The organism is Amycolatopsis sp. MJM2582, assembly GCF_000754115.1.
In the GTDB taxonomy this organism is placed as follows: domain Bacteria; phylum Actinomycetota; class Actinomycetes; order Mycobacteriales; family Pseudonocardiaceae; genus Amycolatopsis; species Amycolatopsis japonica.
This window is the reverse complement of sequence record NZ_JPLW01000009.1, coordinates 102,136-158,203: the sequence shown is the minus strand read 5'-3', so window position 1 is coordinate 158,203 and position 56,068 is coordinate 102,136. Positions and strand designations below refer to the sequence as shown.

Here is a 56,068-nt window from a genome sequence, read left to right as displayed (position 1 = left end):
CCGGGTGGCCGAGACGCTCAGCGACCTGCTCATCGGGGACGGTCTCACGGTGTACGCGAAGACCAGCGGCAACAAGGGAATGCAGTTGTACTGCCCGGTGCGCACGCGCTCCGACGAACGCACCTCCGAGTACGCCAAGGCCGTCGCGGAGGAACTCGCGCGCCGGTCACCGGAAACCATCGTCGCCAAGATGACGAAGGCCATCCGCCCCGGCCGTGTGTTCATCGACTGGAGCCAGAACAACACCGCCAAGACCACCATCGCGCCGTACTCGCTGCGCGGCCGGGCCGTCCCGACCGTGTCCACGCCGGTGACCTGGGAGGAGGTCGAAGCCTGCCGCAAGGCCGCCGACCTGCTGTTCACCGCCGAGCAGGTGCTCGAACGCGTCGAGGAGATGGGCGACCTATTCGGCGACATCGCGGAGCATCGCGCGGCCGTGCCCCCACGGTGACCGGAGTCATGTTTGAACCGCGGCCATCGGGAAAACCTCAGGTCAGAGGAGTGACCCCGAATGACCGAACACACCAAAGACCCCGAAGGCTGGTCGGCGCGAGCCCTGGCCATGCTGCGAGCCGTGGCACAGGGCAGGGCCGAAATCACCATCAGCCTGGAGCCCGATCTCTACGTCGACGGCCTGCCGTGCAGTGACCAGAGCACGGCCCACCGCCTCGCCCACGCCGGCCTGATCCGGATGCCGGACGGTGGCGTTCCCGGCAGCCGGGTACCCGCGAAATTGTCCGAAACAGGACAGGATCTGCTGGAGCCCTTGGCGCCCGCCGCTTAGCGAAGAGCAACCCGGAAAGACCACTGTGGACTCCCGCCCGTTCCGCATACGATCTGCGGAGCGGGTGCGCGGGGGTGCGCGCCCACCGGGCTGGTGCCTCCGGGACCGGTGAGGATGTGGCTGTTGACCGGGTATCACACGCTGGCCGAGACCGAGAACGCCGTCCGGGCCAAACTGGGCGGTATCCCGCTGCTGTGGGAGCGGATGGAGGCGGTGGCGAACCTTCACCGCGCCGCGACCGCGGTCCGGCTGCATTTCGAGAACTCGGTCCTGCGCACCGCGGGCCTCACCTGGACCGCGTTCGTGGTGCTCTGGGTGGTGTGGATCTTCGGCGAGAAGGAGACCAGGCACGTCGCCGCGGAGTCCGGGATCACCAAGGGGACGCTGACCGGGGTCATGAAGACCCTGGAGGCGCACGGCCTGGTCACCCGGCGCAAACACCCCGTCGACGGGCGGCTGGTGCTGCTCGCGCTGACCCCGGAGGGCGAGCGGCTGATGCGGGAGCTCTTCCCGGAGTTCAACCAGGAGGAAGCGTTCGTCACCGAACGGCTCAGCTCCGAGAAGTGCACCGAGCTGGCCGCTTCGCTGCGGGAGATCGTCCGGCAGCTGGAGGAGAAGGGCGAAGAGCGGCGGGCCCGGTAGAGCCGGCCCCTACCGAAGACGGTTGCGCGGGACCTCCGGCGACTCCTACGTTTTTTGGAGCCGAACGAAGCGAAGGGCGCCCTTGATGGACTTCCGGTACTGGCTCGGGCAGGCGTTGACGTCGAACGAGGCGTGGGCGGAGACGTTCACCCCCGTCCGGCCGCATCCGTCGCTGGAAATCTCCGACGGGCGGTTCGAGACAGCGTTCGAGGAGCTCACCGAGCGGCTGAAGGACAATTACCCGTTCTTCCACCCGTCCTACGCCGGCCAGATGCTCAAACCGCCGCATCCGGCGGCCGTGGTCGGCTACCTGACCGCGATGCTGGTCAACCCCAACAACCACGCGCTCGACGGCGGTCCCGCGACGGCCGAGATGGAACGCGAGGTCGTCCAGGCACTGGCCACGATGTTCGGCTACCCGGAACATCTGGGGCATCTGACCACCAGCGGCACGATCGCGAACCTCGAGGCGCTGTTCGTCGCGCGGGAAACGCATCCGGGCAAGGGGATCGCGTACAGCGCCGAGGCGCACTACACGCACGGACGGATGTGCGGCGTCCTCGGTGTCGAGGGACATACGGTTCCCGTCGACGCACGCGGCGCCATGGACCTCGACGCGCTCGAAGATCTGCTGCGCACCGGGAAGATCGGCACCGTCGTCCTCACCGCCGGGACGACCGCGCTGGGCACGGTGGAGCCGATCCACGAAGCGCTGACGTTGCGCGAGCGCTACGGCGTCCGGGTGCACGTCGACGCCGCCTACGGGGGATTCTTCCGGCTTCTGTCCGGTTTGGACGGTCCCGAGGGGCTGCCCGAGGCCCCGTGGCTGGCCATCGCCGAGGCCGACTCGATCGTCATCGATCCGCACAAGCACGGCCTCCAGCCCTACGGCTGCGGCGCGGTGCTGTTCAAGGACCCCGGGGTGGGCCGGTTCTTCCTGCACGATTCGCCGTACACCTACTTCACCTCGGAAGAGCTGCATCTCGGCGAGATCAGCCTCGAATGCTCCCGGGCGGGTGCGGCGGCCGCCGCGTTGTGGCTCACCTTCCGCGTCCTGCCGCCCACCCCCGACGGACTGGGCCGGGTGCTCGCGGCCGGGCGCCGCGCGGCGTTGCGGTGGGCGAAGCTGCTGGAGGACTCCGAGCGGTTCGACCTGTACCAGCCACCGGAACTCGACATCGTCACCTACTTCCCCCGGACGGAGCCGCTTTCGCTGTCGAGGATCGACGAGGAGAGCGCGCGGATCCTGCGCACCGGCATGGCCGCGGCCAGGGAGCCGGTGTTCCTCAGCACGCTGCGGATCGGCGAGGCGCAGTTCGGTCTGCGTCACACCGGGGTCGACGCGGATGCGGACGGCACGAGGATCCTGCGTAGCGTGCTGATGAAGCCCGAAAGCGAGGACCACGTCGACCGGCTGCACGAACGGCTGGAAGAGTTGTCCCGCGGTTGAGCTCGCCAGTACCGCAGACGAATGGATCCACCATGCCCGCACCAGGTCCCGCCGAACCCGTGACCGCGATCGAGACGAAATCGCTGGGCACCGGGTTCCGGCGGCGGCACGTCACCATGCTGGCCATCAGCGGGGCGATCGGCGCCGGGCTGTTCGTCGGCACCGGCGCGGGGATCAAGACCGCCGGCCCCGGCATCCTGCTGTCCTATGTGGTCGCGGGCCTGCTCATGGTGCTCGTGATGCGCATGCTGGGCGAGATGGCGGCCGCCGAGCCGAGCAGCGGTTCGTTCTCGGTGTACGCGGAGAAGGCGCTCGGCCGCTGGGCCGGGTTCACCGTCGGCTGGCTGTACTGGTCGCTGCTGGTGGTCGTGGTCGCCGCCGAGGCCACCGCGGCGGCCGGGATCGCGAACGGGTTGCTGCCCGGGGTGCCCCAGTGGACCTGGGTGCTGCTGTTCATGGCGGTGCTGACCGTGGTGAACCTGTTCGCCGTGCGCTCGTTCGGGGAATTCGAGTTCTGGTTCGGCGCGATCAAGGTGACCGCCGTGGTCGCCTTCCTCGTGCTCGGCACGCTGGCGGTGTTCGGGATCCTGCCGGGGACGACGCCGGTCGGGCTGAGCAATCTCACCGGGCACGGCGGTTTCCTGCCCAACGGCCTCCAAGGCGTGCTGACCGGTCTGCTCGCGGTCGCGTTCTCCTTCGGCGGTATGGAACTGGTGACCATCGCGGCCGCGGAGTCCGACGATCCGGCCGGTTCGATCCGCCGCACCACGCGCACGGTCATCGTGCGGCTGCTGCTGTTCTACATCGGTTCCGTTGCGCTGATGGTGTTGTTGCTGCCGTGGGAATCCGCTTCGGCCAACACCAGCCCCTTCGTCACCATTCTGGACAAGGTCGGGGTGCCGTCGGCGGCGTTGCTGATGAGTTTCGTCGTGCTGACGTCGTTGCTCTCGGCGCTCAACGCGAACCTCTACGGCGCCTCGCGGATGGTGTTCTCCTTGGCCGAACGCGGTGAAGCGCCGCGCGCGATGCTGAAACTGTCCGGCGCGGGCGTCCCGCGGACGGCGGTGCTCGCGTCGGTGGCCTTCGGTTTCGTGGCCGTGTTGCTGAACTTCCTCGCCCCCGAACACGTGCTTCCGTTCCTGCTCAACGCCATCGGGGCGAACATCCTGCTGGTCTGGATCTTCGTCGCCGTCTCCCAGCTGCGGCTGCGGAAGGCGGCGGAACGCGACGGCACGGCCGCCGATCTGCCGGTGCGGATGTGGGGTTTCCCGTGGCTCAGCTGGGTCGCGCTGCTGGCCATGGCGGGCGTCCTCGTTCTCATGTGGACGGACGCCGACGCGCGGACGCAGCTGTTCACCAGTGGCGCGGTGGCCGTGCTGATCGTGGCGATCAGCCTGCTCAGGCGACGTCCGCGACGCTGAACAACTCGCGCTCCACCCGGCTCAGCGCCAGCCGGACCGCGCCGAGCGCGACCGCGTCTTCGCCGAGCGCCGACGTCGCGACGCGTACCGGGAACAGCGCCAGGCGGGCCAGTTCGGCGCGCAGCCTCGCCGTCAACAGGTCGTCCGGGCCGCCGATCACCACCAGCTCGGGGTCGACGGCGAGGACCGTGGCGGCGACGAGCTCGACGAAGCCGTCCGCCTGCCGCAGGGCACCGATCTCGCCCGCCGCGCCGTGGTGGCCCGCGTGCGGTTTCCCGCCGAGCAGCAGGCCCAGCGAGACGGCGGTCCCGGCCCGCACGTAGACGACGTCGTCGAGGCCGTGCGCGGCGCCGCGCCAGTGTTCGGCCAAGGTCGCGAGGTCGGTGTCGTTCCCGGCCAGCACCGGGCAGCCGCCGGCGAACTCCGCGGGCAGGTCGACGCCGGTCCAGCCGGGAAGCCGGTAGTTGTGGACGACCTTGCCGCCGGACACCACGCCGGTGGTGCCGACGCCGAGCATCCGCACGTTGGCGTGGCCCTCGACGGCCGTGCCGAGCACCCGGTGCGCGGCGCCGAGCCGGTCCGCTGCGGCCGTTTCCGGGGTGAGCCCGGCCCTCGCCCGTCCGACGACGTCGCCCCGCAGGTCGGCGACCAGGCACAACGCCTGATGCGGGCCGATCTCGAGGCCGGCGACGTGCCCGGACTCCTGGCGGAACCGGTATCGCTTGGCGGGTCTGCCCCGCGGCCGCGGCGCGCCGGGGGAGAGCGGGACCTCCTCGACCAGGCCCTGTTCGCCGAGGTCCGCGGCGATCTCCTCGACGGTCGGCCGGGAGACCTCGCTCGCCTTGACCAGCTCCGCGAGAGTGAGCTCCTCCGCCGCGTACAGCGCGCGCAGGACGGCGATGGCGTTGAGCCGCCGCAGCAGTGACGGATCCCCTCCGGACAGCCTGGCCATGCGACTCCCTAGGTGGTGACGCGTTTGTCGTACTGGGCGCGCGCGAGGGCGATTTCGCTCTGGTGGTCCTCGGTCCAGGTGACCAGCGACTGGATGGTCTGGTGCAGCGTCATGCCCAGCGGCGTCAGCGCGTACTCGACCCGGGGCGGCACCACCGGATAGACGGTCCGGTTCACCAGCCCGTCGCGCTCCAGGTGGCGCAGCGTGGTGGTGAGCATGCGCTGGCTGATGCCGTCGATCTTGTACTTGAGCTCGGTGAACCGCAGGGTGTTGCGGTCGAGCAGCGCGATCACCAGTAGCGACCACTTGTCCGCCACCCGGTCCAGGATCTGGCGGACCTCGCAGTCCTCACGCGTGTCCCACTGGAAGGCCTCGTAGTCCCCTTCGGTGAGTTCACAACGACTAGGTGAGTTCAAAGTGCCTTCTTCCACGGTCATCGATAGTGACGGAAGATCCCCTTGGTTACAAGAGGGAACCGACCGGCTGATGAGTAACCGTCGGTTCCCGTTCACTGAGGGAGATCCGATCTTGAGCAACTCGCAAACGCTTCCGCGCGCCGACCGGATGGGCGGGCGGGCCTGGGGCGTGCTCCTGGTGCTGTGCGGCGCCATCTTCCTGGAGGGCATCGACGTCGCGATGCTGAACGTGGCGCTGCCGTCCATCCGGGCCGAACTCGGCCTGTCGACCGCGACGCTGAGCGGCGTGGTGAGCGCCTACGTGCTCGGTTACGGCGGATTCATGCTGCTGGGCGGGCGCGCCGCCGACCTGTACGGCCGCCGCCGCATGTTCGTCGGCTGGCTGGTGGTGTTCCTCGTCTTCTCCGGGCTGGGCGGTTTCGCCACCGAAGGCTGGATGCTGCTGCTCGCCCGGTTCGTCACCGGCGTCGCCGCGGCCTTCATGACCCCGGCTGGCCTGTCCATCATCACCACGAGCTTCGAAGAGGGCCCGAAACGCAACAAGGCCCTGCTGTTCTACGCCGGCACCGGGGCGGGCGGTTTCTCGCTCGGCCTCGTCATCGGCGGCCTGCTGGCCAGGATCGACTGGCGCTGGGTGTTCTTCACGCCGGTGATCCTGTCCGCGATCATCCTGCTCGCCGCGCTCTGGCTGATCAAGGAACCCGCTCGCGACGAACGCGGCCCGCGTCGCCTGGACTTCGCCGGAGCGGTCACCGTCACGACGGCGATGCTGCTGATCGCCTACGCCGTGGTCCGGTTGGAACACCCAGGGCGAGGCTGGGGCTGGACCGTGGCCTCGTTCGCCGGGGGAGTGGCCGCGCTGATGGCCTTCGTGTCCGTCGAACGCCGCTCGCCCGCGCCGCTGGTGCGCCTCGGCATCCTGAGGTCGGGGCCGCTGGTGCGGGCGAACGTCAGCGCCCTGCTGTTCGCGGGTTCGTTCTTCGGGTTCCAGTTCCTGGTCACGCTGTACCTGCAGGAACTCCGGGGCTGGTCGACGCTGGAGACGAGCCTGGCGCTGCTCGCGGTCGGGATCGACGCGATCCTCGCGCCGACGCTCACCCCGCGGCTGGTGGCGAGGTTCGGCAACACGCGGCTGATCTTCGGCGGGTTCGTGCTCGCGGCCGTGTCCTACGCGCTGTTCCTGCCGCTGGGCATGGACTGGACGTACGCGGCGATGTTCCCGTCGATGATCATCCTGGGGCTGGGCTTCGCGCTCGCCTACGGTCCGCTGACGATCGTCGCCACCGACGGGATCGCCGAGGACGAACAGGGGCTCGCGGGTGGTCTGCTGTACACGGCGTTCCAGTTCGGCGCGGCGCTCGGGCTGTCCGCGGTGACCGCCGTCAACGTCGCCGCGCTCGGCGCGGGTGGTTCACCCGAGGCGGCGCTCGGCGGATACCGGGCGGCGCTGGTCGTGCCGCTGGTGATGGCCGTGCTCGCCGCGATCATCATCGCGTCCGGCCGTCAGCGCGTCTCGGCGAAGGAAGCCAGGTTGGCCAGCGAGGAGGCGATCCCGGCCTCGTGATCGGCCTGGCCGATGCCGGACGGCACGTCCGTCGCGGTGACGGTCACTTCGGTGCCGTCACCCGCGGCGGCCAGGTCCCAGGTCATCGTCATGGTGCCCGCGAACGCCGGGTCTTCGGATTCGAAGACGGCCTTGTGCACCACGCGTTCCGCGGGCACCAGGTCGGCGAACCCGACCTCGACGACGTCCGTCGCGTCCGACGATTTGCCGGGCGCGGCGGACGCGTCGAGGTAGGTGAGGGTCATCCGGAAACCGCCGCCGGGCCGCGGATCCCAGTGCTCGATCCGGCCGCGCATCCCTTCGGGCGGCAGCCAGGCTTCGAGCGACTCCCGGTCGAGGAGTGCCTGGTAGACGGTCTCGGGCGGGGCGGCGATCGTCCGGCTGCCGCTGTCGATCCTGTCCATGGGCCGAGTCTAGGGCCCGTCACACCTCGTCAGGGATGCCGAGGAGTGATGGTGTCGCGGGTGATCGACTCCACCTTTTCCTGCGCCTTCTTGGCGTCGGTGACCCAGAGCTTGTAGAAGTCGAACGGGCAGTCCGCCACGCCCTTGTCGCCTTCGTCCGCGTCCTGCACGCCGGTGTACCCGCGGTGCAGCAGTTTGAAGATGTGGTTCTGCGACTGGTCGTAAGTCCGCGCGTCACGGATCGCCGAAACCGAAAGCTGCGCGTACTGGATCCCGTATTCCTCTTCGCCGGTCTCGCCGAGCGTGCGCCCGTCGAAGCCGATGATCGCGGAATGGCCGAAATACGAGTACACGCCGTCGAAACCGGCGGCGTTCGCCACGGCCACGTAACAGTTGTTGGCCCACGCCATCGCCTTGGCGATCAGGATCTGCTGTTCCTTGGCCGGGTACATGTAGCCCTGGCAGCGCACGATCAGTTCGGCGCCCTTCATCGCGCAGTCGCGCCAGATCTCCGGGTAATTCCCGTCGTCGCAGATGATCAGCGAGATCTTCAGCCCTTTGGGGCCGTCGCTGACGTAGGTGTCCTCGCCGGGGTACCAGCCTTCGATCGGGCACCAGGGCAGGATCTTGCGGTATTTCTGGACGATCTCGCCGCGGTCGTTGATGAGCACGAGCGTGTTGTACGGCGGCTTGTTGGGGTGGTCTTCGTGCCGCTCGCCGGTGATGGAGAAGACGCCCCACGTCTGGGCCTCACGGCACGCGGCGGCGAAGATCTCGGTCTCCTCGCCGGGAATCGTCGCGGCGGTCTCGTACATTTCCTTCGGGTCGTACATGATGCCCTGCGTGGAGTACTCCGGGAACACCACGAGGTCCATGCCGGGAAGGCCGGATTTCATGCCCACCACCATTTCGGCGATCTTGCGGGCGTTGGCGAGGACTTCGGCCTTGGTGTGCAGCCTCGGCATCTTGTAGTTGACCACCGCGACGCCGACCGTGTCCGGGCTGGCGGCAATGTCACCGTGTCGCATGAAGACTCCTTTTCTCCGAACGGTTTTTCAGGACGGGTAAACGCCGGTGAGGCCGAGGAAGGCGGGCACCGTGCACGTCGGCTGGCTGAGCAGCAGGGCGGTCCAGCCGGTGAACCGCGTCAGATGTTCTTTTCCGAGGCCGAGAACCAGGAAGAACAAGGTCCACAGCAGCGCCCAGGACAGCCAGATGACCCCGAACACCGGATCGCCGTCGTGCCAGAAGGCGATGCACGCGTACACCACGGCCGCACCCGCCACGAAGAGCGAGAACCAGCCGATGCCTTCGGGTGCGAGGTCCGCGAGGTTCGCGATGCCGACGTACAGGTAGGTGAAACCGAACAGGTACAGGCCGGACGCGGCGAGGATCGCGTCCCGGTCGCCGCCAGCCTGCACGATCAGCACGGTCGGGGTGACGCATTGGAGTGCGCCGACGAACAGGTTCAGCACCGCCGCCGACCGCGGCGGTACCCGGCCGAGCAGCATCAGGCCGTTGATCATCAGAGCGGCGCCGACGTAGAGCAGGCCCACGTTGCCCACGCTCACCTCCGCGTAATCGACGTCACATGGAATAATTTCAAATGAAAGTATGTGGTGTGCCGGGGCGAGTCAAGGGGCGGATTTCAGAGCCGGGTGAGGACTTCGAAGTCGTAGCCGTCGGCGACCGCGAGATGGACGTGCTGATCGGCCTGCCGCCCGCGGAATTCGACCGTGCCGCGAGGGCCGTGATAGGCGACGCCGTCGATCGCCGCGTTGAGCGCGGGCAGCTCCGACGTCCCCGCCCGGCGGACGAGTTCCGCCAGCGTGTGCAGCCCCTCGTAACAGGATTCGGCGGCGTTGTTCAGGGCCGGGGCGCCGGGACCGTTGCGGTCGACGTAGCGGCCGAGCAGGTCCATCGCGTCGGCGGTGACCATGGACCGGAAGTAGGCGGCGGAGACGTAGAGGTTGCCGGTGGCGTTCGCGCCGCTCGCCAGGAGCATGTTCTCCTCCATGAGCGGACTGAACCGGACCAGCCGATCGCTGAGCCCGTGCGCGGCGAAGGCGCGGTTGAAGCGCACCGCGTCCTGCCCGACCAGCAACATGAGCACACCGTCGCTTGTGGACTGTCCGATCTTGCGGACCACTGTGGACATGTCGCCCGCGCCGAGCCCGACGAACGCCTCGCCGGTGATACGCAGGTCGAGATCCTTGGCGTACTGCCGGATCGCGCGGGTCGACCGGTGAGGCCAGACGTAGTCGTCGCCGACGACGAACCAGCGCCGGGTGCCGAGGTGATCGCGCAGCCACCGCAGTGCCGGCTCGATCTGGCACCGCGGTGTCTCGCCCGTGCAGAAGATGCCCGAGCGGCGTTCGCCGCCTTCGTAGAGCGAGGTGTACACGTACGGGATCCTGTCCGCCGCGACCGGCGCGAGCGCGTGCCGGACCGATGAGATGTGCCAGCCGCTCACCGCGTCGACCTGTCCGTTGTCGACGAGACGCCGCAAGTCCTCGGCTACCCGCGCGGGACTGCCGCCGCCGTCGACCACCTCGGCCTCGACCTGCCTGCCGAGGATGCCGCCGGAATCGTTGAGTTCGTGGACGGCCAGCTCCGTGATCGCCTCGCACGAGGGGCCGAACAGCCCGGCGGGCCCCTGCAACGGGACCACCATGGCCACACGCCAGGTGTGGTCGCGGGGCCGGGTGGCGAGGCGTAGGGGCATGGCGCTCCGTGCGGTGGCCCGGTAAGGTCGAAGTGCTTTCACCTGGAAGTATCGCGAGGGTGTCCGGTTTTGGCAAGGGGACGGGATATGGGGACACACGGCGTCACGACCGCCGGAACGTCGCTCACCGGCTCACTCACCCGCGCCGCCCGGGCCGTCGCCGCCAGGGTCGAGCAGGTGCTCGCCAAGGAAGGCCTCACCTTGGACCAGTGGCTGGTGCTGGACGCGCTGAACGGCAAGGGCGGTCTCGCCATGGCCGACCTCGCCGACCGGACGCTGGCCACCGCCCCGACGTTGACCAGGGTGGTGGACAAACTGGTGACCACCGCGCAGGCCTACCGCGAGGTCGACGCCGCCGACAGGCGCCGCGTGCTCGTCCACCTCAGCGCCCGTGGCCGGGCGACGTACCGGCGCGTGGCCGCGAAGGTCTCCGAGGCCGAAGCCCGGCTCGACGTGCCGGACGAAGTGCTCGTGGCGCTGCGGGGTCTCGGCGGCTGAAGGTCAGCCGTGCGGCGGGTACGGCATCGACCGTGCCGGTGCTTTCGCCTTCGTCGGCGTGACGATGCCGAGGACCGGGGCGACCAGCAGGGCGAGAACACCGAGTCCCGCTGTCACCCCGGCCGCGGATGGACTACTTCGCGGGGAAAGAAGGCGCCATGACCTCGATCTCTTCGTCGAAGCCTGGTCGAGGACAAGGTCGCCGCGGTGCCCTCACTTTCCACCTTTTTGGGCGACCAGCAACCCGTTCGCGCCGGGGGCGTCGATGATCAAGCCGGCGGTACGGACGTCGATGAAGCCTGCTTCGGTCAGCCAGGCGGTGTATTCGGCGCGAGTGTAGTTCTGGCCCTCCGTCGTCTCGATCAGCATGTTCAGACTGCTGATCGCGCCCGCCACCGGACCGGTTTCGTCGTCGTTCACGAACGACTCGGCGATGAGCAGGGTGCCGCCGTCCGCCAACGCGGCGTGGCACTTTCCGAGCAGCTTCCGGTTGTCCCCCTCGCCCCAGTCGTGCAGCACGTTGGACAGCAGCATGAGGTCGTATCCGCTCGGCAGTTCCTGCTGGAAGAAGTCGCCGGCGTGGGTGTCGATTCGATCGGAGAGCCCGGCTTCGGAGATCGCCTTCCGCGCACCCTCGCAGACGAACTCGAGGTCGTAGACGGTCGCCTCCAACCGCGAGTAGTGAGAGCACAGTTCGATGCAGAACGCGCCCGCCGCGCCGCCGACGTCGAGCAGCCGGTCGTACGGGCGGAAGTCGAATGACGCGGCGAGCGAACGGGCGGTGTACATGGCGCCGGAGGACAGCATGCTCCAGAACATGTCGAGCATGGCGCCGTCTCCGGAGAACAGATCGGTCTCCTCGGTCGAGTCCGGGTCCCAGGTCGTGGGCCGGTTGTTGCGGATCGCCCATTCCAGCCGATCCCACGCGCCGTACTCCCGGCGATCGGTGAACCGCACCAGGTCGCCGAAGTAATAGCGCTTACCGGGTACCAGGAACTCTTCGGAGATCGCGGAATTGCGATACCGGCCGTCGACGCGGTCGAGCAGACCGAGCGAGGCGCACGCGGCGAGCAACATCCGTGCCGGACGCCGGTGGATCCGGTAGCGCTCGGAGAACTCCTCGGCCGTGGTGGTGCCGCCGTCCCTCAGATTGGCGAAGATCTCCAATTCGAGCGCGACGGCCAACACCTTGGCGATCCGGAAACCGTCGGCGATCTGCATCAGCGGTGCGGGTGTCAGCGGTTCCACCCCGGTATGTGCGTTCAGGCGCATCGTCTCTCCTTGTCCGGCAGCGTCGAGGGTCATCCTGACCCGGCCCGCTGGAGTCCCGGTGGAGCACGGCGAGGGCTGCTCCATTCGATTCAACTCCATGCGCATGCATCTACTGAGCGATCGGATGACGGGCTTGTTCTTGCAAATGGGTGAAAATACGTTCGACACCGAGTTTGCACAGCGCTTAACTAGCTGCATGTGCATGCAGTAGAGTGCGGGTGAGGGGGCTCGACCCCGACGTGTTCCGTAGATTCCCGACGTTCCTTGGCGGTTGGATATGACGAACAGCGACATCAGTACCGACATCGGCACCACCGAGTCCGGTCCGCCGGACGGGCTGGATGCCTCATTCATCAGGATGGCCATCGTTCTGCTGCTGGGTATGTTGCTGGCGTTGCTGGACGAGACGATCGTCAACGTCGGTATCAAGACCCTCACCGCGGAGTTCGCGTCACCGCTGTCCACCATTCAGTGGGTCACCGCCGGCTATCTTCTCGCCGTCTCGGTGGCGATCCCGCTCTCCGGCTGGGCGGTCGACCGGTTCGGTGGCAAGCGGATGTGGCTCGTCTCGGTCAGCCTCTTCGTACTCGGTTCGGCGCTGTGCGGGATGGCCTGGTCCGTGGAAAGCCTCATCGCGTTCCGGGTGGTGCAAGGACTCGGCGGTGGCATGATCGTCCCGGTGGTGCAGGCGGTCCTGGCTCGCGCGGCCGGCCCGCACCGGGTCGCCAAGGCCATGGGGCTGATCTCGATCCCGCTCACCGTCGGGCCCGTGCTCGGCCCGCTGCTCGGTGGTTTGCTGGTGGATCAGGTCAGCTGGCGGTGGATGTTCCTGATCAACCTGCCGATCGGCGTCTTCGCCCTGTTGTTCGCGATCAAGGCCGTGCCCGCCGACACCGACGGCGATTCGGCAGGCCACAAGCTGGATCTGCTCGGCCTGCTGTTGCTCTCGCCCGGATTCGCGGCCTTGGTGTACGCGTTGTCCACCGCGGCGCACGAGGGTGGTTTCGGCTCGGCGAAGGTGGTCGTGACCCTGATTCTGGGCGCGGTGTTCCTGTTGGCCTACCTGGCACACGCGCTGCGCGGCAGGATCACGCCGTTGATCGATGTCCGGCTCTTCGCCCGGCGCGGCTTCACCATGGCGGTCGCGGTGATGTTCCCGATCGGTGCGGTCGCGAACATTCTGCTGTTCCTGACGCCGCTCTATTACCAGCAGATTCGCGGATTCGGCGCCGTGCACGCCGGGCTGCTGCTCATCCCGCTGGCGTTCAGCGCGCTCGGCACGATGATCGCGGTGCGCCTCGGGGCCACCTACACGCCGAGGGTGACTTCGCCGATCGCCATGCTGATAGCGGCACTCGGCACGCTGCTCTACACACAGCTCGGCTCGGACAGCAACCAGGTGGTGCTGGCGATCGGAATCGCGCTCGCCGGGTTCGGGGTCGGCGCGACGATCCCGCCGACCATGGCGTTCATGTACCGGGCGGTCGCCCCGGAGGCGGCTGCCCGGGCCACCGGCGGCCTGTTCATTCTGAACCAGCTCGGTGGTGCGGTCGGTATCGCGGCCGCCGCCGTGCTGCTGCAGCGCGGCGGCAGCACGACCTCGGTGATCGCCTTCGGTGACACCTACTGGCTGGTGGTCGGTTTCAGTGTGGTGGCGGCGATCGCGTCCGTATGCCTTCCCGGCCCGTTCCGGGTTCCCGTCGAGGAAGCGGCTCCCGCCACGGCATAGCGGCGTTCCAGCACCGCTCGTCCCGCCACCGGCAGCATTTCGGTATGACATCCGATGACCAGACCCAAGTGCTGATCGCCGGTGGCGGGCTGACCGGTCTCGCCGCTTCGATGTTGCTTTCGTGGCAGGGAATTTCGTCGATCCTGGTCGAACGTCACCCGGGCACTTCGATCCATCCGAGGGCGCTGTCCTACAACCCGCGCACCACCGAGATCTTCCGCCTCGCCGGGATCGGTGCGGCGGTCCGGCGTGAGGAGCTCCCGGTCGACGGCGGGGTGCCCCGGCGGTTCACCAGCCTCACCGGTGCCGAGATCGGCATGGGCCGGGAGGAGGGTGACCAGGTCGAGGACCTGTTCGAGAATCTGTGGGAACGTAAGGTATTGATCGCGCAGAGCCGATTGGAACCGATCCTTCTCGACCGGGCGGCGGAACTCGGTGCGGACGTCCGGTTCGGCACCCGAATGGTTTCCTGGAGTGAAGAACCGGACGGGGTGCGAGCCGTGGTGCGCGACGAGAGCACCGGCCTGCGACGAGTGATCCACGCCGACTACCTGATCGCCGCGGACGGTGGACGGAGCCCGGTCCGGGATCGGCTGGGTATCGGCATGCACGGTTTCGGCACGATCTCGCCGTGGGTGAGCATCCTGTTCCAGGCCGACGTGGACGACGAACTGGGCAGGCGAATTCCGCCGGTGTGCTTTTTGGACGGTCCGCGGGTCAAGGGCTTTCTCGCGCGTTATCACGATCAATGGGCACTGGCCACGGTTTTCGAACCGGACGATGAGGCCGGGGCGCGGCTTTCCGACGGCCGGTGCACCGAGCTGGTTCGCTCCGCGTTCGGGGTGCCCGAACTCCCGGTCCGCCTGCTGAGCACCTTGTACTGGGAGGTCGCCGCCAGGGTGGCCGACCGTTACCGGCAAGGCCGTGTGCTGCTGGCGGGAGACGCCGCGCACGTCATGCCGACGATGGGCGCGTTCGGGGCGAACACGGGAATCCAGGACGCCTTCAATCTGTCCTGGAAGCTCGCCCAGGTGTTGCGTGGAAGCGCCGGGCCGGACTTACTGGACAGTTACGAGGCCGAACGGCGGCCGGTCGCGGAAACCACGGTGAACCAGGCGGTGGCCCGGTACCGGAACCGGCTCGGACAAGGCCCGTCAGTTCCGCTGATGAGCAATTTCAGCCTGGTCTTCGGGTACAAGTACGCGTCGTCCGCCGTGCGGGAGAGGCCGGAAGCCGACCAGGGTTACGACGAGAAACCCAGCGGCCGCCCTGGGACCAGGGCGCCCCACGTCCCGGTCGCCGGAGACCCCGGTGTCAAGTCGACGATGGACCTGTTCGGCCGCCGGTTCACCTTGCTGGCCGGCGAGCGGGCCGAGCGGGTCGCGAACGCGACCCGTGCCGCGGCGGAGCGGCTCGGCGTGGATCTCCGGGTCGTCCACATCGGACAGCGGGCGGGACTGGCGGACACCGACGGCCGGTTTCTCGCCCGGTACGGCATCACCGAGCGCGGCGCGGCGCTCGTGCGGCCGGACGGAGTGGTCGGCTGGCGGTCCGCCGACGGCGATCAGGACCCGGAACCCGAGTTACGTGCTCTGCTCGCCAGAACCCGGTGAGAGGCAGGTGGAGGTGTCGAGGTCCGAGCGCCTCGCCCGGGAGCCGGGCAGGCGGGTTGCGACCTCGACACCTTTGCCTTGCTTCTTCGCGGATCACGAACATGATCCGCCGGATACGGTCCGGTGGCTCAGGGAGTGCGATGGAGAATGGCGGCGAGGGCCGAGGCCAGGTCGTCCGCGTCGGCGGCCCGCGGCGAGCGCCAGGCGATGAACCGGTCCGGCCGCACGAGGACCGCACCGGGCGCGGTCACCCCGTAGAGCTTCTCCCAGAGCCCGCCCGGGTCTCGCAGGTCGCCGTGCTCGCCGATCCGGTGCACGTTCACCTCGACTCCCAGCCCGGCCGCGACCTCGGCCGCGGCCGACGGCCACGAGCCGCTGGGATCGGAGGTGAGCAGGACGAACGCGGAGCCGAAAAGGGCCGAAGTGGACGTCGGTTCGCCGTCGCTGGTGGTCAGCGGGACATACGGGGCACGCGATCCCGGCCTGCCGGAGGGGGCGGCCGGATCCTCCACGATCTCCCCGTCGTCGCCCGGCTCCGCCACGATCGCCCCGACGGGATACCGGTAGCCGAAGATCAGCATGGGCAAGGGCAGCTGGTCGGGGACGTCGTCGGCCGCGAGGTCCGGCCGCAGCCGCTGAACAAGGTTGGCGTACTGCTGCTCGGCCAGCAGGTCGGCGACAGGACGGCGTTCCGTGTCGTGACTGTCCAGCAAGCCGTCGCCCGCTTGGCCGTGCAGCACCGCGGCCAGTTTCCAGCCGAGGTAGAAGCCGTCCATGATCGCGGTGTTGCCACCGAGTCCGCCAGTCGGTGGCATCACCTTCGCCGCGTCGCCGACCAGCAGTACACGGCCGTCGGCGAACCGATCGGCCACCGCACAGGTGATCGAGGTTTCGGCGCATTCGACCACGGCCGGCTCGCGTCCGGCCAACCCCAGATCGGCGCTGAGCAGTCCGGCGACGTCGCCGGGGGCGCGGGTGGTGAGATCGGCCAACTCGGGGGTCATGTTGTAGAAGACGCCGTACCTGCCGGGGACGTCGGTGGTGAAGAAGACGATCGGGCCATGCCGCGTGGTCAGATGGAAAGCGGCGAACTGCCTGCCGTCGGTCAGCCCGTCCCGCTGGTCGAGAACGCCGGTGAGGTCCGCGTCGAACAGCACCCGTATCACGGCACCCACCTCCCCCCGCCCGTGCGTGCCGACACCGAGGGTCTTCCGCACCGCACCGCGCCAGCCGTCCGCGCCGATCAGGTAGTCGGCGTACACGGTGCGATCGGTACCGGTCTTCAGGTCCCTGATCACCGCGACGACTTCGTCCCGGTTCTGGACGAACGAGCGCAACTCGGTGCCGAAGCGCACGTCCGCGCCGAGTTCTCCGGCCCGGACGGCGAGGATCTCTTCGCACTGGGCTTGGCTCGCCTGTCCCCAGTCCTCCGGTGAGAGGTGTTTCAGGGCGTCCGCCGGGGCACTGAAGTCCTTCCGCACCGGTCCTCGCAGACTGTCCGCGATCACCATGTGGAAGTCCTTGTTACGTCTCGCCGTCATGGCGTGCAGCCGATCGGCGACCCCGGCGACCCGCAGAGCTTCCATCGCGTGGATGAACTGGCCCTGGGCCTTGACCCCGGTATAGGTCGACCGGTGCCGTTCGCATACCAGCGCGGGGACTCCGCGAAGACCGAGGAAGACCGCGGTGCTGAGCCCGGCCAATCCGCCGCCGGCGATCAGCACCGGTACCCGTTCAGCCGACATCGTCGATCCTCGCCCGGTCGTCGAGCGCGCAGTCGAGCAGCGTTACGCCACGGTCACGACGTACGACTTTGCCGACCGTGAGGCCGGCGGAACCAGCGAGTGCACGCCAGGCCGCCTCGGTGCGTTCCCGCCCACCCATCAGCACCAGTACCCGCAGGTCCATCGCGGTGACGGACTGGTCGGCCCGGTCGTCGACGACCCGGTCCGCGATCAGCACCCGGCCATCCCTGCCCGCGGCTTCCGCGCACCGGCGGAGGATTCGCCGCGCGTCCGGGTCGCTCCAGTCGTGGAGCACATTGGAGAGCAGGTACACGTCCGCCCCTGGAGGCAACGGTTCGAAGAAGTCGCCGCCATAGGTGGTGGCTCTGCCAGTGAGACCGGCTTCTTCCAACACCTTCTTCGCCTCGACGACGGTCGCGGGCAGGTCGAACACGGTCCCGGAGAGACGGGGGAAGCGGGACAGGATCTCGGTCAGTAGCCCGCCCGCCCCGCCACCCACGTCGACCACAGTGGACACTCCGGCCCAGTCATATCCTTCGGCCACCTCGTGGAACCAGTAGTCGTGACCGGACATGATGGCGTCGAAGGACGGGATGATCGACGGGTCGGCGGCGTCCGCCCAGAACGATCGCCCGAAAACGGAGGAGTAACCCGGTTCCCCGGTACGCACCGAGTGCAGCAGGCCGGCGAACGCGCCGTCGATCCGTCCTCCGATGCCTGTCAGATCGAGGCGCGCACGCCAGCTGCCCGGATGGTCCGTCCGGAGCGGCTCGGCACTTTCGGTCAGCGCGAAGACTCCTTCGCTCGGTTCGGCGAACACACCCTGCCGGGCGAGGTGCCGCAACAACCGGCCGAGCGCGTCCGTGTCGGCACCCGCGGCCTCGGCGAGATCCGGCAGCCGGGTACGCCCCGCCGCGAGGTGGTCGGCGATCCGCAGGGTGGCGGCGACCCGGACCGCCCATGGGGTGAGGATATCGGCGGCCCGGAACAGGTCGAGCGTTGGTGCGGACATCGTTTTCCCTTCGCTCAGGAGAAATGTGGCAGCACGTGGTCGGCGAACAGTTCCATGGTCCGTACCGACTCGGCGAACGGCATGTTGCCGGTGATGACCTGCAGGCTGATGGTGATGTCGCCGAACCAGCCGCGGATCGTCTCCAGCCGCTGGATCACCTCGTCCGGGGAACCGACCAGGACTTTGTTGTCCGTGAGGTGTTTCGTGAAGTCACTGTTGCGTACGTTCTCCACTATCTTTTCGTAGCCTTGGTACTGGTCGCTGCGCGTGTGCGTCCAGGACTCGACCGCCGCGACCAGTTTCCGGTTGGTGTTCTCCGAATAGGTGCGGCCGAGGGTGCGCGCTACTTCTCCGTCCGGTGCCAGATAGCAGTTGTAGGACATGTGGATGTCCTCGTCGACTGGTTCGTAACCGGCTTCGGCGGCTTCCTTGCGGTACAGCGTGAGCATGTCCTGCAGCTTTTCGCGTTTGTTGATCGCGGGCACCAGCATCAATCCGTAGCCTGCGCGACCCGCCGCGGCACACGTCTCCGGCGTGACCGCCGAAGTGACCAGTATCCGGGGGTGCGGGCGCTGGTAGGGACGCGGCAGCATCGTGAGCGGGCCGAACCGGTGGAAGGTGCCGTTCCAGATGACGTCCTTCTCCGTCCACAGCAAGCGGCAGGCGGCGATGCCCTCGTCGAACCGCGGCCTGCTCTCGTCCATGGACACCTCGTAGGCCGCGAACTCGTCCGGCAGGAAAGCGCGCCCGAAACCGACGTCCAAGCGGCCGAGGGAGATGTTGTCCAGCATGGCCAGCTTCCCGGCCAGCTTGATCGGGTGGGTGAAAGCAGGCAGCACCGCGCCGGTGACCAGCCGGATCTTGCTGGTCCGCGCGGCCGCGGCGGCGAGGAAGGTGACCGGATCCGGGCTGTAGCCGCCGTAGCCGGTGAAGTAGTGCTCCACCGTCTTGACATGATGAAAGCCGAGCCGCTCGGCGAGCTCGGTCAGTTCGAGTGCCTCCTGGAAGTAGCGGTCGGCGGGCTTCTCGTCCTCGCCCACGGTGGGGAAAAGGTTGATACCGAACTTCATGTCTGTCCTTAGTGGTCGGTCAATGGACACCCAGGGTGGATGTGGTCGCGGTGAGGAAGCCCCGGTCGTGGTAGAGCAGCGGCTTTCCGGGATACCGGGCGGTCGCCTCGATCCGGCCGAGGACCAGCGCGTGGTCGCCCGCCTTGACCTCCTGCCACACCACGCATTCGGCATGGGCGAAGCAGTCGTCGACGAGGATCGGGGCGCCGCGACCGGCCGCCGACGGCCGGATGCGCAGGCCGGCGAACTTATCCGGACTCTTCGTGGCGAACGCCCCGGCCAGCAGGTCCCGGCCGCCTGCCAGGAAGTTCACCGCGAAACCACCGGCTTCCCGGATCGCCCTTAGCGTGTTCGACCGCTCGTCGACACTGACCGCGAGCAGCGGGGGATCCTTTGCCAGTGCGCAGATCGTGGTACTCGTCAGGCCGTGCGGCCGTCCGCGGAGGTCCACCGCGGTGATCACGGCGACCGTCGCGGGCACCGCGGCGAACAGCGTCCTGAACTCGTTCTCGTCGATCGGCATCCGCTTCCCTCCTGCCGTTCCAGCATGGGCGGAGCCCGTACAACGTCACTGGAACCGCCCTTTAGCGGTTCACGGGACCAGCAGTACCCGGCCGAGCTGTTCTCGGTTCTCGAGGATCTGATGCGCCTTGGCCGCGTCGGTGAGCGGAAGCGTCGCGTGCACGGCGGTACGCAGCTTTCCTGTTCGTACCAACTCGATGAGCTTGATGAGGCCTGCTTCGGCCTCCTCGGGGCGGTGCGTCACCCATTGGTCGAACGACGTGCCGACGACGTACTTGATTCCGAACAGGTCCACCATGGACGCGCGCGCGGTCTCCCCGGACGCGCCGGCGAAGCCGTAGTAGACCAACCGGCCGAACGGAGCGAGCAGCTCGAGGCTCGGCTGGAAGACCGTGCCCTCCACACTGTCCAGCACCACGTCGACGCCGCGATCACCGACCGCCGCCCGTACCGCGTCCGGCCACGTTGGTTCGCGGTAGTCGACCACGACGTCCGCGCCCAGCGAGCGGGCGAATTCCAGCTTCGCGGGCGAGCCCGCGGTCGCGATCACCGTGCCCGCACCCTCGAGCTTGGCCAGCTGTACCGCGAGGTGGCCGATCGAGCCCGCGGCGGCGTGCACCATCACCGTCTCGCCCGGTGAAAGTCTCCCGACACGGAGGATGTTGTAGGCGACCTGTGCCGGAGACGCCAGGGCGCTCGCCGCGCCCGCGTCGATCGAGGCGGGCAGCGGACGCAGCCAGGCGGAGTCCGCGACGACGTAGTCGGCGTAGGCCTCCTTCACCCCCCACGCCGCGACTCGGTCGCCTACCGAGACCGTGGTCACCCCGCTGGTCACCGCTTCGACCGTGCCGACGACATCGCCGAGTGGGATCGCCGGCAGCCGGCTCGGGAAGAACTCGCTGCCCCGGCGTAGTTCGGTGGCGATGAAATTCACCCCGATCGCCTCGGTCCGCAGAAGCACCTGGCCGTCGCCGGGGGTGGGGACGTCGGCTTCCTCGATCCGCAGCACGTCCGGTCCGCCGTGTTCATGGTAACGAACAACGCGCATGGAGACTCCTCTCGTCGTGGGCGCCGCGGCGCCGCACCGGTCACAGGGTGAGCAGAGCTTTTCCGTTCAGTTCACGGTTGTGCAGCGCGTGCAGCGCGCTGCCGGCTTCGGTCCACGAGACCGTGGTGGCGATCTGCGGGTCTAGTTCGCGCCCGGCGGCCAAACCGACCAGGTAGGCGAGGTCGCGCGCGACGGGTTGGGCGGCGAGTTCCCGGAACAGGAACAGATAGTGAAGCGTCACGCCGGGCCGTGCGTGTCCCCAGTCGGCGGGCAGCCGTAGTTCCTCACGTGCGGTGTTGCCGTAGCAGATCACCGAGCCGCCCGCCGCCACCCGGCTGTAGGCGGTGCCGAGTACTTCACCGCCCGCGCCGTCCAGCAGCACGTCGATGGGCTCGTCCGGCGGGTTCCGGTAGCCGAGGACCTCGGCGGCGCCGAGGTCCGTCAAGCCGTCGGCGCGGCGAGCCGAGCTGGTCGAAGCCAGTACCCGGGCGCCCGCGATCGCGGCCAGTTGCACCGCGAATCTGCCCACCCCGCCGCCCGCCCCGGTGATCAGCACCGTGCGGCCGAGCAGTGAGCCACTTGCGCGTATCGCGTACAACGCGGTGAGCCCGGCGACCGGGATCGCGGCGGCGGACCTGCCGAGGGGGTCCGGCACCGCCGCGAGCCGGTCGACCGGGATCACGGCGCGTTCGGCCCAGCCGTCACGGTCCGCGAGGCCGACCACGGCGGTGCCCTCCGCCGGTCCGGTACCGTCCGGCGCCGCGCGCAGCACGGTGCCGTAGACATCCCAGCCGAGTGGCGAACCAGCGGGCAGAACGGTGGTGAGGGCCAGCTCGCCCCGGTTGACGCCCGCGGCGCGCACCTCGATCAGCGCGTGATCGTCCGGCTGCGCCGGTTCGGGGCGATCGGCCAGGGCGAGCTCCCCCGGGTTTCCGGTGGTGACCAGTGATTTCATGCTTAAGCTCTAGCCGGTCCGGGGACACCGGCGCTCCAGTCGCGGTAGAGCGGAAATCACACCTCTGCTCGCGCATGCGAATAGGGAGCGAACTCCGAGGAAGTTTTCCTTGTCCCTGTTGTAAGAAACGACGTCGCGGCGGCCTGGCCGAGAGAATTCGATTGCATGTGCATGCACTTCGCGGAGCCGAACCCGGGTATCCTCGAAGGCAGGACGGAAGGATGCGACATGGTGATGAACCGCCGGCAGCGGGACGGGGTCGAGCTGTGGTGCCAGCTGACGGCGCTGACCAACCAGGTCGGCCAGGCGCTGGACAAGCAGCTGACTCAGGAACACGGCATCGGGATGTCCGAGGTCCTGTCCCTGATGACACTGAGGGACGGCAATCCGCGTGGGGCCAGGGTGCAGGAACTCGCCGAAGCGATCGGCCTCAACCAGTCCTCGATGAGCAGGCTGACCGCCAGGCTGGAGGCGAAGAACCTGGTCGAGCGGGTGGTCTGCGAGTACGACCGGCGCGGCGTGTTCTGCGCGATCACCGAGGCGGGACGGGACCGGGTGGAGCGCGCTCTCGAGACCTTCAGCGTCGAGTTGACCAAGGCGCTGGACGTGGCCGCCTTCGAGAGCCGGACCGCGTCGGTGGTGGCGCGGCTGCGCTACGACGCCAACGCGGTCACCGGCTGAGCGGACCGTGCGCGGGAGTTGTTTCGGCGCGCTCCACGACCGAACCAATCGGGTGTGCGGCGATGCGGGCGTTCTCGGCGCGTCACGGGCCGTTGGCGAGGCGATTTGGAGCGGCACTGGATTCTCGCTGGAGTAAGGGGACGTCACTCTGAGTGTATTCACCTGCTCAGTTGCCCCGGGGTTGGGCCGAATGGGTCGAATTTTCTTGTGAGATCCCCTTGCTCTACGGCCGCGCGTTGCTAACGTCGATTCGAGCCGCTCACGTCCACCGGTTGTTCGACGCCCGCGCTGGGTCGACCGGTCGAAGATCAGCGCTACGCTGGCTTCACCTGCCCTCGGCGTGTCATAGGGGGGATCAAGCATGGAATTTGGGTTACTGGGGCCGATCTACGTTCGCGAGGACATGGTGTCCAAGGTTCCGAGCGCGCGGAAACAACGGCAGCTACTCGCTTTGCTGCTCCTGAACTCCAATCAGGTCGTGCCGGTGACGGAATGCATAGAAGAACTATGGGGACAGAACCCTCCGGCTAGTGCGCTTTCCACGTTGCAAACTTATGTGATGCAATTACGCAAGGCGTTCAGAGGCAGCAAAAGAATTGATTCGATGTCGATGCGCAGCCTGTTGGTCACCAAGGATCGTGGTTACCTTTTCAAGGTTCGTGACGGCGAGCTGGATCTGCATGTTTTCGAATCCTGCGCGCGGGAGGGGCGAGTGGCGTTGAGTAACGGAAAGCTGGTCGACGCCGCCGCGCTGTTCCGCCGCGCGCTCGGGCTGTGGCGCGGGCCCGCGCTGGTCGACGTGGAACCGGGGCCGATGCTCCGGTCCTGGCTGAACGGTATCGAGGAGTACCGGCTGAGCACACTGGAACAGCGGATAGAGGCCGACCTCGGCCTGGGCAAGCACCATGAACTGCTCAGCGAACTGAGCCTCCTGGTCGGCCAGCAGCCGCTGCACGAGAGCCTGCACGCCCAGTTCATGGTGGCGCTCTATCGATCCGGGAGGCCGGCGCACGCGCTCGAGGTCTATCACCGGCTCCGGCGCGCGCTCGACGACGAACTCGGGCTCGACCCGTCGCCCCGGATGCGCAGGTTGCAGCAGGCCATCCTGTCCGCAGACCCCGCACTGGAGGTCTCCGCGCACGCGGGGTCACGGCTGTCGCTGGATCTGGTCGACCGGAGCGGAACAACCAGACAGGACCGGGGCCAGGGACCGGCCCGTAGCTCCGCGTGAGCGGCTCGAAACCCGCCGTCGAAGCGGCTCCGGCGCTGCTGGAGGTGGCGGGTCTCGGTGTGCGTTTCGGTGGGCAGCGCGTCGTGCACGACGTGTCGTTCACCGTGGCGGCGGGGCAATGCGTCGCCATCGTCGGGGAATCGGGAGCGGGCAAGAGCGTCACCACGAGGGCTCTCGTCGGGTTGACCGGTCCGGGGTCGGTCGTCGAGGCGGGCACCTTGCGGCTGGACGGCACCGATCTCACCGCGTTGGACGAGCGCGGCTGGCGCCGGGTCCGCGGGCGGCGGATCGGTCTCGCGGCACAGGACGCCCTCCTCTCGCTGGATCCGTTACGTCGTGTCGGCAGGGAGGTCGTCGCCACTCCGCGGATCCACCGTCTGGTGCCGCGGCGTGGGCTCGGCGGTCTCGCCGTCGAACTGCTCCGCGGGTTCGGCGTTCGTGACCCGGAAATGCGCGCTCGCCAGTACGTGCACCAGCTTTCGGGTGGCCTGCGGCAACGAGCGCTGGTCGCCGCGACGGCCGCGGCGAGACCTGAGTTGCTGATCGCCGACGAGCCGACCACCGCGTTGGACTGGCCACTGCAGCGACAAGTACTCGACGTGCTGATACAGCTGCGGGACGGGGGCACCGGACTGCTGTTGACCGGGCACGACCTGCAGATGGTGTACCGGCTGGCCGACTGGATCGTGGTGATGTACCGGGGGACGGTCGTCGAGTCCGGCCCGGCCCGGCGGGTACTCACCGCCGCGCAACATCCGTACACCAGGGGCTTGCTTCAAGCGATTCCGCTGTTCCACCGGCGGCGAACCAGGCTGAGCACGTGTCAGCGCAACGGGCCGTCGAAGAGCTCGGACGGCTGCGGCTTCGCCGACCTGTGTGTGTTCGCGGACGAGGATTGCCGCCACGGAGTCGTCGCGGCCCGCGACTTCGGCGCGGGTCACCAGGTCAGTTGCTGGAAGGCGCCGCTCCCACCCTTGGCCACGGTGATCCGGGCACCGGTGTGGCCTGCCCGGGTGCGCGACGAAGTCCTGCTGGAAGCCGAGGGCCTGACCCGGTCGTTCCGTCTGCCGAGAGTCGGCAGACGGAACGTGGTCGACGACGTCTCGTTCCGGCTCGACGCCGGCGAGACGCTGGGGCTGGTCGGCGCCTCCGCGTCCGGGAAGACCACGACGGCACGAATGATCCTCGGCATGCTGAACCCGGATCGGGGATCGGTATGGCTACGGGGCAGGCTGTGGAACCCGTTGCCGGAGCGGCGCCGCCGAGACCTGCGCCGGGGAATCCAGGCGGTGAGCCAGGATCCACTCGGTTCGTTCGATCCGCGATTCACCGTGTCCCGGATCGTCGGCGAGGCGCTCAGTGCCGTCGGCATGCCGGTCGGCTGGGCACGGCAGCGGCGGATCGCCGAACTGCTCGACCAGGTGGGGCTCGGCACCGATGTTCTCGATCAGGTACCGCACCAGTTGTCCGGCGGGCAGGCGCAACGGGTCGCCTTGGCCAGGGCCCTCGCGGTGGAACCCGACGTGCTGGTCTGCGATGAGCCGATGGCGGCACTGGACGTCTGGAGCCAGGCGCAGCTGCTCGACCTCCTCGCCGAGTTCCAGCAGCGGAACGGCATGGCGTTGTTGTTCATCTCGCACGACCTCGGCGTGATCCGCCATATCAGCGATCGGGTGGTGGTGATGGACGAGGGCAAGGCGGTGGAGTCCGGCGACACCACGACGGTGTTCCGCAATCCGCAGCAGCGGCCGACCATCGAGCTGCTCGCCGCGGTACCGGAGGTGACCGCGCCCGTACGGGGCTTCGGGCCGTGGGTCGCCTGACCACTCACCAGTCGAGCCCGCCGTTGACCTCGAGTACGGCCCCGTTGACGTAACCGGTGTCCTCGGCGGCGAGGAACACCGCGCTTTCCGCGACCTCATCGGCCCGGCCCGGCCTGCCGGACGCGAGCCGGTGCCGGTAACGCTGCCACACCGCCGCGTTGCCGATCAGCGCCTTGCCCATGCCTTCGTCGATGATGCCCGGTGCCAGGCAGTTGACCGCGATCCCCTTCGGGGCCAGTTCCACAGCGGCCACCTTGGTGAGCATCTCCACCGCTGCCTTGGACGCGCTGTACGCCGCGGCGCCCGGAGCCACCCGGCTCGCCAAGGCCGAGGACAGGGTGATGATCCGGCCGCCGCCCCTTTCTTCCAGGAGCGGCGCGGCTTCCCGGATACAGTGGAATGTTCCGTCGACGTTCGTCGCCAGCACTTCACGCCACTGCGCGGGAAGAAGCGTGGCCACCGGCCCGGGCCTGCTCAGCCCGGCCGCCGCGACCACGATGTCCAGTGCGCCGTACTGGTCCGCGGCGGCGGCGAAAGCCGCCCTTACCGCGTCCTGATCTCGAACGTCGGCCGCGTACCAGCTGAGATCATCGCCGCCCGGTTCGGCGGGGTGATCGCGTCCGACACCGACGACCCGTGCCCCCTCGGCGAGGAAACGTTCGGCGATCCGTCTGCCGATGCCCTTGGTCCCACCGGTGACGACGGCGATTTTTCCTTTGAGACGCATGAAATCTCCTCGCTCGGCCCAGGTACTTCCGATCGATTCTGCCCGCGCCCGCATCCGGTGTCCCTACTGTCTCACTGGAGTTTTCCCTTCTCAGGACTATGAATCACCACTGGACCGGCGTTATACCGCCCGGTGCGAATCTCGATTCCTCAAGGAAGGGATGGGGATGTGATGCAGCGGCGGGTAGTCATCACCGGCCTGGGCGTGACCGCGCCGGGCGGCATCGGGGCGCGGGCGTTCTGGGACCTGTTGGCCGGCGGCCGCACCGCGACCAGGTTGATCTCCACCTTCGACACCACGGGTTTCCGGTCGAGGGTCGCGGCCGAATGCGACTTCGATCCGGCGAAGCACGGCCTGAGCCCAAGGGAAATCCGCCGGATGGATCGCGCCGCCCAGCTGGCCGTGGTGTCCGCCGCCGAGGCGATCGAGGACAGCGGGCTCGAGGTGCACCGGCTCGATCCGTATCGGGTCGGTGTGGCGATCGGCAGCGCGGTCGGCGCGACGATGGGACTGGAGGAGGAGTACGTGGTGGTCAGCGATCGCGGTAGCCGATGGCTGGTGGATCACGAGTACGCCGTACCGCATCTCTACGACTACTTGGTGCCGAGCTCGCTGGCCGCGGAAGTGGCCATCGCGGCCGGCGCGCAGGGACCGGCGACGGTGATCTCCACCGGCTGCACGTCCGGCTTGGACTCTGTCGGCTACGCCACTGAGCTGATCCGCGAAGGCACCGCGGACGTGATGATCACCGGTGCGACCGATGCGCCGATCTCGCCGATCACCCTGGCCTGCTTCGACGCGATCAAGGCGACCACACCGCGCAACGACGATCCCGCGCACGCGTCGCGCCCATTCGAACGCAGCCGTAACGGCTTCGTGCTCGGTGAGGGTTCCGCGGTGTTCGTACTGGAGGAACTCGAGGCCGCGAAGGCGAGAGGTGCGCGTATCTACGCCGAAGTCTCCGGGTTCGCCACCCGCTGCAACGCCTACCACATGACCGGTTTACGGCCGGACGGCAGGGAAATGGCCGAGGCGATCCGGGTCGCGCTGAGCGAGGCGCGGCTGGAGCCGGAACGCGTGGACTACGTGAACGCCCACGGTTCCGGCACCAAGCAGAACGATCGACACGAAACGGCCGCGATCAAACGGAGTCTCGGCGAGCACGCCTACCGAACCCCGGTCAGTTCGATCAAATCGATGATCGGGCACTCCCTCGGCGCGATCGGTTCGATCGAGATCGCGGCTTCGGTGCTCGCGATCACGAACGACGTGGTGCCGCCGACGGCCAATCTGCACGAGCCGGACGAGGAATGCGATCTGGACTATGTGCCGATCACGGCCCGGGAACATCGCACCGACGTGGTGCTCAGCGTGGGCAGTGGATTCGGCGGTTTCCAAAGCGCGATGGTGCTCAGCGGGCCGCGCACCCTCGGCGGCCGCCGGGAAGGTATCGCGGCGTGAACGAGGTCGTGGTGACCGGGCTCGGGGTGCTGGCACCGAACGGGCTCGGGGTCGAGGAATATTGGGAAGCCACGCTGAAAGGGCGCAGCGGAATCGGTGAACTGACCCGTTTCGACCCCGCCTCCTACCCGGCTCGGCTGGCAGGCGAGGTCACCGGTTTCGTCCCTGCCGAGCGCTTGCCGGGCAGGTTGCTGCCGCAAACCGACCATATGACCCGGATGGCCCTGGTGGCCGCGGAGTGGGCGCTCGCCGACGCGGGGGTGAGGCCGGGTGACTTCGGCGAATTCGACATGGGAGTGATCACCGCCAGCGCTTCGGGCGGTTTCGAATTCGGCCAGCGTGAGCTGGAAAAGCTGTGGAGCAAAGGAAGCGAGTACGTCAGCGCATACCAATCGTTCGCCTGGTTCTACGCGGTGAACACCGGCCAGATCTCCATCCGCAACGGCATGCGCGGGCCGGGCGGGGTGGTGGTCAGCGACCAGGCCGGCGGGCTGGACGCGCTCGCCCATGCGCGCAGGCAACTGCGCAAGGGCATCCGGCTGGTGGTATCCGGTGGGATCGACAGCGCGCTCTGCCCGTGGGGGTGGGTGGCCCAGCTGGCCAACGGGAAGATCAGCCGGGCCACCGATCCGGCTACCGGGTACCTGCCGTTCGGCAGCGGGGCGAACGGGTACTTGCCGGGTGAAGGTGGCGCGATCCTGATCCTGGAGCGTGGGGACGCTCGGCCCGATCACCCCGGATACGGGGAGATCGCGGGTTATGGCGCGACCTTCGATCCCGCTCCGGGCAGCGGTGGTGAACCCGGGTTGCGCCGGGCGATCGAGCAGGCGTTGCGCGACGCGGACGCGGATCCAGGCGAGGTGGACGTCGTCTTCGCGGACGCTTCCGGGGTCGCGGAGCAGGACAAGATCGAGGCGGACGCGATCGCCGAGGTGTTCGGCCCGCACGGTGTTCCGGTCACCGCGCCGAAGACCATGACCGGACGCCTCTACTCCGGGGCCGCGCCGCTGGACGTGGCCGCCGCGTTGCTGTCCGTCCGGGACTCGGTGATCCCGCCGACGGTGCACACTCTCTCGCCCGATCCCGCCTACCGGATGGACCTGGTGACCGACGCACGACCGGTGGCGGTCCGGACGGCGTTGGTGATCGCGCGCGGGCACGGCGGGTTCAACTCCGCCCTGCTGGTACGCGGCCCGAATCGACGGAAACAGGAAGGACCACGACGATGACCGACGAGCGAGTGAAACTCACCCTGGACGACCTGACCAGGGTCATGCGCGAATGCGCGGGTGCGGATGAATCCGTCGATCTCACCGGCGACATCGCGGGTGTGGAGTTCGCCGATCTCGGCTACGACTCCTTGGCGCTGCTGGAAACGACGGCGCGACTGCGGCAAGAGTACGGCATCCGGCTCGACGACGACGTGGTCGCCAACGTGAAGAACGCCGGCGAATTGCTCGCCGTCATCAACGACGTCGCGACGGCGCAGGCCTGACTCGGCGGGCGAAGAAAGGTGGACCGTTGACCGAAACCCTTGTCCCGGCCGGACTCGCGGCTACCGACTGGATGGTCTGCTCCGGCTGCCGTCAGTTCGTGTACCGCAAACGACTGGCCCGCAACCTGTGGGTCTGCCCGGATTGCGGGCGGCACCACCGCCTGACCGCCGGGCAACGGCTGGCGCAGTTGCTCGACGAGGGCACCGAGGACAGGCTGGAGTTCGAGGTGGCCGGCACCGACCCGTTGGCCTTCATCGACACCGAGCCCTACCCGCGGCGCTGGCAGGCGGCGCGAGAGGCCACTGGGCTGGCCGAGGCCGTGCTGGTCGCCAAGGGCCGGGTCATGGGCGCACCGGTGGTGCTCGCCGTGATGGATTTCCGTTTCCTCGGCGGCAGTCTCGGCTCCGCGGTCGGTGAGCTGGTCACCGTGGCGGCCGAGATCGCGCTGCGCGAACGGACGCCGCTGCTCCTGGTCACCGCCTCCGGTGGCGCCCGGATGCAGGAGGGCGCGTTGTCCCTGATGCAGATGGCGAAGACCGCGCGGGCCATGGGCGAGCTGGACAAGGCCGGAATCCCTACGATCTCGTTGATCACCGACCCCACCTTCGGCGGAGTCGCCGCGTCCTTCGCGACGTTGGCCGACGTGATCATCGCCGAGCCGGGCGCGCGGATGGGCTTCGCCGGGCGGCGGGTGATCGAGCAGACGGTCCGCCAAGTGCTGCCGGAAGGGTTCCAGACCGCCGAATTCCTTCTCGCGCACGGGTTGATCGACGCGATCCGGCCGAGACACGCGCTGCGCGTCACACTCGGCAGGCTGCTTTCGGCGAAGTCCGGCATCGAGCCACCCGGCCCGGGCGAACCGGATCCGGTGCTGCGGGACCCGGCCGGGCTCCCCGCCGTCCCCGCCTGGGACCGGGTGCTGACCGCACGTGATCCGGAACGTCCGACCACAGTGGACTATCTGAGTCTGGTGTTCGACGAGTTCGAGCGGCTCGATGGTGATCGGATCTCCGGTGACTGCCCGGCGATGATCGGCGGGGTGGCACGGTTGGCCGGTATTCCGGTGATGGTCCTCGGCCAGCAGAAGGGGCACACCCTGGCCGAGCGTGCGGCGCACAACCACGGGATGCCGAGCCCGGCGGGCTATCGCAAGGCCGCGCGCCTGGCGGGTATCGCGGCGAAGCTGGGTCTCCCGGTGATCACCCTGGTGGACACCCCTGGCGCGTATCCGGGAGTGGAAGCCGAGGAACAGGGGCAATTCGTCGCGATAGCGGAATGTATCCGGCTGTTCGCGGAATTGCCCGTTCCGGTGGTCTCCGTGATCACCGGTGAGGGCGGCAGCGGCGGCGCGCTGGCCACCGCGGTCGCCGACCGGGTACTGATCTGTGCCAACGGAATCTATTCGGTGATCAGCCCTGAGGGATGCGCGGCGATCCTGTGGCATGACGCCCAGGCCGCTCGTGCCGCGGCCGGCGCGCTCCGCCTCGGCGCGCCCGAACTCCTCGCACTCGGCGTGGTGGACGGGATCGTGCCGGAGCCGGACGGCGGGACGCAGGCCGATCACCTCGCGGCGGCCAGGATGCTGCGGGCGGCGCTGCTCGCCGCGCTCGGTGAACTGTTCCCGATGAATCCCGCCGAACTGATCGGCAGGCGGGGGCGGAAGTTCAGGCGACTCGGTGCCGGTGCGGTACAGCCGGTGGAAAGCGGGACGGGATGAACGGGAACGGAGTCCGGACGGACTCGGAGGCCGTGGCCGGGGCCGGGCTGATCGAACTGATGGATCGGTTGCGGGACTGTGCGTTGGGCCTCCTCGCCGGCGCGCCGGTGATGCCGGCCACGCTCCGCTTGCGGGCGGGAGCGGCCGAGATCGAAATGACCTGGCCCGGCGTCGCCTCCGCGCCCGAGGTTGGCGTGCCCACCACGGACCTCGTGGACGGCGATCAGGGGCACTACGTGTGCGCCCCGACGGTCGGCGTGTTCTACCGGGCGTCGGAGCCGGGTGCGAAGCCGTTCGTCGAACCGGGTGACGTCGTGAGCGCGGGCCAGCAACTCGGGATCGTCGAGGTGATGAAGCTGATGGTGCCGGTCGAAGCGGATTTGCCGGGCCGGATCGAGCGGATCTGCGGCGCGGACGGGGAACCGGTGGAGTACGGCGATCGGCTGTTCCTCGTCACACCCTCCGGAAAGGACGGTTGAGCACCGTGTTCGACAAGGTGCTGATCGCGAATCGCGGCGAGATCGCGCTCCGGGTGGCGAGGGCCTGCCGGGAGCTCGGCGTGCGCACGGTCGCGGTGTACTCGACCGAGGACCGGGATTCCGCGGTCGTGCGGTTCGCGGACGAGGCAGTCTCGATCGGGCCCTCGCCTGCCCGGCACAGCTACTTGAACATGCCGGCGATCATCGAGGCAGCGCTGCGCACCGGCGCCGACGCGGTGCATCCCGGCTACGGATTCCTCTCCGAGGACCACTACTTCGCCGAAGTATGCGCGGCCAACGGCCTCACCTTCATCGGTCCGCCCGCCGAAGTGATCGCGACGCTCGGTGACAAGCCCGCGGCGCGCGAGCTGATGGCGGGGGCCGGGGTGCCCTTGCTGCCGGGCAGCCTGCGACCGCTCGACACGCTGGCCGACGCGCGGGCCGTCGTGGACGGAATCGGCTATCCGGTGATCATCAAGGCCGCCGCAGGAGGCGGTGGCCGTGGGATGGCCGTGGTGCGGTCGGCCGGTGAGCTGGAACCGGCCTACCAGCGCACGCGCGCGACCGCGCAGTCTCTCTTCGGTGACGGACGGGTGTATCTCGAGCGGTATCTCGAGCGGGCGCGGCACGTGGAGATCCAGATTCTCGCCGATCACCGCGGTGACACGGTGCACCTCGGTGAACGTGACTGCAGCACGCAGCGGCGGCACCAGAAGCTGATCGAGGAGAGCCCCGCGCCCGGTCTCCCGGAGGCCCTGCTCCGGCCGATGCGCCAGACCGCGGTACGCGGCGCGCGGGCGGCCGGATACCTCGGCGCGGGAACCTTCGAGTTCCTGGTCGATCCCGAACGCGCCGAGTTCTATTTCATGGAGGTGAACTGCAGGATCCAGGTCGAGCATCCGGTGACCGAGCTGGTCACCGGTGTCGATCTGGTCGCCGAGCAGTTGCGCATCGCCTCGGGTGAACCGTTGCGGCTGCGGCAGGAGGAGATCATCCCGCGTGGCGTGGCGATCGAGTGCCGGATCAACGTGGAGGACCCCGAGCGCGATTTCGCCCCGGCCCCCGGCCTGCTGGCCGAGTTCGAGCCCGCCGCCGGACCGTTCGTCCGGGTGGACACCCACGGCTTTCCCGGCTATCGCGTACCGGCGAGTTACGACTCGCTGCTGGCGAAGCTGCTGGTGTGGGCGCCGGACCGCGACACCGCCTTGCGCCGGATGAGCCGGGCGCTCGCCGAGTTCCGGGTTTCCGGGCCGGGAGTGCGCACCACGACGGCGTTCTTGGCGGGCATCATCGCGGAGCCTGAATTCCGGCGCGGCGAGCACACCACCTCGATCGTGGGCGACCACCTGGGCAAGCGGACGAGCGAGCGGTCGGATGTGGACGAACTGGTGCGGAACCAAGGGTGAGGAGTGCGATGTCAGCGACGTCAACGAAGCATCGGGTGGCGGTGGTCACCGGAGCGACCAGCGGGATCGGACTGGCGGTGGCCGAGCGTCTTTCCGCTGATGGCGGGCGGGTGTTCATCTGCTCGCGCGACCGCGATGGCGTGGACGCCACGGTGAAACGGCTGCGCGACGCGGGGCGCACGGTGAGCGGGCAGGCCTGCGACGTGCGGTCCGGTTCGGACGTGCGCGAGTTCGTCGAGGCCGCGGTGGCCGAATTCGGCACGATCGACGTGCTGGTGAACAACGCCGGGCGCAGCGGCGGCGGGGTGACCGCGGAGATCGCCGACGAACTGTGGCTCGACGTGATGGACACGAACCTGAACAGTGTGTTCCGGGTGACCAAGGAAGTGCTCAAGACCGGCGGGATGCTGGAGAAGCCGCGCGGCCGGGTGATCAACATCGCCTCGACCGGGGGCAAACAGGGTGTCGTGCTCGGCGCGCCGTATTCCGCGTCGAAGCACGGTGTCGTCGGTTTCACCAAGGCGCTCGGTCTCGAACTGGCGAAGACCGGGATCACGGTGAACGCGGTATGCCCCGGCTACGTGGAAACCCCGATGGCGCAACGCGTCCGGGAAGGTTACGCGGCCGCTTGGGACATCACGGAGGACGCGGTGCTCGAGCGCTTCCAGGCCAAGATCCCGCTGGGCAGGTACACCGAGCCGGAGGAAGTCGCCGGATTGGTCGGCTACCTGGTCACGCCGGCCGCGGACCCGATCACCGCGCAGGCGATCAACGTCTGCGGCGGCTTGGGCAACTACTGACACGAGGGGAACGCGTGACCATGGCAAAGGAAACCGAACACCGGATCAAGGTGCAGGCGCCGGCCGCCGTCGTCTACGGGCTGGTCGCCGATGTCGCCGCCTGGCCGTCGATCTTCCCCCCGACCGTGCACATCGAGTGCCTGGAGCGGAACGGTTCCACCGAACGCCTGCAAATCTGGGCGACCGCGAACGGCGAGGTGAAGACGTGGACTTCACGCCGTGAGCTGGACGCGGACGAACTGCGGGTCTCCTTCCGGCAGGAGAGGTCCGCGCCACCGGTCGCCGCGATGGGCGGTGCGTGGATCGTCGAACCGCTTTCGGACACCGAAACCCTGGTGCGGTTGCTGCACGACTTCGAGGCGGTCGGCGACGATCCGGAGAACGTGGCGTGGATCGAACGCGCGGTGGGTCACAACAGCGAGGCCGAACTGGCGGCCTTGAAGGAGGCCGCGGAGCGCGTCGCGACCGAGGGCGAGGGCGCCACGCTCACTTTCACCGACGAGGTGTGGGTCGCCGGTTCCGGCGCGGACGTGTACGACTTCCTGAACGAAGCGGACCGCTGGCCGGACCGGTTGCCTCATGTGGACAAGGTTTCGTTGACCGAGCCGGCCCCGGGCCTGCAGGAACTGGAGATGGACACCCGGACCGGAGACGGTTCGGTCCATACCACCAAATCCATCCGGGTATGCCGACCGCACAGCCACATCGTCTACAAGCAGCTGCACCTGCCCGCGCTGTTGAGCGTCCATACCGGACAGTGGACGATCGTGGCGGAGCGGGGCGGCGTGCTGGTGCGGTCGGCCCATACCGTGACCATCAAGGAATCGGCGATCGAGGAAGTGCTCGGCGACCACGCCACCCTCGCCGACGCGCGGACCTTCATCCGGGAGGCGCTCGGGCGCAACAGCACCACCACGATGCGCCACGCCAAGGAATACGCCGAGTCCCGTGGTGCCGGGGTCTCGGCCGAGTTGTACACGTCACTCCAGGCCTTCTACGCGCGCCAGATGCGGTTGCTCGACAACGGCGAAGCGGAGCGCTGGGCGGAGACCTTCACCGAAGACGGGGTTTTCGCGCAGAACGCGAAACCGCGGCCGATGAGCGGGCGTGCGGACATAGCCGCGTCGATGCGCCGCGGCCTCGACCGGCTCGCGGCGACGGGCCTGCGCAGGCGCCACTGGACCGGGATGCTCGAAGTCGAACCGCTGCCCGGCGGCGAGGTGCGGACGAACTACTACGCGTTGGTGATCTCCACGCCGAAGGGCGGGAAAGCGGAGCTGTATTTGTCGACCACCTGCTCGGATCTGCTGGTGCGCTGGGGAAACGGCTGGCTGGTGCGGCACCGGCAGGTCGACCATGACAACGTCTGAGCCGGCCTCGGCGTCCGTCTCGCTGGCGCGGTTCTACGCCCGGCAGACGAGGTTGCTCGGTACCGGCGATGTCGAGGGATGGTCGGAGACCTTCGCCGAGGACGCGGTGTACGAGCAGCGTGGGCGAAGCGATCGGGTGTATGCGCGCGGGGCTTCGCCGGCACGGCGGGGCCGCGACCAGATCGCTTCGGCCGCCCGAGGCGCGCTGGCCGACCTGGCCGAGCGGGGTGCGGTGCGCAAGCAGTGGATCGACCTGGTCGATGTCGACACCGGGCCGGACGGCACCGTTCGCGCCGAGTATCGGACGGTGATCGTGCAGACCGGCCGCGACGGTGGAACCTCGTTGCACATCAGTGCCTACGGCGCGGACGTGGTGGTACCGGACGGGGAACGGTGGCTGGTCACCGAGCGAGTGCTGTGGCACGACGACGCGTGAGCGCACCACCTGTCACGGCCGGCGTATCAGGCGTGAGAGGCCGGGTGGTGCCCCGCCAACGTGATCATGTCCCGGAACGGTCCCGCGGAGGGGAGGTGGGCGCCAAGCGGCAAGGGTGACCGGCCGTGAACCGGCTGCTCCAGGTAGGCCCGGTGCAGGTTCGCCACCAGACGCTCGGAATCGAGCAGGTCGGCGAACCGGCCGAGGTCGACGTCGCGGGCCAGTTCCAACGGGTCGAGACCGGCGGCGATCCCGTCCACGGTCAGGCCGGTGAGCCAGCGCAGGTACGCCGCGTTCGTGTCCAGGACCTCCGGGCCGGCGACCGGGCCATGCCCGCACACCACGATCTCCGGCTCGAGTGCCCGCATGCTGTCCAAGGTGGACAGGGTACCGGCGACGGAGCCCATCAGCACGAACGGAGTGCAGCCGGAGAGTGCGACATCACCGGCGAACAGCACTCGTTGCTCGGGCAGCCACACCAGCGTGTCGTTCGTGGTGTGCGCGGCGCCAGGGTGGATCAGCTCGACCGTGAAGTCGTCGAGATGCAGGGTCAAGCGGTCGGCGAAGGTCAGCGTCGGGAGTTCCACGCGAAGCTCGCCCCACTCGACCTCCGGCCACATGCCGGCGAGCGCGAGGCCGGAGCGGGCCATTTCGGTCCTCGTTCGCTCGTGCGCGAGCACGGCCGCTCGTGGCGCGAACACCATGTTGCCGAACGTGTGATCACCGTGGTGATGGGTGTTGACCACCAGGCTCGGTGCCGCCGCACCGAGCGCGGCGACCGCCGACCGCAGCCGGTGCGCTCGCCGTTCGGTCGCCGCGGTATCGATCAGGATCGTCCGTCGCCGGTCCGCCAGCACGCCGGCGTTGTTCACGCACCAACCGCCGTCGGGCTGGATGTAGGCGTGAACCCGGTCGGCGAGCTCCGTCAACCGGGCGTCCTCCGGCCTTCGAGCGCGTTCAGGCACCGGCCGGTGCGCCTTGCTGTACGACCTCGCTGAGGTGGGGCTCGCCCTTGATCACGCCGTCCAGTTCGCTCAGCCGTTTCCGGAATTCAGGCTCAGCCAGCGAGCGTTTGAAGGATTCCTCATTTTCCCATTCCGCTACATTGAAATAGGTTTTCGGGTCCTTCGTCGATCGGACCAGTTGATAGCGGATCAAGCCCGGCTGGGTCAGCATGAATTCCGCGACCGAAGCATAGATGCGCTCCAGGTCTTCCTCGGCTCCGATGACTGTCAGTTTGTTGATGAACACCACCACGAAACCGGCTCCCCTTCGCTCGTCGGCCGCCCGCCCGACCACCGCCTGCGGTAGGCGAGTCAATGCTCGACGGCGGTGGTACAGCCTTGATCCAGTACCACTGGACGCCCATTGCCTGATCGTTCTCCATCGGTATCGTCGATTTGGCCCACCGGTCGCGGGAAAGTGATCCATCGCGCCGATGATCGTGAATGGAGCAGAAATGCCGTCAAGTCTTGCCCTTCGCATCGTCGCTATCGGCGGCGGATTGCTGCTGCTGGCCGCCGCCTGCGCCGGGCCGGGGGCGACGGAATCGGCCGACGCCGGGCCGCCGGTGGCCGGCGGCACCCTCACCTACGCGCTGGACGCCGAACCGGACTGCCTCGATCCCCATGCCAGCCCGCAGGACATCACCGCGATGATCAACCGGGGAGTGCTGGATTCTCTGATCGCCGAGGACGCGAACGGCGGTCTGCATCCCTGGCTCGCCGACTCCTGGACGGTCGGCGCGGACGGGCACAGTGTCACCTTCCAGCTGCGCACCGGGGTGTCGTTTCACGACGGCACACCGTTCGACGCGGCGGCGGTCAAGGCGAATTTCGACCACATCGCGGCACCCGCCACCCGCTCGTACTACGCGGCCAGCCTGCTCGGCCGGTACGCGGGCACCGACGTCCTCGGCCCGCTGGCGGCGCGCGTGCGATTCGACGGGCCGGTCGGCGGTTTCCTGCAGGCCGCGAGCCAGACGTTCCTCGGCATGCAATCACCGAAGGCGATCAGCGAAGCACCGGAGAAGCTTTGTGCCAAGCCGGTCGGCAGCGGTCCGTTCGTGTTCGAGGCGCATCAGCGCCAGCAGAGCATCGAGCTACGGAAGAATCCCGGCTACACCTGGGGCCCGGCGATCGAAGGACACACCGGCCCGGCGTTTCTCGATCGGCTCGTGTTCCGTTTCCTGCCGGACGATTCGGTCCGGCTCGGGGCGCTCACGAGCGGCCAGGTGGACGCGATCACCAATGTGCCGCCCGTGCGATCGTCCGTGGTCCGGGACAACCGGGCGCTTCGGCTGACCACGCTGGATCAGCCGGGGATGGCATACAACCTGCATCTGAACGTGACGAGACCACCGTTCGACGACGAGCGGGTGCGAATCGCGTTCCAGCGGGTCCTCGACTTGGACGGCATCGTCAGCGGTGTCTACTTCGGACAGAACAAGAGAGCTTGGAGTCCGCTCTCGCCGAGCACTCCCGGCTACGACCGGGAAACCGAGGGCCGCTGGCGATTCGACCCGGCACTGGCGAACCGGCTGCTCGACGAAGCGGGCTGGACCGGACGGGATCCGGACGGAAACCGGGTCAAGGACGGAAAGCCGTTGCGGGTGATGTGGCCGCTGGGCCAGCTCGGCCAGCGCGAACAACGTGACATCCTCGGCCAGGGAATCCAGGCCGAGGCGAAGAAGGCAGGCTTCGACGTGGTGCGCGTGCCGAGTCCGCCAGGTCAGTACACCGCCCAGCGGATCAGCGGCGACTACGACATCAACGCGATGAGCTGGAACCGCCACGACGGTGCGATCCTCCGATCGAGCTTCGGGGCCGACGCGCTGCCTCCCGGGGGACAGAACTACGCGCGGATCACCGATCCGGGGCTGGACGCGACGGTCAAGAGCAGTCTTTTCGCCACCGATGACGCCGCCCGGAACCGGTCGTACACGGACATCCAGAAGTTCGTGGTCGATCACGCCGTGATCGTGCCGGTCTACGTGCCGTCCTACGTGGTGGCGGCGGAGACGACCGTCCACGGAATCGTGTCGGACGCGCAGGCGTACCCGCGATTCCACAAGACATGGGTGTCCCGGTGATAAGCACGATGTGGTGGCTGGCCGGACGGTTCGCCTGGGTGGTCGTGGTGGTCGTCGGCGCGGTGACCCTCTGCTTCTTCGGGTTGCACGCCGGTGAAGGAGACCCGGTGACCACACTGGTCGGCGGCAATCCGGTGTCCCCGCAGACGCTCGAGACGATTCGGAAGGACCTCGGCCTGGACCGGCCGCTGGTGTTGCAGTACCTGGCTCAGCTCGGCGCACTGGCCAGTGGTGACCTCGGCCGGTCTTACCAGCTGCAGCAGCCGGTCGCCGAGGTGATCGGCAGCCAGCTCGGCTCGACCGTCGAACTCGCGCTCGCGGCGGGCACCTTGGCGATCGCCGGTGCGATCGTGGTCGCGGTGTTCACCGCGGGGCGGAACAAGGCGTTGCGCGCGACCAGCAACGGGCTCGAACTGCTGGCCGCCTCGACCCCGCCGTTCTGGCTCGCCGTGCTGCTGCTGACGTTCTTTTCGTTCGGGTTGAAGCTGTTCCCGGTCTCCGGCGCGGACGGCCCGTACGCGCTGGTGCTGCCGGTGCTGTCCATGGCGATCCCGCTCGGCGCGGTGCTCGCCCAAGTACTGCGCGACAGTGTCGAGCGGGCCCTGTCCGAACCGTTCGTGCTGACCGTACGGGCCCGCGGCGCGTCCGAAACCTGGCTGTGCACCCGGCATGTGCTTCGGCACGCCTTGCTCCCTCTGGTCACCCTTTCCGGATGGCTGTTCGGCAGCCTCTTCGGCGGATCGGTCGTGGTGGAGTCGGTTTTCGCGCGGCCCGGACTCGGGCAGGTCATCCTCCGCGCGGTGATCAACAAGGACACGCCGGTGGTGACCGCAGTCGTGGTGTTGTCCGCGGTGGTGTTCGTGGTGCTGAACATGATCGTCGATCTGTTGTATCGGGTCATCGATCCCCGGTTGCGGCGAAGGTAGGCGCGATGGACATGGTGCTTTCCGCCCCCAAGGTGCTGACCGGCGCCGGTGAGTGGATCCCGGACGGCGCGGTCCGGGTTCGAGACGGGTTGATCGCCGCGGTGGGCGACCGGGCTTCGGTGATCGCCGACGCGCCCGGTTCGGTGGCCCGGTTCGGTTTTCCGCGGTGCACGATCCTGCCGGGTTTGATCGACGCCCACGTGCACCTCGCGTTCGACACCGGGCCGGAGGCGCAGGCAACGGCGGCGAACACCCCGGACGCGGTGCTCGGCATGCGGATGGCCGGACGTGCCCGCAGGCTGCTGGCCGCCGGGGTGACCACCGTGCGCGACCTCGGCGACCGCGACGGGCTGGCGATCCGATTGCGGGACGAGATCGCCGAGGGTACGGTCGCCGGGCCGAGGATCGTCGCGGCCGGGACGCCGATCACCATCACCGGCGGGCATTGCTGGCAGCTCGGCGGTGAGGCGGATGGTGAGGTCGCCCTGCGGCGCGCGGTACGGCGACTGGTGCGTGATGGTGCCGACCTGGTGAAGGTCATGGTCACCGGGGGCGGTATCACTCCCGACGGCCCGCCACCGTGGCGGACGCAGTTCACCGAGCGGGAACTGGCGGTGGTCGTGGCGGAGGCCGCCCGGTTCGGTTGTCCGGTCGCCGCGCACGCGCACGGCGTCGAGGGGATCGAGCTGGCCGTCCGGGCCGGGGTACACAGTGTGGAACACGCGAGCTGGCTGACCGAGGCTGGCGGGAGGGACCTGCGGCTGGACGTGGTCGCGGATCTCGCCGCCCGCGGCGTCTGGGTGTGCCCCACGGTCAGCGCGCGCTGGAGGTCGTCGCGGGAACGACTCGGGGCGGCGGAGTTCGAAGCGTATCTGGACCGGTTGCGCACCATGCGCGCGCACGGGGTACGCATGATCGCTGGCACCGACGCCGGCGTTCTCGGCGCTCCCTTCGAGTCCTTTGTGGATGGTTTGGAAGGATTCCGGGAAGCGGGATTCCCGGTCCAGGAGATCATCGAGATGGCGACCGCGAGGGCCGCGGAGGCGCTGGGGATCGGCGACAGCACCGGCCGGATAGCGACCGGCATGGCAGCGGATCTGCTCGTCGTCGAGGGCGACCCGCTGGCCGAGATCTCGGATCTGCGTGAAGTGCGCATGGTCATCGCCGCCGGGCGGGCCTACCGCCCCGATCCGCAGGCCGATCACGACGGGGTGATGCCGCTATGACGACACTCGATCTGCCGGACGTGCCGGTCCGGGGCGAAACCGCGAGGCGGCTCTGGGCGCCGATCCTGGCGGCCGCGTTGTTCGCACTGGTATTGCTGGCCGCATTGTGGCCCGAGCTGCTCGCCGGTGGTTCCCCGCTGGCCACGGATCCGGTGAACGCCCTGCGTTCGCCGAGCTGGCAGCACCCGTTCGGTACCGATCAGCTCGGCCGGGACGTCTACACCCGGGTCGTCGCCGGCGCCCGGGACTCGCTGCTGGTCGGTTTCGGCGGTACCGCGCTCGCCGTCCTGTGCGGCGGCCTGCTCGGGCTGCTCGCCGGAATGGGCGGGCGGATCGCGGATACGGTGCTGATGCGGTTCGTCGACGTGCTGCTCGCCTTGCCGGGCCTGATGCTGGCCTTGCTGGTGATCGCGGTGCTCGGCAAAGGCCAGTCGAACGTGCTGATCGCGATCGCGGTTTCCGCGGTTCCGCCCTATGCGCGGCTGGTGCGCGGCCAGGTGCTCGCGGTGCGCGAGTCCGGGTACGTCGAGGCTTCGGTGGGGCTCGGCCTGACCGGGATGCGGATCGTGATGAGGCATGTGATCCCGAACGCGATCAGCCCGCTGATGGTGCTGGCCACCATCGGCACCGGGACCGCGATCATCCACGGTTCGTCACTGAGCTTCCTCGGCCTCGGACCGGCCCCGCCGGACCCGGAATGGGGCACACTGCTCGCCGAGGCCAGCGGATACGTGCAGGTCGCCTGGTGGATGGCGGTGTTCCCCGGCTGCACGGTGACCCTGACCGTGGTCGCCACCACGGTGCTCGGCCGCTACCTGCGGGCGCGGTTCGACAGGACAGGTCAGTCGTGAGCGCGGGGGAGGCCGGCGGGCTGGAGGTGGAACGGCTCGCCGTCTCGTTCGGGCGCACCCAAGCGGTGCGGGACGTGTCGTTCACCGTCGCGCCCGGCGAATGCGTCGCGCTGGTGGGCGAATCCGGTTCGGGCAAGAGTGTCACCGCCAGGGCTCTGCTGGGCCTCGCCGGGCCGGGAAGTTCCGTGGCCGCACGACGGCTTTCCTTCGACGGGCACGATCTCAGCGCACTCGGGGAGCCGGAATGGCGCCGACTACGGGGCAGGCGGATCGGTCTCGTCCATCAGGATGCGATGACCTCCCTCGACCCGTTGCGGCGGGTGGGCCGGGAGGTGGCGGAAACCCTGCGGATACACACGGTCGTCGAGCGGTCCGCGCTGAATGCCGAAGTGGGCTCACTGCTGTCACGTGCCGGACTGCCTTCGCCGGAAATCAAGGCACAGCAGTACACCTTCCAGCTTTCCGGTGGTCAGCGGCAACGGGCACTGATCGCCGCGGCACTGGCCGGTCGTCCGTCGTTGCTGATCGCGGACGAACCGACCACCGCGCTGGACGTGACCGTGCAGCGACAGGTGCTCGACCTGTTCGGTGAGCTTCGGGACGCGGGTACCGCGGTGTTGCTGATCAGCCACGACCTGGCGGTGGTGGCCCGGCTGGCGGACCGGATCGCGGTGCTCTCCGAGGGGGCTGTGGTCGAGTACGGCCCGGCGGTGCGTGTGCTGCGTGAACCCGACGCGCAGTACACGAGGGACCTGCTCGCCGCGGTGCCGTCCACCCATGCCAAAGGCAGCAGGCTGTCCGGTGCCGAACCACTCGGACGGACCGCCGCTCCCGAACCCCGGCCCGGCGGGCCGGTGCTGGTCGTGGACCGGTTGGGGAAGTCCTTCCTGGCTCCCGACGGCCGATACCGCCCAGCGGTCCGGGACGTGTCCTTCACCCTCTCCGACGGGGAGACACTCGGCGTCGTCGGTGAGTCCGGCTCCGGCAAGACCACCACCGCGAGGATGGTGCTCGGTCTGCTGAAACCGGATCACGGCACGGTGTGGCTGGCGGGCGAACCGTGGAGTGTGGGATCGGAACGGTCCCGCCGCCCGCGCAGGCATGTGATCCAGGCGGTGCAGCAGGACCCGGCAGGTTCGTTCGACCCACGATTCACCATCGCCGGGCTGCTCGGTGAGGCGCTTCCGGGCGGACGTGCCGTCCGCGCGGCGAGGATCCGCGAGCTGATGGACCTGGTACGGCTGCCCGCCGCGTTGCTGCGCCGCCGCCCGGCCGAGCTGTCCGGCGGGCAGCGGCAACGGGTGGCCATCGCCAGGGCACTCGCCTGCTCGCCGCGGGTGCTTCTTTGCGACGAGCCGGTTTCGGCGCTGGACGTCTCGGTGCAGGCCCAGATCCTCGACCTGCTCGCCGATCTGCAGGCCGAACTCGGCACCGCGATGTTGTTCATCTCGCACGATCTCGGGGTGGTGCGTCACGTCAGCGATCGGGTCGCGGTGATGAAGGACGGCCAGATCATCGAAGCGGCGGCGGCCGAAAGCGTGTTCGTGAACCCGCAACAGCCCTACACCAAGGAGCTCATCTCGGCGTTGCCGTCGCCGGATGACGTGATCGCCAGGAACGTCCCCGACGACGAGGAGGAAACGCGGAGATGACCGACACGGCGTACGCGCCATGGACCCGGGGCAGCGCGGTGGACCCCGCGACGGCGGCTTTCGAAACCGTGAATTGGCTCCGCAAGGTCGCGGTGCCGACCGAGGCCGGGCGCTACTGGCCTGCCGACCCCGCCGATCCGGCCGCCCGTCCTCCCTTTGTCGCGCATTCCCCGCACGGTCTCTACGGTGGTACCGCGGGGATCGTGTTGTTCTTACTGCGTCTCGCGGACGCTGTTCCCGATAAGTCCATTATGGACGATGCGATCGCCGGGGCGGACGAGATCACGGCGTCATGGCGAATGGAGAGCGCGGCGCGGAGTACCGGTGAGGGCACCGACCTCCGGTTCTCGATGTACGAGGGGTTACCCGGCGAGATGTTCGCCTTGCTCGAGATGTGGCGAGTCACCGGAGAAGAGCGTTACGCGCACGCCGCGCGGGAGGCGGCCGTGTTCCTCACTCAGCACGCCGGGCCGGGCTGGACCGGCCAGGCCGGCGTCGCCCGAGGGGATTCGGGTGTGCTGCTTTCGTTGCTGCACGCGGCTGAGGTGCTGGAGGATCCGGCGCCGGTGGAGACGGCCGTGGTGGCGGGCAAGCGGCTGGTGGAGATCGCCGAGCCGGTGGGCGAAGGAGGCCTGCGCTGGCCCGCGGCCCCCGAGATGTACCTGCCGAACTTCGAGTTCGGCACCGCGGGCGTCGGCTTCGCCCTCGCCCGGTTGCACGCCGTGACCGGAGATCCGGAGTTCGGGGAAGCAGCGGTCGCCGCGGCACGACATCTCGCCGACATCGCCGTCGGGACCGGACAGGGAGCGTTGCTGTTCCATCACGAACCCGGCGGCACCGACCTGTTCTACCTCGGTCATTGCCACGGCCCGGCGGGCACGGCGAAACTGTTCCACCAGCTCCACCTGACCACCGGTGCGGACGAATGGCTGGATTGGGTGCGACGGTTCGCGGACGGCGTGCTCGGCGCCGATCCGTTGACCCGGCAGAGCCCCGGCTACTGGAACGTGGTCTCACAATGTTGCGGCACCGCGGGAATCGGAGAATTTCTCCTGCGTGCCTGGGCGCTCACCGGTGAATCCGAGTACCTCCAGTACGCGCGCGAACTCGGCGGGCAGCTGATCGCACGGTCGACCCCGGCGGAGGACGGCGGCCGGTGCTGGTACGACGCGGCGAACCGGCACGAACCGTGGGCGGTCGCGGCCTATACCGGGTACATGTGCGGCGCCGCCGGTGTCGCGGGCTTCTTGACCAGCCTGCATCTCGCCGACGCCGGTCGTTTCGTTCCCCCGCCCTCACCGACTCTGCCGAGGGCCTGATCGTGGCGGTGCCGCAGCAACGCGATCCGGCGCGCACGCTGGAGCGACTCGCGAGCTGGTTCGGTGAACGCGACCCGAGGTGTACGGTAACGAGCGTTTCGGTGCCGGGGTCGGGGTTCTCCACCGAGACGCTGATCGTCGACCTGCGACGTGCGGGCGCCGGCGAACGGCTGGTGATCCGGGTCGCGCCGACGGTGCACCGGGTGTACCCGTGGGACAGGTTCGCGGAGCAGGTGGAAGTGCTGCGCGTCCTTGACAAGGAAAGTGACCTGCCGGTGCCAGGGCTGCGGGACTACGAGCCCGATCCATCGGTGCTGGGCGCCCCGTTCCTGGTACAGGACTGGGTCGATGGGCGGGTTCCGAGTGACTATCCCTCTTATCACCGGCAAGGATGGGTCGCCGAGCTGCCGGAACCAGCGAGACGCCGGCTGTGGTTCGCCGGGGTCGACATGCTGGCCCGGATCCATCTGCTTCCCCTCGGCTCGGTGGGAGCCGGTCTGCTCGACGCGGGCGGTGCCGGGCGAACCAGCACAGCGCGACACCTCGACCGATATGCCGGGCAACTCGGCTTCTTCGGCTGCGCCGATGACGAAGTGGTTTCAACGGCGCTGGACTGGCTCCGTACCCACGACCCCGGAGATCCGGTCGAACCCGGACTGGTGTGGGGCGACGCGAGGATCGGCAACCTCATCTTCGACGGGACGACCCCGGTCGCCGTCCTGGATTGGGAGATGGCCGCGATCGGCCAGCCGGAAGTCGACCTGGCCTGGTACCTCTACCTGGATCGCAATCTGAGCGAGGGGATCGGCGTGCCTCGGCTGACCGGGTGGCCCGATCGCGCCGAAACCTTGGCGTACTACGAGCGCCGACTCGGCAGGCCGGTGCGGGATCTGGGCTATTACGAGGTTTTCGCGGGCTTTCGCTTCGCACTCGTCACCGCCCGTGTCACTCGGCTCGCGGTGGATCGGAGGATGGTGCCGCCGGGAACCGACTTTCCCTTGCATCGCAACGCGGTCGCGTTGCTCGCGCGAACCTTGGCCGAGACCACGGCTCTACCCGGCCAGGATCGCGCGCGGTGAAAGTGGAAGTACTTTCTTGCCAGGATCGGGAGGCGACTGTGAAAGATCTTTTCGACGAGGTCGAGGTCGGCGGCATCGTGGCGCCGAACCGACTGGTCATGTCCCCCATGGGGCGGTGCCGCGCGACGGTGGCGGGCCACCCGTCCGAGCACGCGCCTGCCTACTACGCGCAGCGCGCGTCGGCAGGCCTGATCATCAGTGAGAGCACGCACCCGAACTGGATCGCGCAGGGCCACCCGAACTGCCCGCATCTGCATACCGAGGAGCATGTACGGCATTGGCGTCGGGTCACCGACGAGGTGCACGCGGCAGGCGGCCGGTTCTTGGTGCAGCTCGCCCACTCCGGCCGGATCGGCCACCCGTCGCTGCGCGACGGACACCTGCCGGTGGCGCCGTCGGCGATCCGCCCGGCCGGGCAGGCGAGCACATATCAGGGCAAGCGCGACTACGTGACTCCGCGCGCTCTGCGCCCGGACGAGATCGCCGCGACCGTTCAAGACTTCGCGAGTGCTGCGCGCGCGGCGATCCGGGCCGGTTTCGACGGCGTCGAACTGCACGGGGCGAACGGATATCTACTGCACCAGTTTCTCGCCGATCGCACGAACAAGCGGGTCGACAGGTACGGCGGAACGCCGGCGAACCGTGTCCGGTTCGTCCGAGAGGTCGCCGAAGCGGTCGGGGACGCGATCGGCGCCGGCAGGGTCGGCATCCGGCTCTCGCCTCGCTTCGGCATCAACGACATGGCCGAAGGGGACGCGGAACGGATCTACTCGGAACTCATCGACGTCCTCTCCTCGATCGGACTGGCGTACGTGCACCTGGTGGTCGGCTCCGACCCGGCGATCGCTCGGATGATCCGGCGGCGTTGGCCATCGACACTGATCGTGAATCCGGGAACCGGGGAACTCGGCACCGAGCCGACCCTCCGCCTGGTCCGGCGGGTGCTGGACGAAGGCGCGGACTTGATCGCCTTCGGCAGGCAGTTCCTGGCCAATCCCGACTTACCGTACCGGTTACGCAACGCGGCGGAACTCAATCCGCCTGATCCGGAAACGTTCTATGGCGGTGACGCTCGCGGCTACACCGACTACCCCACGCTAGCCCCCACCGCCTGAGTTCCCCGTCACAGCGCTCCATGACGAATCCGTGCCCGCCGACTTCGACGCTCGGCGGAACCGGCGGCTGAGCAGCCCGGCTGTACGGAGACCAGGCCGTCAGGGGGAGACGTTCCATGTCGAGGCCGACGATCGAGCGGACGGCCTGAAACGACGCCCCGGGAGGAGGGGCCTGTCCGGCCCCTCCGATCCCGTTCTCCTCTGCGACGTGCCCCCGGCAGGACTTGAACCTGCGACCTAGAGATTAGAGCGACACACTTGTCATCGTCTGTTGTGGACGATCGTTATGGCTCATGACCTGCGTGGTTTGCGGAAGAGAACGCACATCGTTTGTCATCGTTGGCGGTCATGATCGAGTGATTGCGATGGGTTAAAGGCGGGTTTGATCTTCGATCTCAACCTACAAGTGGGGGCCTCTTCGTCCATCCCATCGACCTGGCGCCAGCCCGATCGAGTCTGTCAAGGGGGCACCGCTCCTGCTGTCGTGAGCGTACCGCCAGACCGCCCCCTTGACGGGCTCGATAGCCCTCAGGAGGTCGATGGGATGGACGACAGGCACACACGAACGCGAGCTCCGCGCTCTCCTCGACCATCCCGGAGACCTGCCCGTCCGGCGAGGACATTGCGCTTGTTGACGCAAGTGAACCGCGGGGCCACGCCGGCACTGCCGTATTCCCTGGTCCACGGCCCGAACCCTTGTTGACGGCCCCTCCGACGGGTGGGCCGCTGGCTGGCTTTTCCACGGGCGACCGCCGGGGACCGGCCGCCAGGCCGCACGCCCCGGCGGGGCTTGCCCGTGGATCAAACACCCTGGCCAGCGGCCCCGGAGGGGCCGCCTTGAACAAGTAATGAAACTCTGAACACGCTGAGATTCTGGCCGACCTGTCCGGGTTGCGGGCCATCGAGCTGGTGCACCAGGATCGGACGAGTGGTCGAACTCGCGCTAACAGCAGAACGCCGTGACGAGCTTGCAATGCTGCTCGATGATGATCAGCGTCTCCGGCTTGAGTATCCAAGGGTCGCCGAGTACCTCGACATGGCACCCCAACTCCAGGGAACGGGCGACGACAGGGCAGATGCAGCCTTCGACTTACGGTTCGTCCATTACATGACCGGCGGCGCGTCCGTCAGCTCGAATCCTTATTGGGACATCGTCTCGCCTGTCGTCTCCGAGCGTGGCGACCGGCTCGTGATCGACGGAGGCAACCCCCGTGGGAGCGGCAGGCTCGGCTACGCGGCAACAATCCTCCAGTCCGCCTACGCGTACGCCGTCCCTTCTCCCCAGACCCTTAAATGGGTTTCCGGGTGCGTAGGGAGCCGCCCTGTGGTGGAACTAGGAGCTGGGCGTGGCTACTGGGCAGCCCAGTTGGCAGCGATGCGAGTTTCGGTTGTCGCCTATGACGTCGAGCCTCCAGATATGACAGATAACCCCTCGTTCCCGAGCGCTTCGGGGCAGCGCGACGCATGGCACCCTGTTCACAACTTGGAGAACTTCGCCCAGCATGGATGGCCACCAGGTTCGACACTCTTCCTCTGCTGGCCGCCTGGCTGGGGAAGCGAAATGGCGTCCAGTGCGCTGGCGGAATTCGAGAAGGCAGACGGCGATCACTTGATCTTTGTTGGCGAACCGCGAGGCGGAAAGACCGGCGATAACGCATTTTTTGATGGCCTAGCAGAACGATGGTCACTGAAGTCACAAGACCACAAGTTTGTCTCGTGGTGGAACTTAAATGACGTCGCGCAACAATGGACACGAAAGTAATTCAAAATAGAAATGCCCGGCAAGCGCACCACGCTCGCCGGGCATTTCTGGTCAGCCTTTTCCAGATCAGCTAGAGTTTTAATTCAGAGTCATGCGAAAGACGAATGCGTCGTATCGGTCGAGCGGATAGGAAACGTCTGAAACCATTACAACCTTGCCCTGCTCATCAGTGAAGCGCTGGTGAATCGCCTTCACTAGATCACCAGGAGTCACGCGCAGCCACTCCGCATGCGTGGGCACAGGCGGGCGATCCGCGATCGTCTCTTCAAGATATTTCGCAGCAGACACTCCTTCTATCCCAATAGGCTGATAAGTATCTGAAATGTGGATTGGCTGCCTGTTCTCCGACGCACGCGTTACCACGTGCAAAATCTGGTCCCCCACTTCCACGCCGAGAATTTCAGCAAGTTCACCACTGGCAGGCACTCGCTGGGATTCTCGATCAACCCGGACAGGATGATTCGACTCATTTCCAAACGTGGTTTCAGCGGTCTCCATTTGACGCTCTGGCGCAATCCGCACGAGATTAGTGCGATCTGCCACGAAAACACCACGTCGTCGAACAGCTCGAACAAGCCCCTGATTTTGCAGAAGCTCAATAGCCCGCCGGACAACGATATCTGAGACTCCGTGCCGCTCCGCCAGCTCCGCATAGCTTGGAAGCTGCACCCCCGCCGGAAGCTCTCCCGCTCGGATCTTGCGAGCGTACTCACCTGCAATGGCGACATATGCCGGTTCCGCCACGAGCGTGGTCCCTTCATCCGAGCCGCATGCCTGCTGACCTCTACAGCATACACAACTTCGTATACGTACGTTCGTTGCAGCGTCGATCTCGCCTCCATCATGGCACCCCTGCGCCTCGCTGCGCGGTATTTCTGCTGGTCAGACACCTAGCGACTACTCCAAACGCGTGAATCGACCGGTCTACGTATACGTAGACCTTGTGCGTATACGTAGTTGCGTATACGTTGGTGTCAGCAAGCAACGACAACCAACGGAGGCAGACATGCGGAACATCCCGGTGAACCTGGCGGGCTACCGGCTCACGGTCTCGGAGAACCCGGAGATGAAGATGCGCAAGGTCGACGGCCGCGAAGAGGTTGTGACCGACCGCGAAGGGGTCACCAAGTACACGGTGGCGCTCATGGTGAAGGCCAAGGGCGAGAAGGGCGAGGAGATCCGGGTGACCCTGGATGCTGACCCCGGCGAGGGCTTCTCGGAGGACGACATGACCCGCGTCGAACTGATCGACCCGCGCGTGACGCCCTACTCGTTCAAGAACGACCGGGGCGAGACCGTCTCGGGCGTGGCTTGGGGTGCGGCCGGAATGAAGCCCCTGTTCTGATCACGCGTCGCGTGATTCCTGCCAAATCGGCATCTTGCCCGCTCGGGCACTGAATTCTTCTGATCATTGACAAATACATAGTGAGCCCAACTATGCCCAAAAACGCGCCTAATACGGCTACGCGCTTTGGTTCCTGACCTCATTTCGTCAGGGACCGGCGGGTGTATCCGTCCTAGACGAAATGAGGGTTTGAGAATGAGTGAGCACGAAATTTTGGCCGCACAGTTGAACGCGTGGCCGTGGCTGCACCTGGTCGACGCTGGGGAGGAGTGGTGATCACTGCACCGCTGAAGGCCGAGCTCCTGGAAGTGTTCGACAAGGCCATGAAGGATCTGAGCAGCATGGTCCGCGCACTGGACGATGTCTCGAATCTGGTGTTCATCACAGATCGAGACCTGCGGCTGTCGCACAGCCTCCTGGTCGGCGAATTGGGTAACTCGCTGGCACAGATGGACTTGATTCGATACCGAATCGATGAGGCCAAGACCTATGAAGACCGAAGGAGGGGGAAGTGAACGAACGCGTAAGCCTCCTTCTCGGTTCTTACGAGAGCACTTATCGAGGTGTCCGCGAAGTGATCCGCGAACTAGACCAGGCGGTGAGATTGGCGCTCGGAGTGGACTCGGATGCGCGGTCTCGAACGAACCGGGTGATCGAAGAACTGATCGGAATCAACCAGGAAATTCACGCGATCGGAAAGAGCGTGGAAGGAGTGAAGGGCAATGGTTAAGTCGGCTGTGGACGCTCTGCGGAGCGGTCTTTCATCGTTCGACCCGAACGGCCCGAAGCGGGGTTCCTAAGACCAACCACGTGTGTTCGGCGAATTTCTGGCTGTCCCCGACCCGTATCGCGACCTGCAATGTGTGCGGTCGCCAGTGGCAGATGTGAGGAATGTGATGGAGACGAGTTTCGCGAAGGTGACGTTCTATCCGCTGTGGCTGCTGCTGGTCGCCGTGTTGGTGGTCGCCATGCCGGTGGCCGGTGTGGTCGCCCTGGTTCTGGGGTTGCTGGCGGTGGTCGGTACGCGGGGGACGCGATGACGGGCGCGGTGGACCTGTTCGGGAATCCGGTGGACGAGCCGGTGACGACGGGACCGGCGGCCCCTCCGATCAACGACATGACCTTGATCGAGAAGGTGCTACAGGTTGCGGAGAACACCGGGTATGTGCTGGTCGGCCCCTCGGAGCGGGTGTATCACCTGGTTGCCCGCAAGACGATCGAGGCCGCCCCCCGCCCCGAGGAAGAGGCCGTGCATCAGCTCCTGACCGCGAAGTGGCTGACGAAGGGAGGTGTGCACGTCTACACCCACCACGGGTTCGAGGGGCCGGGTAACTCGGTCTTGGTGCCCAAGACCACCAAGGTGAAGGCCCGCCAGTGGCGCTCTTTGGCGCCGATTCCCTGTTCTCGCAAGCGAAAGGCATCGTGATGACGTCGCAGACGATCAACAAGGTCAACAAGGCCCGGTTCGCGGAGTTCGAGTTCGCGCTCGATGAGGTCCGCAAAGCGTTCGATGAGGTCGGCAAGCTCGGGAAGTCCTTGGACGACAAGGGCGCCACGGCGGACCGGTTCGAGGGCTGGCAGGTCCCGACCAAGTCCGAGGTTCAGGCGGATCTCCGGGCCGCGTCCACCGCGCTGGACGAGCTGCGGGAGGCCGCGCTCAAGCGTAAGGCGGAACTGATCTCGCGGGGCTGGCGGGTCTGATCGCCACCGGGGAGCAGAAGAACCCGATTCCTTCCGAGCACTGAGGAGAAACCGATGAGCACCAACCAGATCGACGGCAAGTTGACGGAGCTGGACAACGCGATGAAGAAGCTCCGTAGCTCGTTGACGAACTTGTCCAACCGGGTCGCCGGGGTCGGCAAGCAGCACACGAATGCCGCCCGCAAGGTCGCGACCGCGATCACCACCGTGGAGTCGGCGAAACCGCTGTTCGCTGGTGGCTCGAAGAAGAAGCCCGCCGCCCGGCGACGCTGACCGCCGGGACGTAGTACCGACAACCGCATGACCGATCCGTCTGGACGTAGTGAGGGCCGTAGACCCCAGCGTCCAGCGTCCGGGGCTCTGCGGCCCTCCTGTGTCCACTGAACACAGGAGATCTACCGATGAAGACCCCGAAGTCCACGACCCGCCGTTCGAGCGGGAAGACCCCGATCCCGGCCCGGTGCGCGGGCTGGATGCTGCGCCACCCCGGTGTCACGGCTATGCCGGCCGTTTTCGGCACGAGCGTCATCGAGCTGGGCGCGGTCACCACCGGTAGCGCGGTGGCCGGTCTGGTCGGTGCCGGGCTGTCCTGGCGCTACCTGCACAAAGACTCCTACATGGCGGTGGCGTCACCGCGGCTTCGTGCCGTCCGCCGTCGCTGGACCCGCTACATCGGCAAGTCCTGGAAGGAGTCCTTGGAGTACTGCAACCTGGTGGGGCAGGACCGCCGGACCGGGGAACTCCTGGTGCCGCGTCTGCTCCGGGTCGCCGCGCCCACCCCGTCGATCGACGTCCTCAAGGTCAAGTTCGTCAAAGGCCAGTCGCTGCGCGTCTTCCAGGACGTCCAGGACGAGCTAGCCGCCGCGCTCGGAGCGGACGTGATCGCGATCGAGAAGGGCAGCAAGCCCCGGATCCTGACGATCACCCTGGTGCACGGCAACCCATTCGACGACGTGATCCCCCCGGCGGACATCCCCGGCGAGGTGGATGAGGTCGATCTCAAGGCGATCGAGCTGGGCGACACCGAACAGGGCGAGATCTGGGCCGAACCGCTGCTCGGGCACCACTGGCTGATCTCCGGCGCGACCGGCTCGGGTAAGGGGTCGCTGCTGTGGAACCCGCTGCGGGCGATGGGGCCGATGATCCGGGAACAGATCGCCCGGATCTGGATGATCGACCCCAAGGGCGGCATGGAGACCGAACGCGGGAAGCCGCTGTTCTACCGGCACGCCACCTCCGCCGACGACGACGTGGAGTACGACGACGGCACCGGCCCCGAGGACGTCGATCCGATGCTCGCGGTACTGCTCGACTACCGGGACCGGATGCGGGAACGCCAGGCGTACTTGAGGGAGCACAAGCTCCGCAAGTTCACCCCCTCGGCCGAAACCCCGTTCGAAGTCCTGATGATCGACGAACTGGCGATGCTCACCGCGCTCGGTGGTAGCCGCTCCACGATCAGCCAGGTGAACCGGATTCTCGCGGAGATCCTGACTCAGGGCCGCGCGGCCGGTTTCGCGGTCGTGGCCTACGTCCAGGAACCCACGAAGGACATTGTGCCGGTTCGAGATCTGTTCACCCGGCGGATCTCGCTGCGCACCGGCTCGGCCTCCTATGTGGACATGGTGCTTGGGGAGGACGCGCGGCTTCGTGGCGCTCTCGCCGACGAGATCCCGGAAGAGGGCTGCGAGGGCATCGGCTACCGCACCTCGGAGAAGTCCCGCACCCCGATCCGGGTCCGCGCGGGCTACAGCACCGACGACGACATTGACGAACTCGTCCGGCTCTGCACCCCGCACTTCGACGACGACGGCCCCGCCGGGATCGTCGTGCCCTTCGCCGCCTGACCGTCCAGAAAGGACAAGATCAGTGATCACCCTCAAGCTTCTGTGGCTCTGGCTCAAAATCACCGGCCTCGCTGCTCTCGCCGTCATCCTCGAAGGAGTTCTCATCCGAGGCTTCTGGTGGAACGTCCTCGCGGTCGGCTCGACGGTCCTCGTCTACATCGGACTGACCGTCGGGATCTGGAAGGAATGGCACGCGGAACGCAACGGCGCTGGAACGTACCAGGTCATCCACTACACCCGCGACTAGTCACAAAGGACAGATAGATGAGTGGTGCTAAAGAGTTCGATCTGTACTCGATCCTCGCCGTGACTCACGGCCTTCCCTCGAATGCCTTGCAGTACCGGCAGATCCTCGCTCACATCGTCGGGCGTGAGATGCCTGGCGCCGGTATGGCCGCACTGGCCGTCGGCCCGGCGTGCAAGGAATGGCTGCGCGAACAGCATCCGCAACTCGCGCAGATACCTGCCCCGCCCGATTTCCACGGCGACGAACGAGCGATGGACGCGTGGGCGGCCGAGCAAGCCGCACGACTCGGGACCGACCGGCTCCCGGTGCTGCCGCTCCCCGAGCATCGCCGACCCGGTACCGGGATGGGCGACTTCGTCAACCAGGTGGCGAATCCGGCGAAAGTCGTGATCGTCGATCCTACCCAACCGGACTTCGGCCTAGGATTCGCCGACTTCCTGAAAGGACTGTCCAACATGGTCTACGGGCCGACGTTCGCAGAGTTCTACGAAGAAGCCCAACGACGTCTGAAAGTCGCTCTCGATCAGCTCGTCACCGCCGCGTGGGGAGCGAGCCGTGATGAATTGCGGCTCAGTGAAGCCGAGTTCGCGGACCTGAAGAACCGCCGGATCAACGCGACACGGAAAGCTGAAAGCCTGGTCGCGGAAGCGTCCAAAGTGCTCTCTCAGGTTGACCCGGATCGGAAGCCGCGCAAGAGCTGACCAGAAAGGACCAGGGCATGTACACCTTGAGCTACTTTGGCGAATCATACGAAGAGATGTATCAGGAGATCGACGCGAAGATCGGAAAGCTGTTGACCGATCTGCTCTATTGGAAGTGGCTGTTCACGGTGGGGGAGTACAACGCGTACTGTGACCGTGATCTCGAAGCCTTGAAGGTGCAGCGAGACAAGGCGAAACACGACGTGGAGGAGCTGCTGTACCAGGCGCACAAGATCCTCAGTAGTGCGCGGACTCTGTGATGCTCCGAGACGAAGAGGTGACTACCCCGGACACTGTTCCGGCGGCCGACTCCGATGTGTGGCACTCGGCGGTGTCCAGTTTGGAGGACGGGCTAGCGATCTACCCGCTTCGCTCGATCGAGGGGGTGCGGTTCGAGCGTGCGACGGTCACGAACACGGCCGTCTCCGGCACCGCGTCCACGGTGCTGCTGCGGGTGAGCCAGTCCCCGCCAGGAAAACCGGATCAGGCATGGGAACTGGCGATGCCCCCGGAGTTCGCCCGCTACCTGGCGGCCATGCTCGACGCGCAAGCCCGCTACATCCAGACCGCTTCACCGGCATGCACGGAGTCCTCGCGGGACACGTGAGATCTCCGTCGTGCCACGGGCGCCTCGCCCGTCGATCCCCCTGGAAGGAGGCAACATCATGTTCAGGAAACGCAAGATCGAGGGCGAGGACACCCCACGCTCCCGCCGGGTCCGCGCGCTGGCCGATCAGCTCGACGAAGCCCGCGACGTGCACCGGCTGTCCACCGATCCGATGTTGGGCGCGGTGACTGCCGACCGGTTCCGGGCCTCGATCACCCGAACCATGTGGGTGTTCCTCGCGATCGGGCTCGGGTTCACCACCACCGGCGTGCACGACTTCCTCGCCGGTGACCGGCCGATCGCCGATCCGCTGTGGTGGGGCGCGTGGCTGGCCGAACCCGCGCTTGCGGGCATCCTGGTGACCCTGCTCCGCTGGGAAGCCTCGATGCTCTCCCACGGCGTCACGGTCGACGTCAAACCCGTGCGCTACCTCAAGCGCCTCCTGCTGGGCGCCACGCTGGTGGCCAATGTCTGGGCCGGACTCGCGCCAGCCCACGGCGAGGTGTCTAAGGGCATGGTGTTCTTCCACCTGGTGATCCCGCTCGTGGTGTTCCTGCTGGCGGAGGTCATGCCGGTGATCCAGCAGACCTGCACCCGCGTCCGCGAACAAGCCCTCGCCACGGTCACGGCCCCGACCAGGGAGAACACCGTGCGGCAAACCGCGGCTTCCCCCGTGGCTATGCCGGCCGAAATCCAGACCCCCCGGCCCCCGACGTCGGCGACGTTCGCGAAGCTCCCCGCCAGCATCCGCACCACGGTCACCAGCATCACCGAGACCGCCCACGACGCTGGCAGGCCCGTCACGGCCGCCGATCTGACCACCAGGGTCAACCTGCCCGAGGCGATGCTCACCACCCTCGTGGACGAACTGAACGCCTCGATCAACCACCACCCGGTCACCGCCTGACCGGTCCCTCCCGCACCACGCACGTTCGCCGGGCAGCCTCCGGTGACCGTGCCGGGGTCTGCCCGGCTCTCTCGTGCCCGCACGAATGGAGAGCCATGATCACCGAGCACGACGGGTCCTCACTGGCTACCCGCATCACCCGCCATCTCAACATGAGCCACGTCCGCGACCGCGTCACCGCGACCGGCGGATGCCTTCAGCCGGTGCACCTGTCCGGCTACCGCGTCGTCACCGACCGCGCCA

60 protein-coding genes and 1 pseudogene (1 of these 61 cut by a window edge) are annotated in these 56,068 nt (G+C 67.7%); 44 read left to right on the top strand and 17 right to left on the bottom strand.

What is annotated here, in order from left to right:
- From ligD to ED92_RS39440, 5 genes are all read left to right on the top strand, one after another.
- Positions 1-451, top strand: the final stretch of a protein-coding gene (ligD, locus tag ED92_RS39460) for a non-homologous end-joining DNA ligase (RefSeq protein WP_037347739.1). The gene continues 467 nt to the left of window position 1, outside the view; 451 of the gene's 918 nt are visible here — the last part of the coding sequence; the start codon falls outside the window, past its left edge; it ends in the stop codon at positions 449-451.
- A 60-nt stretch (positions 452-511) separates the two neighbouring features.
- On the top strand, positions 512-784 hold the full coding sequence (locus ED92_RS39455; protein WP_037347736.1) for a hypothetical protein: 273 nt from the start codon (positions 512-514) through the stop codon (positions 782-784).
- Between the two features lie 114 nt (positions 785-898).
- Entirely contained in the window at positions 899-1,426 is a 528-nt protein-coding gene (locus ED92_RS39450; protein ID WP_152611166.1) for a MarR family winged helix-turn-helix transcriptional regulator, read from the top strand.
- 85 nt (positions 1,427-1,511) lie between these two features.
- Complete coding sequence (locus tag ED92_RS39445; RefSeq protein ID WP_037347734.1) at positions 1,512-2,876, top strand: aminotransferase class V-fold PLP-dependent enzyme; 1,365 nt, start codon at positions 1,512-1,514, stop codon at positions 2,874-2,876.
- Between the two features lie 32 nt (positions 2,877-2,908).
- A complete protein-coding gene (locus ED92_RS39440) occupies positions 2,909-4,297 on the top strand; it encodes an amino acid permease (RefSeq protein WP_037347732.1) in 1,389 nt (462 codons plus the stop codon).
- Here the strand turns inward: ED92_RS39440 and ED92_RS39435 are convergent.
- On the bottom strand, positions 4,275-5,249 hold the full coding sequence (locus ED92_RS39435; RefSeq protein WP_037347730.1) for an ROK family transcriptional regulator: 975 nt from the start codon (positions 5,247-5,249) through the stop codon (positions 4,275-4,277). The genes ED92_RS39440 and ED92_RS39435 overlap by 23 nt on opposite strands.
- Positions 5,250-5,257: 8 nt before the next feature.
- Entirely contained in the window at positions 5,258-5,686 is a 429-nt protein-coding gene (locus tag ED92_RS39430) for a helix-turn-helix domain-containing protein (RefSeq protein ID WP_037347728.1), read from the bottom strand.
- Between the two features lie 127 nt (positions 5,687-5,813).
- Here ED92_RS39430 and ED92_RS39425 point away from each other — a divergent pair, with 127 nt between their 5' ends.
- Positions 5,814-7,229 carry an MFS transporter gene (locus ED92_RS39425; protein WP_037347875.1) on the top strand — a complete coding sequence of 472 codons (1,416 nt, stop codon included), beginning with the start codon at positions 5,814-5,816 and terminating at the stop codon, positions 7,227-7,229.
- Here ED92_RS39425 and ED92_RS39420 read toward each other — a convergent pair.
- From ED92_RS39420 to ED92_RS39405, 4 genes are all read right to left on the bottom strand, one after another.
- Positions 7,169-7,633, bottom strand: a complete 465-nt coding sequence (locus ED92_RS39420; RefSeq protein WP_037347726.1) for an SRPBCC family protein — start codon at positions 7,631-7,633, stop codon at positions 7,169-7,171. The two genes, ED92_RS39425 and ED92_RS39420, sit on opposite strands and share 61 nt — an antisense overlap.
- A gap of 29 nt (positions 7,634-7,662) precedes the next feature.
- Positions 7,663-8,661, bottom strand: coding sequence for an aliphatic amidase (locus ED92_RS39415; RefSeq protein WP_037347725.1), 999 nt, complete (start codon positions 8,659-8,661; stop codon positions 7,663-7,665).
- Between the two features lie 27 nt (positions 8,662-8,688).
- A complete protein-coding gene (locus ED92_RS39410; RefSeq protein WP_037347723.1) occupies positions 8,689-9,198 on the bottom strand; it encodes an AmiS/UreI family transporter in 510 nt (169 codons plus the stop codon).
- Between the two features lie 83 nt (positions 9,199-9,281).
- Positions 9,282-10,358, bottom strand: coding sequence for a substrate-binding domain-containing protein (locus ED92_RS39405; RefSeq protein WP_255355417.1), 1,077 nt, complete (start codon positions 10,356-10,358; stop codon positions 9,282-9,284).
- Between the two features lie 87 nt (positions 10,359-10,445).
- Between ED92_RS39405 and ED92_RS39400 the strand changes: the two genes are divergently transcribed.
- The gene (locus tag ED92_RS39400) at positions 10,446-10,856 is read left to right on the top strand and encodes a MarR family transcriptional regulator (protein WP_037347720.1); all 411 of its coding nucleotides are present in this window, start codon (positions 10,446-10,448) and stop codon (positions 10,854-10,856) included.
- A gap of 213 nt (positions 10,857-11,069) precedes the next feature.
- Here the strand turns inward: ED92_RS39400 and ED92_RS39395 are convergent, their stop codons facing one another.
- Positions 11,070-12,128 (bottom strand): methyltransferase, encoded by a 1,059-nt coding sequence (locus ED92_RS39395; protein WP_052121286.1) that lies wholly within the window; start codon positions 12,126-12,128, stop codon positions 11,070-11,072.
- 277 nt (positions 12,129-12,405) lie between these two features.
- On the opposite strand from ED92_RS39395, the gene ED92_RS39390 reads away from it, so the two are divergent.
- Together ED92_RS39390 and ED92_RS39385 are read left to right on the top strand one after the other, a co-directional pair.
- Positions 12,406-13,857, top strand: coding sequence for a DHA2 family efflux MFS transporter permease subunit (locus ED92_RS39390; RefSeq protein WP_037347717.1), 1,452 nt, complete (start codon positions 12,406-12,408; stop codon positions 13,855-13,857).
- Between the two features lie 44 nt (positions 13,858-13,901).
- A complete protein-coding gene (locus tag ED92_RS39385; RefSeq protein WP_037347714.1) occupies positions 13,902-15,470 on the top strand; it encodes an FAD-dependent monooxygenase in 1,569 nt (522 codons plus the stop codon).
- Positions 15,471-15,598: 128 nt separating this feature from the next.
- Here ED92_RS39385 and ED92_RS39380 read toward each other — a convergent pair whose 3' ends face one another.
- From ED92_RS39380 to ED92_RS39355, 6 genes are all read right to left on the bottom strand, one after another.
- Positions 15,599-17,215, bottom strand: coding sequence for an FAD-dependent monooxygenase (locus ED92_RS39380; RefSeq protein ID WP_037347713.1), 1,617 nt, complete (start codon positions 17,213-17,215; stop codon positions 15,599-15,601).
- Positions 17,205-18,227 carry a methyltransferase gene (locus ED92_RS39375; RefSeq protein WP_052121283.1) on the bottom strand — a complete coding sequence of 341 codons (1,023 nt, stop codon included), beginning with the start codon at positions 18,225-18,227 and terminating at the stop codon, positions 17,205-17,207. Before ED92_RS39375 ends, ED92_RS39380 begins: the two co-directional genes overlap by 11 nt.
- Before the next feature lie 14 nt (positions 18,228-18,241).
- Positions 18,242-19,297 (bottom strand): LLM class flavin-dependent oxidoreductase, encoded by a 1,056-nt coding sequence (locus tag ED92_RS39370; RefSeq protein ID WP_037347712.1) that lies wholly within the window; start codon positions 19,295-19,297, stop codon positions 18,242-18,244.
- Between the two features lie 19 nt (positions 19,298-19,316).
- Positions 19,317-19,820: a flavin reductase family protein gene (locus ED92_RS39365; RefSeq protein WP_037347710.1), complete on the bottom strand. Its 504-nt coding sequence runs from the start codon at positions 19,818-19,820 to the stop codon at positions 19,317-19,319.
- A 69-nt stretch (positions 19,821-19,889) separates the two neighbouring features.
- Entirely contained in the window at positions 19,890-20,867 is a 978-nt protein-coding gene (locus tag ED92_RS39360) for a zinc-binding dehydrogenase (RefSeq protein WP_037347708.1), read from the bottom strand.
- 40 nt (positions 20,868-20,907) lie between these two features.
- Positions 20,908-21,822 carry a zinc-binding dehydrogenase gene (locus ED92_RS39355; protein WP_037347707.1) on the bottom strand — a complete coding sequence of 305 codons (915 nt, stop codon included), beginning with the start codon at positions 21,820-21,822 and terminating at the stop codon, positions 20,908-20,910.
- A gap of 228 nt (positions 21,823-22,050) precedes the next feature.
- Here ED92_RS39355 and ED92_RS39350 point away from each other — a divergent pair, with 228 nt between their 5' ends.
- From ED92_RS39350 to ED92_RS39340, 4 genes and pseudogenes are all read left to right on the top strand, one after another.
- Positions 22,051-22,503 carry a MarR family winged helix-turn-helix transcriptional regulator gene (locus ED92_RS39350; protein ID WP_052121305.1) on the top strand — a complete coding sequence of 151 codons (453 nt, stop codon included), beginning with the start codon at positions 22,051-22,053 and terminating at the stop codon, positions 22,501-22,503.
- Between the two features lie 361 nt (positions 22,504-22,864).
- Positions 22,865-23,086, top strand: a pseudogene (locus tag ED92_RS43885) (winged helix-turn-helix domain-containing protein); the annotation flags it as partial.
- Positions 23,087-23,107: 21 nt separating this feature from the next.
- Positions 23,108-23,734 (top strand): AfsR/SARP family transcriptional regulator, encoded by a 627-nt coding sequence (locus ED92_RS39345; RefSeq protein ID WP_063777655.1) that lies wholly within the window; start codon positions 23,108-23,110, stop codon positions 23,732-23,734.
- Positions 23,731-25,557: an ABC transporter ATP-binding protein gene (locus tag ED92_RS39340; protein WP_052121282.1), complete on the top strand. Its 1,827-nt coding sequence runs from the start codon at positions 23,731-23,733 to the stop codon at positions 25,555-25,557. The genes ED92_RS39345 and ED92_RS39340 overlap by 4 nt, the downstream gene beginning before the upstream one ends.
- 4 nt (positions 25,558-25,561) lie before the next feature.
- Here ED92_RS39340 and ED92_RS39335 read toward each other — a convergent pair whose 3' ends face one another.
- Positions 25,562-26,284 (bottom strand): SDR family NAD(P)-dependent oxidoreductase, encoded by a 723-nt coding sequence (locus ED92_RS39335; RefSeq protein ID WP_037347705.1) that lies wholly within the window; start codon positions 26,282-26,284, stop codon positions 25,562-25,564.
- Between the two features lie 171 nt (positions 26,285-26,455).
- On the opposite strand from ED92_RS39335, the gene ED92_RS39330 reads away from it, so the two are divergent.
- The 9 genes from ED92_RS39330 to ED92_RS39290 are packed head-to-tail and all read left to right on the top strand — an operon-like array spanning position 26,456 to position 35,449.
- The gene (locus ED92_RS39330) at positions 26,456-27,745 is read left to right on the top strand and encodes a beta-ketoacyl synthase (protein WP_052121280.1); all 1,290 of its coding nucleotides are present in this window, start codon (positions 26,456-26,458) and stop codon (positions 27,743-27,745) included.
- Positions 27,742-28,974 carry a ketosynthase chain-length factor gene (locus ED92_RS39325; RefSeq protein WP_037347704.1) on the top strand — a complete coding sequence of 411 codons (1,233 nt, stop codon included), beginning with the start codon at positions 27,742-27,744 and terminating at the stop codon, positions 28,972-28,974. The genes ED92_RS39330 and ED92_RS39325 overlap by 4 nt, the downstream gene beginning before the upstream one ends.
- Positions 28,971-29,240, top strand: a complete 270-nt coding sequence (locus ED92_RS39320; RefSeq protein WP_037347703.1) for an acyl carrier protein — start codon at positions 28,971-28,973, stop codon at positions 29,238-29,240. Before ED92_RS39325 ends, ED92_RS39320 begins: the two co-directional genes overlap by 4 nt.
- A gap of 26 nt (positions 29,241-29,266) precedes the next feature.
- Positions 29,267-30,958, top strand: coding sequence for an acetyl-CoA carboxylase, carboxyltransferase subunit beta (gene accD / locus ED92_RS39315; RefSeq protein ID WP_255355416.1), 1,692 nt, complete (start codon positions 29,267-29,269; stop codon positions 30,956-30,958).
- A complete protein-coding gene (locus ED92_RS39310) occupies positions 30,955-31,437 on the top strand; it encodes a biotin/lipoyl-containing protein (RefSeq protein ID WP_052121276.1) in 483 nt (160 codons plus the stop codon). The genes accD and ED92_RS39310 overlap by 4 nt, the downstream gene beginning before the upstream one ends.
- A 5-nt stretch (positions 31,438-31,442) precedes the next feature.
- Positions 31,443-32,843, top strand: coding sequence for an acetyl/propionyl/methylcrotonyl-CoA carboxylase subunit alpha (locus ED92_RS39305; RefSeq protein WP_052121303.1), 1,401 nt, complete (start codon positions 31,443-31,445; stop codon positions 32,841-32,843).
- 8 nt (positions 32,844-32,851) lie between these two features.
- A complete protein-coding gene (locus ED92_RS39300) occupies positions 32,852-33,643 on the top strand; it encodes an SDR family NAD(P)-dependent oxidoreductase (RefSeq protein ID WP_037347701.1) in 792 nt (263 codons plus the stop codon).
- A 20-nt stretch (positions 33,644-33,663) separates the two neighbouring features.
- On the top strand, positions 33,664-35,013 hold the full coding sequence (locus tag ED92_RS39295; protein WP_037347700.1) for an SRPBCC family protein: 1,350 nt from the start codon (positions 33,664-33,666) through the stop codon (positions 35,011-35,013).
- Positions 35,000-35,449: a nuclear transport factor 2 family protein gene (locus tag ED92_RS39290; protein ID WP_037347697.1), complete on the top strand. Its 450-nt coding sequence runs from the start codon at positions 35,000-35,002 to the stop codon at positions 35,447-35,449. Before ED92_RS39295 ends, ED92_RS39290 begins: the two co-directional genes overlap by 14 nt.
- A 26-nt stretch (positions 35,450-35,475) precedes the next feature.
- Here the strand turns inward: ED92_RS39290 and ED92_RS39285 are convergent, their stop codons facing one another.
- Both ED92_RS39285 and ED92_RS43230 read right to left on the bottom strand, forming a co-directional pair.
- Complete coding sequence (locus ED92_RS39285; RefSeq protein ID WP_037347695.1) at positions 35,476-36,378, bottom strand: MBL fold metallo-hydrolase; 903 nt, start codon at positions 36,376-36,378, stop codon at positions 35,476-35,478.
- Positions 36,379-36,406: 28 nt separating this feature from the next.
- Complete coding sequence (locus ED92_RS43230) at positions 36,407-36,706, bottom strand: antibiotic biosynthesis monooxygenase (RefSeq protein ID WP_037347854.1); 300 nt, start codon at positions 36,704-36,706, stop codon at positions 36,407-36,409.
- A 202-nt stretch (positions 36,707-36,908) separates the two neighbouring features.
- On the opposite strand from ED92_RS43230, the gene ED92_RS39275 reads away from it, so the two are divergent.
- From ED92_RS39275 to ED92_RS42295, 9 genes are all read left to right on the top strand, one after another.
- Entirely contained in the window at positions 36,909-38,540 is a 1,632-nt protein-coding gene (locus ED92_RS39275; protein WP_052121272.1) for an ABC transporter substrate-binding protein, read from the top strand.
- Complete coding sequence (locus ED92_RS39270; RefSeq protein WP_200882812.1) at positions 38,537-39,466, top strand: ABC transporter permease; 930 nt, start codon at positions 38,537-38,539, stop codon at positions 39,464-39,466. The genes ED92_RS39275 and ED92_RS39270 overlap by 4 nt, the downstream gene beginning before the upstream one ends.
- A gap of 5 nt (positions 39,467-39,471) precedes the next feature.
- On the top strand, positions 39,472-40,692 hold the full coding sequence (locus ED92_RS39265; RefSeq protein ID WP_200882811.1) for an amidohydrolase family protein: 1,221 nt from the start codon (positions 39,472-39,474) through the stop codon (positions 40,690-40,692).
- Entirely contained in the window at positions 40,689-41,543 is an 855-nt protein-coding gene (locus ED92_RS39260; RefSeq protein WP_037347693.1) for an ABC transporter permease, read from the top strand. The genes ED92_RS39265 and ED92_RS39260 overlap by 4 nt, the downstream gene beginning before the upstream one ends.
- Positions 41,540-43,195 carry an ABC transporter ATP-binding protein gene (locus ED92_RS39255; RefSeq protein WP_152611165.1) on the top strand — a complete coding sequence of 552 codons (1,656 nt, stop codon included), beginning with the start codon at positions 41,540-41,542 and terminating at the stop codon, positions 43,193-43,195. Before ED92_RS39260 ends, ED92_RS39255 begins: the two co-directional genes overlap by 4 nt.
- Positions 43,192-44,514, top strand: coding sequence for a lanthionine synthetase LanC family protein (locus ED92_RS39250; protein ID WP_052121270.1), 1,323 nt, complete (start codon positions 43,192-43,194; stop codon positions 44,512-44,514). The genes ED92_RS39255 and ED92_RS39250 overlap by 4 nt, the downstream gene beginning before the upstream one ends.
- A gap of 2 nt (positions 44,515-44,516) precedes the next feature.
- Positions 44,517-45,593, top strand: coding sequence for a phosphotransferase family protein (locus tag ED92_RS39245; protein WP_052121268.1), 1,077 nt, complete (start codon positions 44,517-44,519; stop codon positions 45,591-45,593).
- 38 nt (positions 45,594-45,631) lie between these two features.
- Complete coding sequence (locus tag ED92_RS39240; protein ID WP_037347691.1) at positions 45,632-46,708, top strand: alkene reductase; 1,077 nt, start codon at positions 45,632-45,634, stop codon at positions 46,706-46,708.
- 928 nt (positions 46,709-47,636) lie between these two features.
- Complete coding sequence (locus ED92_RS42295) at positions 47,637-48,470, top strand: hypothetical protein (RefSeq protein ID WP_152611164.1); 834 nt, start codon at positions 47,637-47,639, stop codon at positions 48,468-48,470.
- Positions 48,471-48,548: 78 nt separating this feature from the next.
- On the opposite strand, the gene ED92_RS42290 is transcribed toward ED92_RS42295, so the two are convergent.
- Entirely contained in the window at positions 48,549-49,214 is a 666-nt protein-coding gene (locus tag ED92_RS42290) for a GntR family transcriptional regulator (RefSeq protein WP_081976068.1), read from the bottom strand.
- 262 nt (positions 49,215-49,476) lie between these two features.
- Between ED92_RS42290 and ED92_RS39230 the strand changes: the two genes are divergently transcribed.
- The 13 genes from ED92_RS39230 to ED92_RS39180 all read left to right on the top strand — a co-directional run bounded on the left by ED92_RS39230 (position 49,477) and on the right by ED92_RS39180 (position 55,825).
- Entirely contained in the window at positions 49,477-49,815 is a 339-nt protein-coding gene (locus ED92_RS39230) for a hypothetical protein (RefSeq protein ID WP_037347686.1), read from the top strand.
- 233 nt (positions 49,816-50,048) lie between these two features.
- Entirely contained in the window at positions 50,049-50,330 is a 282-nt protein-coding gene (locus ED92_RS39225; protein ID WP_152611163.1) for a hypothetical protein, read from the top strand.
- Positions 50,327-50,545, top strand: coding sequence for a hypothetical protein (locus ED92_RS42665; protein ID WP_152611162.1), 219 nt, complete (start codon positions 50,327-50,329; stop codon positions 50,543-50,545). The genes ED92_RS39225 and ED92_RS42665 overlap by 4 nt, the downstream gene beginning before the upstream one ends.
- 166 nt (positions 50,546-50,711) lie before the next feature.
- Positions 50,712-50,855 carry a hypothetical protein gene (locus tag ED92_RS42855; protein WP_158509150.1) on the top strand — a complete coding sequence of 48 codons (144 nt, stop codon included), beginning with the start codon at positions 50,712-50,714 and terminating at the stop codon, positions 50,853-50,855.
- Positions 50,852-51,241: a hypothetical protein gene (locus tag ED92_RS39220; RefSeq protein WP_037347683.1), complete on the top strand. Its 390-nt coding sequence runs from the start codon at positions 50,852-50,854 to the stop codon at positions 51,239-51,241. Before ED92_RS42855 ends, ED92_RS39220 begins: the two co-directional genes overlap by 4 nt.
- Complete coding sequence (locus ED92_RS39215; protein ID WP_228688244.1) at positions 51,241-51,516, top strand: hypothetical protein; 276 nt, start codon at positions 51,241-51,243, stop codon at positions 51,514-51,516. The genes ED92_RS39220 and ED92_RS39215 overlap by 1 nt, the downstream gene beginning before the upstream one ends.
- A 54-nt stretch (positions 51,517-51,570) precedes the next feature.
- The gene (locus ED92_RS39210) at positions 51,571-51,789 is read left to right on the top strand and encodes a hypothetical protein (protein ID WP_037347681.1); all 219 of its coding nucleotides are present in this window, start codon (positions 51,571-51,573) and stop codon (positions 51,787-51,789) included.
- 128 nt (positions 51,790-51,917) lie between these two features.
- A complete protein-coding gene (locus ED92_RS39205) occupies positions 51,918-53,363 on the top strand; it encodes a type IV secretory system conjugative DNA transfer family protein (RefSeq protein ID WP_037347679.1) in 1,446 nt (481 codons plus the stop codon).
- Between the two features lie 22 nt (positions 53,364-53,385).
- On the top strand, positions 53,386-53,610 hold the full coding sequence (locus tag ED92_RS39200) for a hypothetical protein (RefSeq protein ID WP_037347675.1): 225 nt from the start codon (positions 53,386-53,388) through the stop codon (positions 53,608-53,610).
- A gap of 17 nt (positions 53,611-53,627) precedes the next feature.
- Positions 53,628-54,311: a hypothetical protein gene (locus ED92_RS43225; protein ID WP_037347674.1), complete on the top strand. Its 684-nt coding sequence runs from the start codon at positions 53,628-53,630 to the stop codon at positions 54,309-54,311.
- 56 nt (positions 54,312-54,367) lie between these two features.
- Positions 54,368-54,571 carry a hypothetical protein gene (locus tag ED92_RS39190; RefSeq protein ID WP_152611161.1) on the top strand — a complete coding sequence of 68 codons (204 nt, stop codon included), beginning with the start codon at positions 54,368-54,370 and terminating at the stop codon, positions 54,569-54,571.
- On the top strand, positions 54,571-54,918 hold the full coding sequence (locus ED92_RS39185) for a hypothetical protein (RefSeq protein WP_235213509.1): 348 nt from the start codon (positions 54,571-54,573) through the stop codon (positions 54,916-54,918). Before ED92_RS39190 ends, ED92_RS39185 begins: the two co-directional genes overlap by 1 nt.
- 58 nt (positions 54,919-54,976) lie before the next feature.
- Positions 54,977-55,825, top strand: a complete 849-nt coding sequence (locus tag ED92_RS39180; protein ID WP_037347671.1) for a hypothetical protein — start codon at positions 54,977-54,979, stop codon at positions 55,823-55,825.
- Positions 55,826-56,068 lie beyond the last annotated feature (243 nt).

Coding starts and splice junctions, on each gene's coding strand:
- ED92_RS39265 (WP_200882811.1), top strand. CDS start 39,472: ATGGACATGGTGCTTTCCGCCCCCAAGGTGCTGACCGGCGCCGGTGAG.
- ED92_RS39185 (WP_235213509.1), top strand. CDS start 54,571: ATGCTCCGAGACGAAGAGGTGACTACCCCGGACACTGTTCCGGCGGCC.
- ED92_RS39335 (WP_037347705.1), bottom strand. CDS start 26,284: ATGCGTCTCAAAGGAAAAATCGCCGTCGTCACCGGTGGGACCAAGGGC.
- ED92_RS39180 (WP_037347671.1), top strand. CDS start 54,977: ATGTTCAGGAAACGCAAGATCGAGGGCGAGGACACCCCACGCTCCCGC.
- ED92_RS39430 (WP_037347728.1), bottom strand. CDS start 5,686: ATGACCGTGGAAGAAGGCACTTTGAACTCACCTAGTCGTTGTGAACTC.
- ED92_RS39455 (WP_037347736.1), top strand. CDS start 512: ATGACCGAACACACCAAAGACCCCGAAGGCTGGTCGGCGCGAGCCCTG.
- ED92_RS39375 (WP_052121283.1), bottom strand. CDS start 18,227: ATGTCCGCACCAACGCTCGACCTGTTCCGGGCCGCCGATATCCTCACC.
- ED92_RS39445 (WP_037347734.1), top strand. CDS start 1,512: ATGGACTTCCGGTACTGGCTCGGGCAGGCGTTGACGTCGAACGAGGCG.
- ED92_RS39390 (WP_037347717.1), top strand. CDS start 12,406: ATGACGAACAGCGACATCAGTACCGACATCGGCACCACCGAGTCCGGT.
- ED92_RS39230 (WP_037347686.1), top strand. CDS start 49,477: ATGCGGAACATCCCGGTGAACCTGGCGGGCTACCGGCTCACGGTCTCG.
- ED92_RS39365 (WP_037347710.1), bottom strand. CDS start 19,820: ATGCCGATCGACGAGAACGAGTTCAGGACGCTGTTCGCCGCGGTGCCC.
- ED92_RS39290 (WP_037347697.1), top strand. CDS start 35,000: ATGACAACGTCTGAGCCGGCCTCGGCGTCCGTCTCGCTGGCGCGGTTC.
- ED92_RS39405 (WP_255355417.1), bottom strand. CDS start 10,358: ATGCCCCTACGCCTCGCCACCCGGCCCCGCGACCACACCTGGCGTGTG.
- ED92_RS39220 (WP_037347683.1), top strand. CDS start 50,852: ATGACGGGCGCGGTGGACCTGTTCGGGAATCCGGTGGACGAGCCGGTG.
- ED92_RS39380 (WP_037347713.1), bottom strand. CDS start 17,215: ATGTCGGCTGAACGGGTACCGGTGCTGATCGCCGGCGGCGGATTGGCC.
- ED92_RS39320 (WP_037347703.1), top strand. CDS start 28,971: ATGACCGACGAGCGAGTGAAACTCACCCTGGACGACCTGACCAGGGTC.
- ED92_RS39215 (WP_228688244.1), top strand. CDS start 51,241: ATGACGTCGCAGACGATCAACAAGGTCAACAAGGCCCGGTTCGCGGAG.
- ED92_RS39450 (WP_152611166.1), top strand. CDS start 899: ATGTGGCTGTTGACCGGGTATCACACGCTGGCCGAGACCGAGAACGCC.
- ED92_RS39435 (WP_037347730.1), bottom strand. CDS start 5,249: ATGGCCAGGCTGTCCGGAGGGGATCCGTCACTGCTGCGGCGGCTCAAC.
- ED92_RS39330 (WP_052121280.1), top strand. CDS start 26,456: ATGCAGCGGCGGGTAGTCATCACCGGCCTGGGCGTGACCGCGCCGGGC.
- ED92_RS39310 (WP_052121276.1), top strand. CDS start 30,955: ATGAACGGGAACGGAGTCCGGACGGACTCGGAGGCCGTGGCCGGGGCC.
- ED92_RS39205 (WP_037347679.1), top strand. CDS start 51,918: ATGAAGACCCCGAAGTCCACGACCCGCCGTTCGAGCGGGAAGACCCCG.
- ED92_RS43225 (WP_037347674.1), top strand. CDS start 53,628: ATGAGTGGTGCTAAAGAGTTCGATCTGTACTCGATCCTCGCCGTGACT.
- ED92_RS39250 (WP_052121270.1), top strand. CDS start 43,192: ATGACCGACACGGCGTACGCGCCATGGACCCGGGGCAGCGCGGTGGAC.
- ED92_RS39345 (WP_063777655.1), top strand. CDS start 23,108: ATGTCGATGCGCAGCCTGTTGGTCACCAAGGATCGTGGTTACCTTTTC.
- ED92_RS39440 (WP_037347732.1), top strand. CDS start 2,909: ATGCCCGCACCAGGTCCCGCCGAACCCGTGACCGCGATCGAGACGAAA.
- ED92_RS39275 (WP_052121272.1), top strand. CDS start 36,909: ATGCCGTCAAGTCTTGCCCTTCGCATCGTCGCTATCGGCGGCGGATTG.
- ED92_RS39415 (WP_037347725.1), bottom strand. CDS start 8,661: ATGCGACACGGTGACATTGCCGCCAGCCCGGACACGGTCGGCGTCGCG.
- ED92_RS42855 (WP_158509150.1), top strand. CDS start 50,712: ATGGAGACGAGTTTCGCGAAGGTGACGTTCTATCCGCTGTGGCTGCTG.
- ED92_RS39260 (WP_037347693.1), top strand. CDS start 40,689: ATGACGACACTCGATCTGCCGGACGTGCCGGTCCGGGGCGAAACCGCG.
- ED92_RS39425 (WP_037347875.1), top strand. CDS start 5,814: ATGGGCGGGCGGGCCTGGGGCGTGCTCCTGGTGCTGTGCGGCGCCATC.
- ED92_RS39210 (WP_037347681.1), top strand. CDS start 51,571: ATGAGCACCAACCAGATCGACGGCAAGTTGACGGAGCTGGACAACGCG.
- ED92_RS39350 (WP_052121305.1), top strand. CDS start 22,051: ATGGTGATGAACCGCCGGCAGCGGGACGGGGTCGAGCTGTGGTGCCAG.
- ED92_RS39385 (WP_037347714.1), top strand. CDS start 13,902: ATGACATCCGATGACCAGACCCAAGTGCTGATCGCCGGTGGCGGGCTG.
- ED92_RS39300 (WP_037347701.1), top strand. CDS start 32,852: ATGTCAGCGACGTCAACGAAGCATCGGGTGGCGGTGGTCACCGGAGCG.
- ED92_RS39295 (WP_037347700.1), top strand. CDS start 33,664: ATGGCAAAGGAAACCGAACACCGGATCAAGGTGCAGGCGCCGGCCGCC.
- ED92_RS39190 (WP_152611161.1), top strand. CDS start 54,368: ATGTATCAGGAGATCGACGCGAAGATCGGAAAGCTGTTGACCGATCTG.
- ED92_RS39370 (WP_037347712.1), bottom strand. CDS start 19,297: ATGAAGTTCGGTATCAACCTTTTCCCCACCGTGGGCGAGGACGAGAAG.
- ED92_RS39400 (WP_037347720.1), top strand. CDS start 10,446: ATGGGGACACACGGCGTCACGACCGCCGGAACGTCGCTCACCGGCTCA.
- ED92_RS39360 (WP_037347708.1), bottom strand. CDS start 20,867: ATGCGCGTTGTTCGTTACCATGAACACGGCGGACCGGACGTGCTGCGG.
- ED92_RS39420 (WP_037347726.1), bottom strand. CDS start 7,633: ATGGACAGGATCGACAGCGGCAGCCGGACGATCGCCGCCCCGCCCGAG.
- ED92_RS39355 (WP_037347707.1), bottom strand. CDS start 21,822: ATGAAATCACTGGTCACCACCGGAAACCCGGGGGAGCTCGCCCTGGCC.
- ED92_RS39395 (WP_052121286.1), bottom strand. CDS start 12,128: ATGCGCCTGAACGCACATACCGGGGTGGAACCGCTGACACCCGCACCG.